The sequence below is a fragment of the Dehalobacterium formicoaceticum genome (assembly GCF_002224645.1).
Taxonomy (GTDB): domain Bacteria; phylum Bacillota; class Dehalobacteriia; order Dehalobacteriales; family Dehalobacteriaceae; genus Dehalobacterium; species Dehalobacterium formicoaceticum.
The window spans coordinates 631895-689565 of sequence record NZ_CP022121.1 but is presented as its reverse complement, the minus strand read 5'-3'; the positions used below and the strand labels follow the sequence as shown (position 1 = coordinate 689565).

Annotated in this window: 56 protein-coding genes, 1 pseudogene and 1 riboswitch (1 of these 58 cut by a window edge); of the genes and pseudogenes, 47 read left to right on the top strand and 10 right to left on the bottom strand. The window is 37.0% G+C overall.

What is annotated here, in order from left to right:
• Positions 1-40: 40 nt before the first annotated feature.
• Complete coding sequence (locus tag CEQ75_RS03435) at positions 41-463, bottom strand: RNA polymerase sigma factor (RefSeq protein WP_089609091.1); 423 nt, start codon at positions 461-463, stop codon at positions 41-43.
• 586 nt (positions 464-1049) lie between these two features.
• Positions 1050-1137, bottom strand: a riboswitch (cyclic di-GMP riboswitch).
• A 366-nt stretch (positions 1138-1503) separates the two neighbouring features.
• Between CEQ75_RS03435 and CEQ75_RS03430 the strand changes: the two genes are divergently transcribed.
• The 11 genes from CEQ75_RS03430 to CEQ75_RS03380 all read left to right on the top strand — a co-directional run bounded on the left by CEQ75_RS03430 (position 1504) and on the right by CEQ75_RS03380 (position 18829).
• Complete coding sequence (locus CEQ75_RS03430) at positions 1504-1719, top strand: helix-turn-helix domain-containing protein (protein ID WP_089609090.1); 216 nt, start codon at positions 1504-1506, stop codon at positions 1717-1719.
• An 87-nt stretch (positions 1720-1806) separates the two neighbouring features.
• On the top strand, positions 1807-2595 hold the full coding sequence (locus CEQ75_RS03425; protein WP_089609089.1) for a BrxA family protein: 789 nt from the start codon (positions 1807-1809) through the stop codon (positions 2593-2595).
• On the top strand, positions 2576-3151 hold the full coding sequence (locus tag CEQ75_RS03420; RefSeq protein ID WP_089609088.1) for a hypothetical protein: 576 nt from the start codon (positions 2576-2578) through the stop codon (positions 3149-3151). Before CEQ75_RS03425 ends, CEQ75_RS03420 begins: the two co-directional genes overlap by 20 nt.
• A 14-nt stretch (positions 3152-3165) precedes the next feature.
• Positions 3166-6597: a hypothetical protein gene (locus tag CEQ75_RS03415; RefSeq protein WP_089609087.1), complete on the top strand. Its 3432-nt coding sequence runs from the start codon at positions 3166-3168 to the stop codon at positions 6595-6597.
• 12 nt (positions 6598-6609) lie between these two features.
• Positions 6610-9750, top strand: coding sequence for an Eco57I restriction-modification methylase domain-containing protein (locus CEQ75_RS03410; RefSeq protein WP_089609086.1), 3141 nt, complete (start codon positions 6610-6612; stop codon positions 9748-9750).
• 23 nt (positions 9751-9773) lie between these two features.
• Positions 9774-12068, top strand: coding sequence for a PglZ domain-containing protein (locus tag CEQ75_RS03405; protein WP_089609085.1), 2295 nt, complete (start codon positions 9774-9776; stop codon positions 12066-12068).
• A 14-nt stretch (positions 12069-12082) separates the two neighbouring features.
• Positions 12083-14086, top strand: a complete 2004-nt coding sequence (gene brxL, locus CEQ75_RS03400) for a protease Lon-related BREX system protein BrxL (protein ID WP_089609084.1) — start codon at positions 12083-12085, stop codon at positions 14084-14086.
• 48 nt (positions 14087-14134) lie between these two features.
• On the top strand, positions 14135-15772 hold the full coding sequence (locus CEQ75_RS03395) for a hypothetical protein (RefSeq protein WP_089609083.1): 1638 nt from the start codon (positions 14135-14137) through the stop codon (positions 15770-15772).
• Position 15773: 1 nt separating this feature from the next.
• A complete protein-coding gene (locus tag CEQ75_RS03390; RefSeq protein WP_089609082.1) occupies positions 15774-16421 on the top strand; it encodes a hypothetical protein in 648 nt (215 codons plus the stop codon).
• A gap of 43 nt (positions 16422-16464) precedes the next feature.
• A complete protein-coding gene (locus tag CEQ75_RS03385; RefSeq protein WP_089609081.1) occupies positions 16465-17448 on the top strand; it encodes a hypothetical protein in 984 nt (327 codons plus the stop codon).
• On the top strand, positions 17441-18829 hold the full coding sequence (locus tag CEQ75_RS03380) for a hypothetical protein (RefSeq protein WP_089609080.1): 1389 nt from the start codon (positions 17441-17443) through the stop codon (positions 18827-18829). Before CEQ75_RS03385 ends, CEQ75_RS03380 begins: the two co-directional genes overlap by 8 nt.
• A 150-nt stretch (positions 18830-18979) precedes the next feature.
• Here CEQ75_RS03380 and istB read toward each other — a convergent pair whose 3' ends face one another.
• Both istB and istA read right to left on the bottom strand, forming a co-directional pair.
• A complete protein-coding gene (istB, locus tag CEQ75_RS03375) occupies positions 18980-19759 on the bottom strand; it encodes an IS21-like element helper ATPase IstB (protein ID WP_089608935.1) in 780 nt (259 codons plus the stop codon).
• Entirely contained in the window at positions 19756-21345 is a 1590-nt protein-coding gene (gene istA / locus CEQ75_RS03370) for an IS21 family transposase (RefSeq protein WP_089608934.1), read from the bottom strand. The genes istB and istA overlap by 4 nt, the downstream gene beginning before the upstream one ends.
• A 114-nt stretch (positions 21346-21459) precedes the next feature.
• Here istA and CEQ75_RS03365 point away from each other — a divergent pair, with 114 nt between their 5' ends.
• The 33 genes and pseudogenes from CEQ75_RS03365 to CEQ75_RS03205 all read left to right on the top strand — a co-directional run bounded on the left by CEQ75_RS03365 (position 21460) and on the right by CEQ75_RS03205 (position 50768).
• The gene (locus CEQ75_RS03365) at positions 21460-22083 is read left to right on the top strand and encodes a 5-methylcytosine restriction system specificity protein McrC (RefSeq protein ID WP_089609079.1); all 624 of its coding nucleotides are present in this window, start codon (positions 21460-21462) and stop codon (positions 22081-22083) included.
• A gap of 96 nt (positions 22084-22179) precedes the next feature.
• Positions 22180-23166: a helix-turn-helix transcriptional regulator gene (locus CEQ75_RS03360; RefSeq protein ID WP_089609078.1), complete on the top strand. Its 987-nt coding sequence runs from the start codon at positions 22180-22182 to the stop codon at positions 23164-23166.
• 16 nt (positions 23167-23182) lie between these two features.
• Complete coding sequence (locus CEQ75_RS03355) at positions 23183-23701, top strand: hypothetical protein (RefSeq protein ID WP_089609077.1); 519 nt, start codon at positions 23183-23185, stop codon at positions 23699-23701.
• Between the two features lie 6 nt (positions 23702-23707).
• Positions 23708-24439, top strand: coding sequence for a DUF429 domain-containing protein (locus CEQ75_RS03350; protein ID WP_089609076.1), 732 nt, complete (start codon positions 23708-23710; stop codon positions 24437-24439).
• A 91-nt stretch (positions 24440-24530) separates the two neighbouring features.
• Positions 24531-25838, top strand: a complete 1308-nt coding sequence (locus CEQ75_RS03345; protein ID WP_089609075.1) for a DUF4139 domain-containing protein — start codon at positions 24531-24533, stop codon at positions 25836-25838.
• Positions 25839-25872: 34 nt separating this feature from the next.
• Entirely contained in the window at positions 25873-26448 is a 576-nt protein-coding gene (locus tag CEQ75_RS03340; protein WP_089609074.1) for an HD domain-containing protein, read from the top strand.
• Positions 26449-26463: 15 nt separating this feature from the next.
• On the top strand, positions 26464-26664 hold the full coding sequence (locus CEQ75_RS03335) for a hypothetical protein (protein ID WP_089609073.1): 201 nt from the start codon (positions 26464-26466) through the stop codon (positions 26662-26664).
• A gap of 59 nt (positions 26665-26723) precedes the next feature.
• Complete coding sequence (locus CEQ75_RS03330) at positions 26724-27623, top strand: hypothetical protein (protein ID WP_089609072.1); 900 nt, start codon at positions 26724-26726, stop codon at positions 27621-27623.
• Positions 27559-28092, top strand: a complete 534-nt coding sequence (locus tag CEQ75_RS03325; RefSeq protein ID WP_089609071.1) for a hypothetical protein — start codon at positions 27559-27561, stop codon at positions 28090-28092. The genes CEQ75_RS03330 and CEQ75_RS03325 overlap by 65 nt, the downstream gene beginning before the upstream one ends.
• Before the next feature lie 28 nt (positions 28093-28120).
• Positions 28121-28519, top strand: a complete 399-nt coding sequence (locus tag CEQ75_RS03320) for a hypothetical protein (protein WP_089609070.1) — start codon at positions 28121-28123, stop codon at positions 28517-28519.
• A 51-nt stretch (positions 28520-28570) separates the two neighbouring features.
• Positions 28571-28993 (top strand): annotated as a pseudogene (locus CEQ75_RS03315) (GTP pyrophosphokinase); the annotation flags it as partial.
• A 207-nt stretch (positions 28994-29200) separates the two neighbouring features.
• Positions 29201-30202 (top strand): SMODS domain-containing nucleotidyltransferase, encoded by a 1002-nt coding sequence (locus CEQ75_RS03310; protein ID WP_089609068.1) that lies wholly within the window; start codon positions 29201-29203, stop codon positions 30200-30202.
• An 11-nt stretch (positions 30203-30213) separates the two neighbouring features.
• Complete coding sequence (locus CEQ75_RS03305; RefSeq protein WP_089609067.1) at positions 30214-31113, top strand: S-4TM family putative pore-forming effector; 900 nt, start codon at positions 30214-30216, stop codon at positions 31111-31113.
• An 86-nt stretch (positions 31114-31199) separates the two neighbouring features.
• Positions 31200-32483: an IS110 family RNA-guided transposase gene (locus CEQ75_RS03300; protein ID WP_089609066.1), complete on the top strand. Its 1284-nt coding sequence runs from the start codon at positions 31200-31202 to the stop codon at positions 32481-32483.
• A gap of 517 nt (positions 32484-33000) precedes the next feature.
• Entirely contained in the window at positions 33001-33306 is a 306-nt protein-coding gene (gene tnpA, locus CEQ75_RS03295; protein ID WP_089609048.1) for an IS66 family insertion sequence element accessory protein TnpA, read from the top strand.
• Entirely contained in the window at positions 33303-33659 is a 357-nt protein-coding gene (tnpB, locus tag CEQ75_RS19170; RefSeq protein WP_089609049.1) for an IS66 family insertion sequence element accessory protein TnpB, read from the top strand. The genes tnpA (CEQ75_RS03295) and tnpB (CEQ75_RS19170) overlap by 4 nt, the downstream gene beginning before the upstream one ends.
• 117 nt (positions 33660-33776) lie before the next feature.
• On the top strand, positions 33777-35399 hold the full coding sequence (tnpC, locus tag CEQ75_RS03285; protein WP_157677299.1) for an IS66 family transposase: 1623 nt from the start codon (positions 33777-33779) through the stop codon (positions 35397-35399).
• Positions 35400-35490: 91 nt separating this feature from the next.
• Positions 35491-35745 (top strand): hypothetical protein, encoded by a 255-nt coding sequence (locus CEQ75_RS03280; protein ID WP_089609065.1) that lies wholly within the window; start codon positions 35491-35493, stop codon positions 35743-35745.
• Positions 35746-36377: 632 nt separating this feature from the next.
• On the top strand, positions 36378-37658 hold the full coding sequence (locus tag CEQ75_RS03275; protein WP_242965363.1) for a sensor histidine kinase: 1281 nt from the start codon (positions 36378-36380) through the stop codon (positions 37656-37658).
• Positions 37659-37999: 341 nt separating this feature from the next.
• Complete coding sequence (locus CEQ75_RS03270) at positions 38000-38644, top strand: cobalamin B12-binding domain-containing protein (protein ID WP_089609063.1); 645 nt, start codon at positions 38000-38002, stop codon at positions 38642-38644.
• Between the two features lie 5 nt (positions 38645-38649).
• Complete coding sequence (locus CEQ75_RS03265) at positions 38650-39810, top strand: uroporphyrinogen decarboxylase family protein (protein WP_089609062.1); 1161 nt, start codon at positions 38650-38652, stop codon at positions 39808-39810.
• A 49-nt stretch (positions 39811-39859) separates the two neighbouring features.
• Positions 39860-40675 (top strand): response regulator transcription factor, encoded by an 816-nt coding sequence (locus CEQ75_RS03260; protein ID WP_021315238.1) that lies wholly within the window; start codon positions 39860-39862, stop codon positions 40673-40675.
• A gap of 12 nt (positions 40676-40687) precedes the next feature.
• Positions 40688-41701, top strand: coding sequence for a uroporphyrinogen decarboxylase family protein (locus CEQ75_RS03255; RefSeq protein WP_089609061.1), 1014 nt, complete (start codon positions 40688-40690; stop codon positions 41699-41701).
• Positions 41702-41714: 13 nt separating this feature from the next.
• Positions 41715-42614, top strand: coding sequence for a hypothetical protein (locus CEQ75_RS03250; RefSeq protein ID WP_157677303.1), 900 nt, complete (start codon positions 41715-41717; stop codon positions 42612-42614).
• A gap of 15 nt (positions 42615-42629) precedes the next feature.
• Complete coding sequence (locus tag CEQ75_RS03245) at positions 42630-43253, top strand: DUF1638 domain-containing protein (RefSeq protein ID WP_089609059.1); 624 nt, start codon at positions 42630-42632, stop codon at positions 43251-43253.
• Positions 43246-45072 (top strand): ASKHA domain-containing protein, encoded by a 1827-nt coding sequence (locus CEQ75_RS03240; RefSeq protein WP_089609058.1) that lies wholly within the window; start codon positions 43246-43248, stop codon positions 45070-45072. Before CEQ75_RS03245 ends, CEQ75_RS03240 begins: the two co-directional genes overlap by 8 nt.
• 118 nt (positions 45073-45190) lie before the next feature.
• Complete coding sequence (locus tag CEQ75_RS03235) at positions 45191-46063, top strand: uroporphyrinogen decarboxylase family protein (protein WP_089609057.1); 873 nt, start codon at positions 45191-45193, stop codon at positions 46061-46063.
• Between the two features lie 100 nt (positions 46064-46163).
• The gene (locus tag CEQ75_RS03230; protein WP_089609056.1) at positions 46164-47357 is read left to right on the top strand and encodes a cation:proton antiporter; all 1194 of its coding nucleotides are present in this window, start codon (positions 46164-46166) and stop codon (positions 47355-47357) included.
• Between the two features lie 277 nt (positions 47358-47634).
• Complete coding sequence (locus CEQ75_RS03225; RefSeq protein WP_089609055.1) at positions 47635-48243, top strand: DUF1638 domain-containing protein; 609 nt, start codon at positions 47635-47637, stop codon at positions 48241-48243.
• A gap of 51 nt (positions 48244-48294) precedes the next feature.
• Positions 48295-48603, top strand: coding sequence for a pyridoxamine 5'-phosphate oxidase family protein (locus CEQ75_RS03220; protein ID WP_089609054.1), 309 nt, complete (start codon positions 48295-48297; stop codon positions 48601-48603).
• A 136-nt stretch (positions 48604-48739) separates the two neighbouring features.
• Positions 48740-49426 (top strand): Crp/Fnr family transcriptional regulator, encoded by a 687-nt coding sequence (locus tag CEQ75_RS03215; protein WP_089609053.1) that lies wholly within the window; start codon positions 48740-48742, stop codon positions 49424-49426.
• Between the two features lie 848 nt (positions 49427-50274).
• Positions 50275-50520, top strand: a complete 246-nt coding sequence (locus tag CEQ75_RS03210) for a hypothetical protein (protein ID WP_089609052.1) — start codon at positions 50275-50277, stop codon at positions 50518-50520.
• A gap of 74 nt (positions 50521-50594) precedes the next feature.
• Positions 50595-50768, top strand: coding sequence for a phage integrase N-terminal SAM-like domain-containing protein (locus tag CEQ75_RS03205; RefSeq protein ID WP_157677301.1), 174 nt, complete (start codon positions 50595-50597; stop codon positions 50766-50768).
• 139 nt (positions 50769-50907) lie between these two features.
• Here CEQ75_RS03205 and tnpC (CEQ75_RS03200) read toward each other — a convergent pair whose 3' ends face one another.
• From tnpC (CEQ75_RS03200) to tnpA (CEQ75_RS03190), 3 genes are all read right to left on the bottom strand, one after another.
• Positions 50908-52530: an IS66 family transposase gene (gene tnpC / locus CEQ75_RS03200; RefSeq protein WP_157677299.1), complete on the bottom strand. Its 1623-nt coding sequence runs from the start codon at positions 52528-52530 to the stop codon at positions 50908-50910.
• A 117-nt stretch (positions 52531-52647) separates the two neighbouring features.
• Positions 52648-53004, bottom strand: a complete 357-nt coding sequence (gene tnpB / locus CEQ75_RS19165) for an IS66 family insertion sequence element accessory protein TnpB (protein ID WP_089609049.1) — start codon at positions 53002-53004, stop codon at positions 52648-52650.
• Positions 53001-53306, bottom strand: a complete 306-nt coding sequence (tnpA, locus tag CEQ75_RS03190) for an IS66 family insertion sequence element accessory protein TnpA (RefSeq protein ID WP_089609048.1) — start codon at positions 53304-53306, stop codon at positions 53001-53003. The genes tnpB (CEQ75_RS19165) and tnpA (CEQ75_RS03190) overlap by 4 nt, the downstream gene beginning before the upstream one ends.
• Before the next feature lie 453 nt (positions 53307-53759).
• Between tnpA (CEQ75_RS03190) and CEQ75_RS03185 the strand changes: the two genes are divergently transcribed.
• The 3 genes from CEQ75_RS03185 (at position 53760) to CEQ75_RS03175 (ending at position 55601) form a co-directional block, all read left to right on the top strand.
• Entirely contained in the window at positions 53760-54152 is a 393-nt protein-coding gene (locus CEQ75_RS03185; protein ID WP_089609047.1) for a hypothetical protein, read from the top strand.
• A gap of 48 nt (positions 54153-54200) precedes the next feature.
• The gene (locus tag CEQ75_RS18835; RefSeq protein ID WP_089609046.1) at positions 54201-54776 is read left to right on the top strand and encodes an SEC-C metal-binding domain-containing protein; all 576 of its coding nucleotides are present in this window, start codon (positions 54201-54203) and stop codon (positions 54774-54776) included.
• Between the two features lie 84 nt (positions 54777-54860).
• Complete coding sequence (locus CEQ75_RS03175; RefSeq protein ID WP_089609045.1) at positions 54861-55601, top strand: hypothetical protein; 741 nt, start codon at positions 54861-54863, stop codon at positions 55599-55601.
• Between the two features lie 47 nt (positions 55602-55648).
• Here the strand turns inward: CEQ75_RS03175 and CEQ75_RS03170 are convergent, their stop codons facing one another.
• The 4 genes from CEQ75_RS03170 to CEQ75_RS03155 all read right to left on the bottom strand — a co-directional run.
• Positions 55649-56329, bottom strand: coding sequence for a GGDEF domain-containing protein (locus CEQ75_RS03170; protein ID WP_089609044.1), 681 nt, complete (start codon positions 56327-56329; stop codon positions 55649-55651).
• 43 nt (positions 56330-56372) lie between these two features.
• Positions 56373-57077 (bottom strand): JAB domain-containing protein, encoded by a 705-nt coding sequence (locus tag CEQ75_RS03165; protein ID WP_089609043.1) that lies wholly within the window; start codon positions 57075-57077, stop codon positions 56373-56375.
• Position 57078: 1 nt separating this feature from the next.
• A complete protein-coding gene (locus tag CEQ75_RS03160; protein ID WP_089609042.1) occupies positions 57079-57315 on the bottom strand; it encodes a hypothetical protein in 237 nt (78 codons plus the stop codon).
• Positions 57316-57417: 102 nt separating this feature from the next.
• Positions 57418-57671: the 3' portion of a hypothetical protein gene (locus CEQ75_RS03155; RefSeq protein WP_089609041.1), read on the bottom strand. The gene runs 1381 nt beyond the window's last position; only the last 254 of its 1635 coding nucleotides appear in the window; its start codon lies off the right edge, out of view; the stop codon is at positions 57418-57420.

Sequence of the window (57671 nt, the reverse complement as noted above, 5' to 3'; positions counted from 1 at the left end):
TCTATTAATCAGCAGATTTTTAGGGCGATTTCGCAGGAGGTTAGAAAAAATTTTTTATAAATTTTTCTATGTTCTTTAATCCGCGATTAATCGAGTCCCTAATAGTGCTTTCTCCAACTCCTTCAATCCGTGCAATTTGTGCTTTGCTCATTTCCAAGAAGAAATAGGCATAAACACGCTTCGCCTGTTTTTCCGGGAGACTGTTGATAGCGGCATATAATTCCTGATTGCTCAGCTTTCTTTCATAGATTTCATCCGGCGATAAAACCAGCAGGATAATATCCTTTTCAATACCGTCGCCAGCATCAAGAGAATAATATGCTTTGTAGACACGCCTACGCTCGAAGTCTGCATGTTCCTTTCGATTAAACAGTTTAAATAGTTCCGCAATTTCATCTGTTACTTCAATGAAAAAGTCGGATTTATAGAACGGGTAGTAATCCCGCAAATTGATTCTTATCATATATGAACCCTCCGTTTTGATTTTTTTAGTAAAGAAAAACCAAAACAGAGGAGGAGAGCGGCACCCGGACGAATACCTTAAAAATTTAAAAAAGCAGGGCTTGTCCACTTTGAAAGATTGAATAAAAATAGATGAGTTATTTCGACATACCAAAAGTCGGAAATACAGATATTTTGTCAATAAGAAAACCGCAACTTGCTTGCTGCAAATTGCGGTTTTCCTGGCTGTATGAAATATATTGTGTTTAAGTATTGTTGAAGGCTGTACTTTTTCCCGTATGTGTGGGAGATACTGATTTGTGTCAGAGAAGCCGACATCAGCAAAGATAAAGCCTTTATAACTTTTTGCATCTGCTATTTTAGCTTTTTTACCTTTAACAGAATTTCATTTTTCATTTGTCAGCACCTCACTTACCTAAAATGAAAAACAATAGCTGCATTACCCATATAGCGGCAACATTTTGTCAAAAAAGTAAGCAGCATTGCTGTCTAAATATTACAAATTTCACCAGCAAAGTCGTTGACCCTTTACTCAAAAAAACAAAAAACCTGCCGCTAAGAAAGGGCAGGTTATGCACATAGCATAATGCGGCAGCCAGGCTATCATAGTGCAAAGGCACCTTAGACCCTATAGCTTTGCGTCCCTGCCTTTTGGCAGGTTTGCCCTTTTCGCTGATAATTCATTTTGTAAAATAATTCACAAACGTTTTCAATTAAGTGAGTTTTGATTTATTGATTTTATTCATTATACATTATTTAGACGGCAAAAAATGTAAAAAGTTCCACTTTTATTGACAACTCCAAAAGAGTTGGGAGTAAAGGGAGAAGTATGTGACAATCGTGAGCTGGGGGCAGCCCAAAGGTGCATCCTCTTGAAATATACAGTTGAACTAATATCTACAAGTGAAAAAGGAAGTATTATATTAACGATATAATGACTTATATTATGTTTTAAATAAAGCATATATACTTTACATTGAATGGTAAGTATGTTATTCTTTTAGTTGTATAAATGTATCCTTATATTGGCGAGGTGTAAAAATGGCGATTAGGAGCAGATTGTCAATTCTAATGGGGACTAAACGATATAACATACAGGATATTTACGAAAAAACTGGACTTGCTCGAAGTACTATTGCCAATTTGTATCACGATAAAACACAGCGTATTGACTACGACACCTTAGATAAGCTGTGCAAGTTATTTGAGTGTAATGTTGGGGACCTTATTGAGTATTATGAACCTTCAGATGAATAAAACAGAGTGTTTGTCCAGTGTCCTGTTTTTTGGACAATGAGCATGATAAAATATAAAGGGATAGTATATCTGGAAAGAGGATAAGGTATGGAAAAATTTAAATGGACTACCTCTAGTGCGTGGATAGATGAGACTTTAGAGGTGTTTAAATTTATAGATGAAAACTATTCAGTTGATGATTTGAATAGACTTATAAAGTCAGGAAACCTTCTTAGTGATAGAAAAGCGAGTTCTGCTAAAAGGGTCTTTACAGCAATAAGATCAAGATACTTAAACACTGACAGGGATAAAGTAATTTCTTTGTCCAAAGTACTTAGCTCATCTATATCAGAGCAGGAAAAGAAAAATTATTTACTCATTTTCTATTTGGAATATGAGACTTTAGCTAGATTTTTTATGACCGAATATGTATGTGATAATTTCAACAAGTTATCACAAAAAATATTTACACAAATGGACTTAGATCGTTTTTTTGAGATTGTGACGAATGACTACAGGGATTTGCTTCCTAATAAATTACAAAACGAGATCAGTAAAGCAAGTATGATTAAAGTAAGGAATCAACTTTCAAAGAATCTTGAGGCTTTTGGTTGGGTTGAGGAAAAGCGAGATACTTTCATAGTAAAAAGACCTAGCTTAACTTCGGAATGGTTTGTTTTCACTCTTTATATATATTTTGAAGACGATCATATTAATGCCAAGGATGTTTATCACTCTCCGATATATAAGCGATTTTTGTTAAATGAGTATGATATTGAGTATTTGATATCGGGAGCTAAAATTAAAGGTTTGCTGGAAACTAATCGCTTAGGCGATATTAGTACAATTACGATGAAAGAAAAGGGGTTATTTGATTATGCACGAAATTATAAATGATGTAACTGCAGAGGTTAAGAGAGTGATAACAAAGCCTCCTTCAAGGCCAATTAGATTAATGTTCTTTGATTCTCCCGCTTTATGTGCTGTAGTACAGAATAGAATTAAAGAAGAGTTTGATAGTAATGAAATTATAAATATAAACAGCTTTTATATTAGTAATGAGTGGCAGAAAAATGGAGATAGAATAGCAGAAGCAGAAAGCAAGTATGGCGTGGATAATATTAAATTTCAGAAGTTAATATGTGAATCATTAGAAAAATACATTGTTAATTTTGTTGAACAAAACGGTCCTAAAAAATTGCTTGTAATTGAAGACTCGGAGCTATATAGTAACGGCTTCGATCCAATTCATTTTCTTTCTGCGTATATGTATGAGCACTATATAATATTGGACAACGAAATACCTATGTTTTGGATTACCATAGGACAAAAGGAAGAGTACAGTACAAATGAGTATAGATACTACAAAACTGAATTTACAAACGGCAGACTAATAAAAATAACCCAGGACAGTTTTAGTAGTTGTGTTATTGATTATAAATCTATTTATTGATGGGAGAAAGCAAAATGAAAAAAGTACTTGAAGTATTTGAAAGAGACATAAAAAGAGAATTTAACGACGTTACTACTGTTGATCGCCATATAACAGCATTAGATATTGATGAATACGTATTGACGAGAAACGTCGAAGATATATTAGGCAATTTTGTAGCATATTTTTTTGATGATGCAAAGTATCCAACGCTTCATATGAAGTGTCAATTATTACAAGATAAGTATAGAGATAAAATAGGACCTGGAGTATGGATTAGAGGTTTCTTTGGAGCCGGTAAATCCCATATGCTGAAAGTAATGCATGCGCTATTCTCGGAAGAATATATTGATTATATCGATGAGCATGGAAAACCCTCAACGCTGAACGTGACCAAAACCATTCAAGATAAAGTTATTAGTAGTGATATAGCCGAACTGATTGGTAATATAAAGCCATCAGATTATATCACATTTATCTTCTCAGCAAATCACATAACAAAATCGGGTGACAGTATAGTGGATTGTTTACCAAAGGAAATATCGAGGCAATTAGGACTTGCGTTTGATGAAGATAAAGAATATTCTGCATTAGATGTTGCAGAGTTTTTGAAAGTGACTTTGTATAATTCTGGAAAGAAACGCATGATAATCTTTATAGATGAGATATTAGATGTTCTTGATACACCTGAGAAAGTAAGAAAATTTGAAGGTTTAATTGAACTTCTAAATAATGATATTTGGTTTGTTGTTACTTCTCTTGAAGCAAAAACTAAACTTTTAACTACATCAACTGCTGAGCGTATGATTCATCGTTTTGGGCAAGAGCAGATTTTATATCCAGAAGAAATGATCTGGATCGTTAAAAGAAGATATCTAGCAAAATCTGAGCTTGTAACTAAAGAAATTGAAAAGAAGATTAATATAGCCAAAATGAAGTATTTGTTTTCAAATGCATATTTATCTGATACGCAAGATGGAAAAATTGAGATGCCCAATATGATTGGCTCGTATCCATTTTATCCATTTCAGTTGGCATACATGAAAGAACTTTTGAAAAATGAAAGCAAGGGTTCTGCTAGAAATATGATGAAGACTGTCAAGTCTATTGTTAAGAATCCGGAAGTATATGATAAAGAAGTTGGGTATTTTGTTAATATTGAATTGATTTATGAGGAATTAAAAAGTAAGAGAAGTATTGAAGAAGAATATAGTGATTTGATCGGCGGTTTAGAGGGAGCGCCTATTACTGATGCAAAAAATAACCCTGTAAAAAAGAAGCCTTTATTAAAAACACTTAAATCAATTGTCTTGTTATCACAAGTAAAGCCTGAAGGTATCAAGGCTAACATGATATTACCATTTGTTTTCAGTGAAGATGTAATTAGTGATGAAAACAAACTGTTAGATGTACTTGAGATTTTAGCAAATGAAAACTTTATTAATAATGAAGGTGGCTTATACAAGCCTATAACAAAAAAAGAATCAGACGTTTGGACAAGAATCAAAAACATATCTTCCATAACGGAATCAGCGATAAGGGATTTCTTGAATGGGAGAATATATAAGATTTTTGGAGCTAAACCAACTGCAGGGAAAAACCTGGTTTTCGGCAAAATCAATGATTATAGTAAAGATATTGCATTTGTTTTGAAAGCATCAGATGTTAGTGTGGAATTTCCAAATGTTTATTCGTGTATACCTTTTGAAATGGATATTGAAAAATTAAGAAAAGAAGCATTTGACTCAAGTAATAATAAAGAAAAATTGTTTGTTGTACCGGATAAAAAGTATGATGGAAACTCATTATATAAAGCTACAAAATTTTATCTTCAAATGGAGGAAGCATTAAAGAGAGAAGCAGATTTTGGTATTGACCAAAAATTGAGAATACAAATAGAAACAAAAAAAGATATAGCAGTTGACGGCGATATTAATAAAATGCTCGAAGAGTGTTTTAGATTTGCCTTTATTTCATATAACGGACAGGATAATAAAGATTTTGCAACTACTGCATCTCAGAGATTGTCCTTAGAATGTGAAAAAATGCTCAAGAAAAAATATACAATGTTTTTCGGAAAGATGTTGAGAGAGCAAGTAGATACGTTTATTCTAAAACAAATATTGAGCCCTACACTCAAGATGACTTCCGAATACTTAAAGGAATTAGATTTAATCGATGCAAATGGCTCAGTAAACACAGGTAACCGTTATTATAATGAATTTATGAAGTCTTTTCCGGATAATGGATTTGAAAAAGATGGTTTCAATGTTATTGATGAATTTTCGAAAGGCAAGTATGGTTGGGATTTAGATACCATAAAAATCATGACTGCCTTAGCCATGAAGAATAGTGACTTAAAAGCTGCAAATCAAGGGAAAGTATTTTCGATACCTGAAGATAATAGTGAACTTACAAGTAAAAATGGGCCATTTGCACCTAGAAAAAGAGATAGCTTTGATGGATTAAAATTCACAAAAATAAACATATCTGATGAAGAGATCCGCAACGCTATTCGAACGATCAAGACATTAGACCCGAACATGGCAGTTGATTTGAAACTAAAAGATGTTGCCGAGAAAATAAAAATTGTTGTCGAGAAAGTCTTAAATGCAAGTGTGGATATATATTCAGATGTAATTCCGCAGATTGTAAAGGATAATCTAGATATTATATCAGCTATAGCAAATGATATTAAAAAAAGAACAGATACTGAAGATATTGTAGTTTCATTTAATAAAAAACTAAGTGCATCTCATGCTGAAATGATGAAAGACAGATTTAAAAATGTCCTTTATTTATCTGACAATAAAGACAAAGTTTCACTGGTATGTAAAGTCTACTCAATGTTAAAAAATGCTGATGAATCAAATTTAGAAAGCGTCAAGGAAACGTCTGAGAAGTTTATATTAGGGGATCTAAAACGCTTTGAAGATATAATAAAAAAATATAAAGTCTCGTTCCAAGAAAAGTATCGTGAATATGAGAGACTTCACACAACGATAATGTCCGATATTCAACAATTACCTGAATGGATGAAAATATCAGAGGATCAGCAAAAGCAAGTTGTAGCTTTAATTAAATTCACCAAACTTGACAATTTGGTATTTGATGATCTTAAGATAAAAAGCATTGGTACTCTGGATGACTTAAGAAGAATGGTAAATGAACTTGTAGCTTCAAAAACAAAAGCTGTTGAGAAAGTACATGCATTTAATGATCAAAATGAAATAGCGAAAAACGCACCGTCTAGCGGTCACTCAGGTATACTTGATACACCTGTTATTAACAAAGTACCGGTTGTTAATAATCGTGTATCGAAAAAGTTTAGATCATATTCAAATGGGAAAATCATCAACATTGACAGTGTTGAAAAGCTAAAAGAACTCGATGCAGTATTCAGTGAAATAAGAGAAAAGATTAAGAAAGATATAGAGGCAGGAAAGAAGATAACTTTAGAGTTATAGGAGGAACGCATTGTGTCAAGAGCAACCTTAAAACCTGTAATATCAAAATTGAGAGAAATTATTATCAAGGATATTGCCGGAAAAATGGAAAAATACGGCTTTGATGATTGCGGTAGAATTGCAGCAAATAAACCTTTGAGTGAATACGACTCAGTGATCAAGAATAACTTGGTAAACTTGTTTAAAGGAAAAAACATTGAAGGAAATAGAAAAGAATATATTGCGTATATCCAAGATAGTGCAAGAACTTTTCTTCATATACTCATTTGCTTTAAAACAATGGAGAAGCGTGGGCTTATTGGGAGTGTTATTGGTCGATTATTAAAAGACAATATTTATGATAGCATTCTTCCAGATTTCAACAATGTACACCCTTTAGCGTTCACTGATTTGGTGAATAAATATCAAGATGAAATTTCTAAAATGGAGGAAAAAGACAATCTCGAAGAAGATAGGGAATATTATAACTTCTTATTCATGTTGTCATTGCTCTCTAAAGAGATGGCAACGGAAGTACCCCTTCTATTTAAAGATTACGAACATAATTTAGTTCATCCTGATTTTGATGGACTAAAAGAAATTCTTTTCAATATTAATAAAATTGAGGAAATCGAATACTTTGAAGATGACTTCTTAGGATGGATTTATCAGTATTGGGTTGACATTAAAGATGATGAGTTGAAATCAGCCAAAGAGGATAAAGATGTTTCATATGCTAATTTGATTTATTATGAGATTCTAAATAACTTGGAAGAGGAGCAAACACAGTTTGGAGAGTTCTATACACCACGTTGGGTTGTTAAGTATATTGTAGACAATACTTTAAAACCTTACTTTGAAGAAAACAAAAAGATTGAAACAATCAAATTGCTAGACCCGGCTTGTGGGGCAGGTAACTTTTTAGTGTATGCTTTTGATGTGTTATACGATTTGTATAAAAAGGAACACGCTGAATGGCCTGACAGCATTGTTATTGGCTATATTTTAGAAAAAAATATCTTTGGAGTTGATATTCAAAGAGAACCACTGCAAATAACTGCACTAAATTTGTGGCTTAAAGCAAAGAAGAAGGCACAAGATGTTCGAATTAAGAACTTAAATTTGTTCAATATGAATATTTTAAAGGCAAACTCTCTGTACCGATGGGAAAATGATCAAGAGGAGATAGTGCAGCTATCATTGTTCCAAAATGAGATGGAATTAACTGAAAAACAATATACAGCTGAAGATATTGGACAATATATCTCTGCTCAGGCCTTTATATCTATAAAGGAAGCTAGGTTGTTTTTTAAGAACAAGTTTAATGTCATTGTAATGAATCCACCCTATTTAGGAATCAGAAAAATGAAGCCGGAAACATCGCAGTTTTTAAAAAAAGAATATCCAAAATATTACAGCAATTTATTTGAGGCTTTTATTGCAAGAGCAGAGGAGTTACTAGCTAAAAATGGATATTTAGGCTTTGTTGGTTCTGACTCATTTATGACATTAGATAGTCACGATAAGATTAGAGAATTAATGCTTACACAATTTGCTGTGAAAAAATTGATAAAATTAGGAGTAGGGGTTTTTGATGGTCCTACAGTCAGTGCAGCAGTATTAGTAGCAGTCAAATCAAACAAAAACTCTAGTAATGTAGTTGAGTGTTGTGATATATCACAAAAAACGGAGGGTGTTGATGCTTTATTCCATGATTTTATTAAAGTTCAACAAAAATCGTTTAAAGCTATTTTGGGCTATCCTTTAATATTTAATTTCACCCGAAACATTCATAATTCTTTTGTTAAATTTACACCGTTAGAAAAAATTGTGGAAATTAAGCAGGGGATGATAACAGGAAATAATGATAAATTCCTTAGAAATAAATGGGAAGTGCCAAATGACAGATTGGGAATTGATTTTCACCCTTATGCTAAAGGTGAAGGTTGTGAAAAATGGGCAAATAATATAACTATGTGCATAAATTGGTCAAACGATGGATATGAAATTAAGAAAGAGGCTAAAGAAAAATATGGAAGTGAAACAAGAACTATTAAGAACCAAATGTATTTTTTTAGAGAAGGTATAACATATAGTGATGTTACAAGCGAAAATCGTTTTAGTGCGAGATATTTACCAGCAGGATGCATCTTTGACACAACTGGTTCTTGCATTTTTCCCAAGACAATGAATACAAGTTACATGCTTGGATTTATTAACTCAAAGCTTGTAAATTATTACTTGTGTAAATTGAATCCTAGCCCACATTTCCAAGTTTGTGATATGCAAAGAGTTCCATTTGTTGAACCATCAAGGGATCATGAACAAATTGTTATCGAAAAAACTAATAGAGCAAGGAGCATCAAGGAATACATTCTCGGATTTTCATACATATCTGACTTTTATCACGAAGTAGAACTCGCCTATGGTTTTTCACACGGTGCAAAATCAATAATTGAGGCATATGAAATATTTATTAACAAATATAACGAACTTGAAGATGAACTTTATAATTTACATCTTGAAATAGATAAAATTATCTATAAAATATATGAACTTGATGAACTGGATATAAAAGTCATCGAAGAAGAATTTCCTAATATGCCACCAAAGCCCAATAAAAACAATGACATAAAAAAAGTCACTCTTAACTTTATTCGAGCAATTGTAAAGGATATTTTAGTTAATGACCCTGCAAAACTTTATGAAGATACTGAAATTGAAGCGCTTATTAAGCAGTACATTGAGGAAAAATTTGAAAATGGATATAAGATTATTGAGGAAGTTGAAAGCATACTTGGAAAGTCAATAATAAATGTGATTCGAGGTGGTATTAAAATCGGATCAAAAAACATAACGCTTGCTGGTGGCGGAAACAAAGATTTAGATGAACCACTAATACAACAAAAAGTTCTTTCAGGCTCTGGCAACAATAAAAGTGTAGTTATATGGCACTTAACACATTTTTTATTAGAATTTGAGGAAAATCAGAAGTATGTTATGCAAAATGAAATTAGAAGATATAGCAATGATATATTCAGACCTCGTCTGCAAAGTATCAAAGAAAAGCTTCAAGGTGACTTAACAGATTCAGCTAGAAAGGATCTAGTAAAGCAAGAAAAATTATTAACAGAAGCAGTTAAAACATTAGAAGCATGGAAAGTGGTAAATTGATTTAAGTGGAGGCAGGGATAATAATGCAGTTAATTGTTGAAATTCTAAAAGATATTATAAAAAGTAAAGCAGGAATTATCCCTGCCTATATATATGATGAAGCAGGAATTTTTGAGAAGTATTTATGTCGTTTGGATGAAAATATTGATATCACTAATTTATCGAGCGGTTCGAAGCTGGCTCTACAGGTTAGTTTAAGAAATAAGCAGTCATCAAGATATGTTGTCATCTACAGTAAGTATAATATTGATATAGGCAGCATGGTTGCAACTAATAAAATTCAATATGTTGAAATAAATGCTGAAATGATATTTTCAACTTTTGCCGGAACGAAGAGCAGAATTACAGGCAACATTGTATTGACACCAAAACAAATGGAATTATTAGTTGATAATTTTGAAAGTGTCATTCATGATTTGGAGAGTTATGAAAAAATTACAGCTAATATACTTAAGGTATCACTTGCTAAGTGTGTAAATGGCATATATCAAACCCCTAAAGAAATATTTGTTTCACTTATTAAAAATGAAATTAGTATGAATAGGGTTAGAAGTTTATATTTACAAGAACAAATCAACAAAATAATTGAAGATAGTTTTGGAGTTATAATTTTAGACTTTTCAGACAACAGAAATCTTTTCCAAAAGGTATTAATTACTCTTCTTATAAAAAATCATAAAGATTTTGGAGCGTCATTTAACGACTATTTGTTACCTGTAAATGAAGAAAAACTAATCAAAGTATTCGATTTTATAAAAGCAAATGTAGACGCTTTTAATCAAGAATTATTCGAACTGAATAAGTTTTTTGTTGGTAAATATACTCAAACGCTAACTTATTACATTCCTAAATTGTTTGAAAATTATATTGCAGAAAACATTTCTGATTACTGCAATTTAAAAATAAATCGAGAATTATTATGGACAAATGACATGGTGATTCTAACCGATTTTGTTGAAAGAATCTCAAAAATGGACATGATTCTTAATAAGTATGTTTCATACTCATTTTCAACAAATACAATAAGTGAAATAATAAAGGAATATAAAGAGTCTCTAAGCGAGCTCGACAGCCTATACCGAGAACTGTCCGCATTGTATGAAGTGTTATCTTATAGTCATGATATCTATGTGAAAATCGATAGGGCAAATGTCTACAACAAGATTACAGAAATGTACTTTAATGTGCTCTCAAATATAAACAGCAGGTATATAAGTGGATTTAATTTGATTATATCAGATGATGATAATGCTGTAAGACAAGATAGAATTTTGAATAATTTTGAGTTTGAAAGAAACACAGTTTTCATTTTTGCCGATGGATTGAGATATGAAATGGCCAAGCCCTTGAAAAACGATATTATATGTGAAGATGTAGTTGACTATGACGTTTATTCTATATTACCAACAGAGACTGAAATTGGAATGAATGGATATTTTATCACTGATGAAAAACTTAGACTAAACAAGAAAAACATATTTGAGCTTGTTATGCAGGCTAAAGTAGTTGTACAGGTTATAAATTGGAGAATAAAAAAGCTGGCAGAAATACTAAAGCAACCAGTTATAACGTTTGATGAGTTCAAGAAAATGGAGAATTATAACGGAAGTGTTATTTATTTCTATAATGATATTGATAATGCACTCCATAATTATAACAGTTCAAGGAAAGTTACTGATTCTATTCAAGAGTTAAAAACAGTAATTCAATATTCTATTGATCGAAAATTTGATGTAATGCTATTGTCTGATCATGGGTTTATTGACATTAGAAATAAAATACAGCTCCAAGATGGGGATATCGATAGTGAGAAAAAGAAAAGCAGATATTTAATTCTAAATTCATCGGAAAAAGCAGACTCAATGTACTATCTAGATGGAATTAAAGTTGCAGACTTTATTGAAATGGCTAATAAGAAGATCTGTTTTATTAATAGTGTTAACTCACTTAGACAAACTACAAAGTATACTCACGGTGGTATTTCGTTACAAGAAACCATCATTACAGCGCTTTTATTCAGAGCAAAAAGTATTGATCAAATACAACAAGCAAAATTTATTGTAAATGTTGAAGCTTTCAATGAACTGAAAATTGAAACCTGCGGAGCAAAAGATGCGGAATGTTTCGTATATGCTGGTGAGAATAAGATTTTTATGTGCGTAGTTGAAGATAATGACTCTATTATTAGATTCCCCATCAGAAATTATAGTAAAGGTGATGAATTCTTAATTGTTATAAATAAAGGTGAGCTTGTTGAGAAATATGCAATTAAGAAATCCGGAATCACAGTAATTGATAAAGATTTGGATATTTTTTAATTGGAGGATGTAAAATGAGCTTGAATGAAAAAGTACAACAAGTATTTCAATATAAAGTGGTAACAAAGGGAATCGTAAATAGTCTGAAAAGCAGCATTAAATTACCGGTATACGTGCTGGAATATCTTATATCCCAGTATTCGGATAAAGGACTAACGAATGATGAAATTATTGAAAAGGTTAAAGCTGTTCTCAACAAACACTACATTTTACCGGAAGACAAAAATAAGATAAAAGACTCAATAAAAACGGATGGAAGCATAGTAATTATTGACAAATTGCTTGTCGATGTTGATTTGAATAAAGACATGTATATTGGAACCTTGAATACTGCAGGACTCAAAGATATTTTGGTGGATGATGAATGGGTTAGAAAATACAAAGGCTTGCTAGAAGGCGGTATGTGGGGGTTAGTCAGACTAGAAAGAAATGAAGACAGTTCCAAGTATCCTGTTATGGTCGGCAAATTTAGCCCTATGCAGATTTCAACTGATGAGATTGAGGAATATATCTCGTGTAGAAGAGAATTTACTAGGGATGAGTGGTTAGATTTGCTAATAAATAGCATAGGGCTTAATCCTGAAAAATTTGATTTCAGACAGAAACTTCTAATGCTATTAAGGCTGATACCTCACTGTGAAACTAATTACAATTTAATAGAGCTTGGACCAAGGGAGACTGGAAAATCTTATACTTATAATGAACTATCCCCATTCAGTTTACTTGTCGCTGGCGGAAAAGCTTCCGTTGCTGTTTTATTCTATAATCTTGGGAAAAAGGAAGTAGGATTAGTTGGAATATGGGACGTTGTCGCCTTTGATGAAGTTGCTAATGTAAGATTTGGAGATCCACAAGGACCAGCAATGCTTCAAACTTATATGGAATCTGGAAATTTTGCCAGAGATAAAATGCGAATTGAAGGAAAAGCTTCTATGGTATTTGTGGGAAATATCGACAATCCTCTGCAGATTTGGGAGCAAGGAGGAAACCTTTTCTCCACTTTGGCAGAAGAGTTACAAACGCCCGCTTTAATAGATAGATTTCATTATTATCTACCAGGTTGGGAAATGCCAAAAATGAAAACAGATTATTATTCAAAAGATCTCGGAATGATTTCGGATTTCTTTTCAAAAATATTGCATGATTTAAGAAAAAAGTCTTACTCGGATCTATTAGATAAACACTTCGTACTAGATAAGAGTTTAAGTTCTCGTGATACAAAGGCCATTAGAAAGACTGTTTCGGGTTTGTTAAAACTGCTCCATCCAGACCTGAATGCTTCTGCTGAAGAAGTAAAGGAGTACTTAGAATTTGCAATGGAAGGTAGAATGAGAGTAAAGGAACAGTTAAAGCGAAGAGGTGGTCTTGAGTTTTTTGGAACTACCTTTAGATATATGGAAAAAGAAACGCAAATGACAAAGAATGTATATCTTAAAGAAATGGTAAGTGGAATCGGGAGTATGGTATCACCGCTAGATGTAGGCGAGGTATTTACTGTAATCACCAAAGATGACAGGATGTTTCCGATCAAAATTGAAACAAATTATACCAATGGTAATGGGAATTACCAAATTACTGGAAAGCCTTCAGTTGAGGCAAAAGAGACCATCAAGAATGTCTATAACTATATCAAGGCTAATGCAAATAACATGGGGGTAACCAATAAACTATTTGAACATACCTACATAACCCAAATAATTGATGAAAATGGCTCTGGCGGAAATCAAGAGATTGGGTCGGCCTTTTACTTGAGTATGATTTCTAATTTTATTGATCGTCCAATAAAAGCAAAGACTGTAGTTTTAGGTAGTATGACCGTAAACGGAAATTTGATAAAAACGACAAACCTTTACGAAAAGCTTAGTTTTATTATTGAACAAGGCGCTAAAACTGTATATATTCCTATTTCAAACCAGCCTGATACAATGACAATGCAACCAGATATATGGGGAAAAATATCAATACTATTTTATGCTAGTGCAGAAGATCTTTCTAAGAAGGTGTTTGATTTAGACTAGATTCTTAATAGACAAATGGTTTAAACTTTTATGAAACGAGGTAAGGTCATGGATTACTTAAAATTTGAAGATTACATTACCAATTATGAAAACTTGAATTCTAATGAGTGGATTACTTTGTATGAGAATGTAAAGTCTACAAGCAATGGATTTAAACATGACATTTTTGCTTTTTGCGCTCTGGTCAATGATGATGACGAGTTTATAAAGGAGTACCTTAACGATTTTGAATGGGGATTTTCACCAGATTCCTTTGGACATTCTTATTTTGAACATGTATCAAGAAATATTGGAAATGGAAAATTTGAAGATGAGATATTCTTTGTTCCGGGAAATGAAAGTGGAGACTTTGAATATTTAGTTGCATTTCGTTCGTTTAACAGAAAGTATGCTGTTCAAGTTGAAATTAACCCAAAATTGATTTGGTATAACAATATAGTCAAGATTGGTGATAACTATATAGATCCTAATACTGATGAAATTATTATCAAAATTTCTGACAATAAAATTGAAGTTCTAACAAAATATCTTAAGGATTTTTTATGTGCATACAACAAAATTTGTGTTATTACATTTGACCATAGAAGGTTTGCTCTTATTGATAAAAAGATAAGCGGTGCCCAGAAAACATTTTCAAATAATACAAGTTTCTTTCTTTATTCTATTAATTCATACGACTATAGCGATTATAATGTATTGGCATCAATTATTGGAAAGTCAATAATAAAACCATATAAAGAGTGTCATCATAAAAGCTTACAATACCTTGTTGGCGATAAAGAGTACAGTGAATTCATTTATGGAATTGACATAGAGACCGGAAATCTAATGAAATATACGTGTGATGAAAGCAAATTGGCAAACTACTTCGGCGCTAATCCTGAAGCTCCGCATTTTTTAACCCCAATTTTTTTCAATAAGAGTGTATTAAATAAGTATAAGACAGATACCGCAAACTATGTAATCAGTGATGGATATATTAAATATTTGGATGAATGGAATTTACCATTTACAATTAATGAAGAAGATAAAGTGGTTGTATGGCTTGGTGACTTAGGAAGAATACCATTTGATGAGCAAAAGCACTGGAGTACAGAGAATATACCTCCTAAAGGAGCGATTGAGGAGAACTTTTGGAAACAGCAGATGGAATCTGTATTTGTTGATAAAATTCTCCCGGAGAAGTGGCTTTTTACTCTTATTGGAAAACTAAATGAGAAATTTAATGATAAGTATGGTGCTATAATCTTCAATCCATTATCAGAAGCAGATAACTCAATATATAGCGCTTTTGTGACCCCCGTTGTGAATACTGTTGACGAATATAAAGAGTATGTAATTCAGTTTTGCAAAATTACATGTGAAAGCATCAACAAAAAAATGGTGCAGAAATTCGTTCAAGAAGAAAAACTCAAAGATGCTCAAGGACAAGCCTTAGGGAGTATAGGTCAGCTTGATGTATTGTTTAAAGAGCTGGGTATTACTACCGGTGATAATTTGATTAATTCATTGAAACTTCTCTATAATTCAAGAAATAAATTATCTGGTCATACAGCTTCTTTAAAGGCGTACAATAAACTTTGGAAACGAGAGGAAAATTATTCACCTAACTGGATAATGGATTCTAAAATTCTATTAAATTCAGTCAACGATTCGCTTAATGAATTAATAGAGGAGTTAGAATGATATGCAGATAGGTGGATTAACTATTGAACAACTCCCTAATCCTAAAATAAGAAGATGTTATCAAGATTTAATAAGAAAAGCCAAAAGTATAACGTATAAGCTTGATATTATAAATGCTATGCACACAGATTTAATAAATAAACTACCCTCAATATCTGAATCGGATGACATAATTCTTGTAGGGGAAATAGCAGATATTTTTGAAAAAATATACTCTTGTATGGAATATGTTGCAATGATTTTTAAAGAGCTATATAGGGATAGGGGAGAAATACAAGCTAAATTTCATAGCTTATTACAAAAAACGATAAAGAATAAGGATTCTTCCAGCATATACGCAGATAAAAAGATATTTGATTTTGTTGATAGATCCCTGGAATGGTATGCTATTGTTCATGATATTCGTTCAGAGGAAACTCATTTTTCAAATGGCAAAATTATTACTCAGGATTCAAAAATATTTTATAGAATTGATAGACAGACGGGTAGAGAAACAGTATATGATTTAATTCGTATTTACAAAAAGTTACCAAGTGAGCGCGAAGTAGAATATAAATTGGAAATATTGGATGTTACAAGAATATACTTAAGTTTTATAAACTCAATTCAACAATTAGAAAGAATAATTTTAGCAATGAATGAGGTATAAAACTGATTATATAAAGCCATGTGTCGGGGAAGAGGTGGAGAAGATGTCATTAACTGAAATACCTGTTGAATTTACATCAGATGAAAAGGGTTATTATGATAGGCAATGCCCAAATGAAAAGTGTGAATATCTTTTTAAAATACATATGGAAGACTGGAAAGAAAAAGCATCTGACGAACAAGTATTTTGTCCTATGTGTGGACATACCGCAACGTCTGATCAGTGGTACACTCATGAGCAGATTGAGGCTATTCAGGAGATAGCTGCCAGTTACGCTCAGTCTTACATCAGCAATGAATTGGATAAGATGTTTGGGAAAATGGCACGCAGTATGCGTGGAAATAAATATGTTCAAATTACTTATAAACCCGGCAAAAAGATATCATTTGTGAATAATCCCATAGGACAAAGACCAGAATGGGAATTGGAAATAACTTGTGAAAAGTGCCAGACTCGATACAGCGTGTTCGGAAGTGCTTATTTTTGTCCCTGCTGCGGACATAATGCCGTTGAGCGTGTTTTTAATGAATCTTTAGATACAGTTCAAAAGATGATTGAGTCTATTGAAGATATATATAATACCTTCGAAAAAAGCTATGGCAAAGATAAGGCTGAATCGATGTGTCGCTCAATGATAGAAGGAACACTGGGAGATATTGTTTCAGCTTTCCAAAAGTATGCAGAAGAAATTTATAAGCAAATTATGCCGACTAAAAAGGTTCGAGTTAACGACTTTCAAATAATTGAAAAAGGAAGCAACTTATTTAAAGAAGCTACCGGGAAGGGCTATGATTTATGGCTTTCTCATGATGAAATTGAAGATATAAATATGTTATTTCAGCAAAGGCACATTATTGAACACAATAATGGTTTGATCGATGAAAGATATATACAAAACTCAGGAGATATATCATACAGGGCAGGTCAACGAGTAATTATAAAAAATCAAGACGCTATGAGGTTGCTTAGATACGTAAGGAAACTGTCAGATGGACTCAGCAAATTAGGGGGGATGCAAAATGGATAAGGAGTTGTTTTATAACTGGCTTAAGAGTTTCAAAAAGCTTGATACGACCACAAGCAATGCAAGAACTTCAAATTGTCTGAGAATCGAAAAATTCTATGGTGATTTGGACAAGTTATATACTTCTGATAGATGCGCAAGACTTATAGAGCAGCTCACTTATACCACAACAGATAAAAAGCTTGGAGCCAAACCGAAGCACAATATTCCAATAGACGGTGATATTTATAACGGAACACATACATTAAAAGCTGCTTTGAAATTATATATAGAATTTAAAGATAACAAGATGATTGAGGAACTCAAAACGATACCTGATGTAGATCCAGACATGCATGACGGATCATATGAGCTTGTAAGAGAAACTGTTGAATCACTATCAACGATTACACGGGAGCAGCTTGATATAAATGACCTCGATCTTCTCTACTTCATGGTAGTTGGCACTTGGAGAAGTGGTGTTGATGTGAAACGGCAAAAAATTAAAGATAGCCACCTGGATACGGTCGAAAAGGACAGGCTTTCTGCTATTTTGGAAAAAGTTAAGGAAAAAGCTGTTCAGCATAGCTATGAGAATATTGCAGAAGAAGGTAAAAATTTAGGGTGGTCTATTGGAATGTTTGGTACTGGCTTTCACACATTTGCCTCAAAAGCAGATAAAGAAAGTGCCCAAAGGTTCATTTCTCTTTGTGTAGAGCTGAAAGACATGGCTGACGATGAAGCAATGTTTGCAAAGGTAGAGGAAGCTATTAAGAAGGGTATAAAAGGGATGCAAAGTGCAGCGGCTTCTGTAATGCTGCACTGCTTGAAGCCGTATACGTTTCCTATTATGAATAGTGCTGTTAACGATACAGTACCACTTTTTCAGATAGAAGGGGTATCATTAGTTAAGCCCAGAGAATTAGGGTACTACATACAAAACTCAAGGCAGTTAAAAAAGTTCAGAGATGAAAAATGTGTATTCAGGAACTATAGAGCTATGGATTTGAAACTATCTGTCTATGGTAGAAGTAAGGATATAGCGGAGGATGAATTGGTTAATGATATGATTGTCTCACAGGATGACAAAATAAATATTTGGAAGATATCTCATGGAAACGATGGCAGCTTTACAGAAGAAGAGAGAGAAAAGTATTTAGACCAAGGGATAATCACAGTACATAGAGATACGGGAAGAGGTCAAGGAAACGAGTTTGAGAATGGTATTAGAATTGGGGATTACTTTTATTTGTGCTTTGGAAATAGTGGCATAAAACTACTTGGCAAGATTACATCAGAAGCTGCACAACTGGAAAGCAAGACTCAAGGATGGCTCTATAGAAGTTATGAATGTATTTGTCAACTTAAAATTAGGCCATATAGTCATTTAATTTTCGGCCACTAAGAAAAAAAAATTTAGTCGTTTCATAAGCATATTTAGTTTTCAAAGAGCATTGTTTCACGATGAATGCTAACGCGCTATCGCTTGTTACATCCTGTATAAATGTTTATCAAAAACATGATAAACCTTTATACAGGGTTATTGTTTTTTTCTTCATGCCAGTTGCTGTTGTTGTAACCACTCCTTCGTTTCTTTCATGCGGTACGAGTTTCCATTCATGTTGACGATGTATGACTGATGCGTCAACCGGTCAATCATGGCCGCCGTCATCACGGGATCCTGAAAAATTTCACCCCATCGTTCGAAGGATAAGTTGGTTGTGATGATTGTCGATTTGCGACCAGCCCTCAGCGACAAATGGGTAAACAATAATTCAGATCCTTCCTTATCAAAAGATATATAACCCATTTCATCGGCAATAACCAAATCATATTTTTCAAAGCGGTTCTGGAAGGCTCGAAGAGTTTGCTCTGCTCGGCATTCTTTAATCCGGTTAATGAGGAGGGGAACAGTTGTAAACCATACTTTATATCCCTCCAGGCAGGCCTTTAAGCCTAGCCCAATACTCACATGCGTCTTGCCTGTTCCCGGGTTCCCCGCCAGAATAATGTTGCGCCCCTCCTGAATAAACTCTAATGTTTTCAGCTGCTTTAACTTCTTTTGGGCATCATCTGGCAAATCCGCGATGACCAAATCTTCAAGGTACTTTTTATGTGTAAATTCAGCCAGACGAATGCGATTATGCCGCGAGGCTTCCCGACGAGCATCACATTCCTTCTCCAGTAACTGCGCCAGAAATGCTTCATAACTGGCATCCTGCTGCGTTGACTCCCGAACTTGCTCATCCAAATGCTTACGAATCATAGGGAGTCTCAGTTCTTTGCTATATTCCAATATCGCTTCCTTAAACGCCTTGCGCGGCGCGTTACTCATGCAACGTCCTCCTTTGCTTTTGGTGTATGGGTATCAAACATGTCATCGTACATGCGAAGCTGCTGTGCTGACCGCTCTACAATCTCTTTTCCCGTTTTCGAGAGATTTGGTTGAACAACAGGCATCGCGTCACGATTCCTAGCACAAAGCACTTTAATTTTATCCGTAGTCACTTGAGCCGGATGAATTTTCTCCAGCTCCCGAATAGCTTGCTCGACTTCCGCAAATGGGACATCGTCTCGAATATATTGCAATAGCTGTATAAATTCCTTGTCTTGTTTGGTATAATATGTTTCGTATATTTCTTTTATCCTTTTAGGAGCCTGCTGCCATGCCGCACTACCGGCAAATGCACCAGGTTTTTTCCTTAGCGTATCCAAATAATGATTCAGATCAAGCCGCCACTCGTGGTTGCCGGTTAATCGCACATGCTCCGCTACCAAGGATTCCTGATGGAAGCATCGCACCCGGGTCGCATATGCTTTAATCATGATCGATTCACCTACCAAATGATCCGGTACTGAGTAACGATTCTGATCAACGATGATGGTGGAATATTTGTTCACCCGTCCATAAATCACGCGAGCTGCATCAAATGGTGGAAGGGTGGGCAGCAATGCGGGGCGCTCTTCTTCCAATCGTTCCTCCGCCGTCTGGCCGTTGTACTCATCATGGGACTTACGATTACGCTTAGTGCACACATCCTGCAAATATTGATTTGCCTCCTCCAGGGATTCAAATTCGTCCCGAAAAGCGAAGGCTTTTCGGCGAACGACCTCGACGCTTCGCTCCACATGACCTTTTTCGTTGCCCTTGCGAATATTGCAAAACCGATACTGAAAACCATAGTAGAGCGACAATTGAAGCAATCCTTGCGTCGGCTCCTTCTCCGTTCCAATAAACCTTTTCACCGCGACTTTCATGTTATCGTACACCATGGTACGATACACTTGGCCGATATGCTGGAAAAACAGGGCGTGTGCTTCCTGAAAACACTCTGTTGTTTGTTTGGTGAACAGATAAGCAAAGCGATAGTTCCCGTAAGCCGTTGTGAATACGGCCATCTGAAAAACTTGAAATTTTCCATTAATTTTTAGTTTAACCTCACCCCAATCAAATTCGCAAATGTCTCCAAGTTCATACAGAGCCTTAATAAACGCTTCCTTTGGTTTCCGTTCCAAGCTTCTAATGGTTCGAAGAACGGTACTGTAACTTAGTTGAGTACCCTCGGCTTCCAGTGCTTCAAAGATATCAATGGCTTTTTTTTGCTGCTTGTGCCGCCCCTGATTTCGCTTAGTTTCATTCTCGTCAAGATAGAACTGGATCCTGTTCACAACCTCGTCAGTCATTTTTCTTTTGGGTCGAATGCCCACAGTATACTTGGGGGCAGAAGTGAGGGTGTCGACTAGTGCCTGGATATCTGCCGACCCGCTCGACAATAATTGCTGTCTCCCTTCCTCATATTGTCCAATGTACTTTCCTACGGTGTCCCGATTGATCCCTGTTATTTTCGCAATTTCCCGGCGCGATTTCCCTTCATGAATATGCATCATTAAAATTTGTTGCTTGATGTTCATTGTGATCATCTCTCCCAGCCCCTACCTGTTGAATTTCCTCTCAAGTAGGTTAATCTATTGTGGCCGGTTTTTCAATGACTACGGTGGCCTACTATTAGATTACCATAGACATATTTTCAGGAAATAGAGGTTATAAGGCTTCAGAAATCACATTTTTCGCGCATCCGATATCATCGGAATAACCGCTTTTATAAATTGATTATAGATATTTGCGAGCTTATATATGATGAAGTGCTTGTTGCATCTCAAAAGGGTGAAACTATCTTTAAGGATTTCATTAGAGATAATAGAATGGCTGCTCTATATGAGAAGTTTATACTAAATTTTTATAAAAAGGAGTTATCATCAATTTTAGTCTATTCTCCGATCTTTCAATGGGAAAAGGATGCTGACTTTGAACACATTGGTGAAAGCTTTTTGCCGGTAATGAGAACGGATATCGTACTGCAAAATGAGAAAAGACAATTGATAATTGATGCAAAGTATTATACGAATGCACTGCAAATTCGAAATGTAGGAGAAACTAAAAAGCTTATATCAGGAAACCTGTACCAGATCTACACGTACATAAATAACAGCACTTTTATTGGAGAGAAAGCAGGGATGCTGATTTATCCTGTTGTAGACACTGAGCTTGACTTTGTTTACAGTATTCAGGGTAAAAAGATATATGTGAAAACATTGAACCTTAATACAAGATGGGAAAATATATATGGACGTTTAAAAGAGATTGCAGCAGGAATATAAAAACACAATCCGTTTTATTGGACACCTCTTATGATATTATGGTATCATTAGAGGTGTAATTATTTGGAATAATGTTGCAATTATAGAGGTGCAGTTATGGCAAAAAGTTCTAATCAGAAGTTGAAAATTTTATACTTAATGAAAATGCTTCTTGAAAAAACGGACGAAGAAAATACAATGACAATCAATGATATGATAGCTGAACTTGAGCGCTACGGGATTAATGCTGAGCGGAAATCAATTTATGACGATATAGAAGCTTTGCGTTATTACGGAATTGATATTGCTACTCGAAAAAGCAAAACTACTGATTATTTTGCAGCAAGCCGTGTCTTTGAATTACCGGAACTGAAGCTTTTGGTTGATGCTGTCCAATGTTCGAAATTTATTACATATAAAAAGAGTAATGAACTTATAAAAAAGATCGAGAGCCTGTCAAGCTCACATCAAGCTGCGTTGCTCCATCGCCAAGTTTATGTGGCAAACAGAGTTAAGGCTATAAATGAAAACATTTATTATAATGTGGACAGGCTTCATGTCGCAATTGCAGAAAATAAGCAGGTATCTTTCAAGTATTATGACTACGATATCAAAAAAGAAAAGAAATATCGAAAGAATGGAGAACTTTATTTTGTAAGTCCTTATGCTTTATCCTGGGATGATGAAAACTATTATCTCATTACTTTTTCGGAAAAATATAATGATTTTACCCATTATCGGGTTGACAGGATGACGAATATTGAAATCATAGATCAGCCCAGAACGATACTGCCGGACAATGAGCAATTTAACATTGCTGAATATTCCAAAAAAGTATTCAATATGTTCGGAGGGGAAGAAGAGACGGTAAGATTACAGTTTGACAATTCACTTGTTAATACAGTTATAGACCGTTTTGGAAAGGATGTTGCTTTAGGCAAAGTTGATGACAGTAGCTTTTCAGTTAGGATAAATGTTGCAATTAGTTCAACCTTTTTTGCATGGTTAGCACAGTTTGGAAATAAAGTGAAGATATTATCTCCGGAGAGTGTTATTGAAAAATATAAAAACTCTATTCAGGAGATTTTAGAACAATACAAATAAGAGGGAGGAGTGGAAGATGGATGTCTTTAAAAGTTCGATAAGACCTAATAGATACATATTACCGGATAATTTAAGGGGTAGGAGTATTCATGCCAAAGTAATACCAACGGTATGTAATTTAGAGAATATGCTTCAAAAGCTTATACAAGTCAACGGAGATTTTGCACAGCTAAAACAGTGGGAGAAAAGAAGTTATAAAGCATACCGGATTGAGGAGATAAAAAACAGGATAATGACTTCCCCGCAATATGCCTGGAAGGATATTATCCGGGAACACATTTTATCAAAGAGGCCGTCTGATTTTGGTGCAAGTGTAATTGACATATATTTGGTTGCATATGTAGCCGAGACCATCGGAGCTGGCAAAGATGAGTTTTTTAAATACATTAAGAATGCTGGTATTTCAGATAATGGTAATTCTGCTCAAGCTATATGGCAAGTAGGAAAAGGTGATGGAGTATATCTTGAAATACTACATGATAGCGGACAAGTAAGGGATTGGAATTTTATGATTAAATGGGTTGAAGGGAAATAAGAGTTGATGTTAACTATAAAAAATAATTGTTATAGTTGTGTTGGAATTGATGGCTGTCAGGGTAAGTGGGTTGCAGTTTGTATAACCCAAAATACATTTGAGGTTGAAAAATTTAAAAATATAAATGATATATGCAGTCGATACTCAGATGCTGATATTTACATAATTGACATACCAATAGGCCTTGTTGAAAACAAAAGCCAGCTACGTCCGGATCTGATTGTGAAAAAGGAGCTTGGTAAGAAAAGTTCGAGTATTTTTGAAGTTCCTTGCAGACAGGCTGTATATGCGATGGATAAGAAAACAGCACGGGAGTTAAATGTTGCTATTTTAGGGAAAAGCCTTTCTGAACAAACCCTCGGTATAGCAAAATCAATAAAACAGGTTGACGAATTCTTGCAGAATAAACCTCAATGGAAAAACAGGCTTCTTGAAAGCCACCCGGAATTTTGTTTTTCAAAGCTTAATAATAATCAGCCAATCCTTGAACATAAAACGTCTGCCGAAGGTCAGCAAAAACGTCTTAGAATACTGAGAAAATATTATCCTGAAGCAGATCAAGTTGTAGAGAATTTTTTAGCCGATGTTCCATTCAGAAAGAAAACTGACGATGTTATAGATGCCTTATGTTTAGCAGTGATGGGGAAAATAATTCTTGAAAAAGGGCTTAAAACTATTCCGGAAAAGCCAATGATGGATGATAAGGGAATATTGATGCAGATGGTATATGCAGAATAAACGGATAAGTTGTTTTACAAATTTATAACGACTGTCCGTTTTATTGTACATATTGTCTGGTACAATTTGTTATAGAGGGAGGTGTTGGATCATGAAAAAAATATCTAGTGCATCTGATACAAAAGACATTTCATTGACCATTTACAATGGAGGCTTTGGTGCTGTCAAGGAAACACGTGATGTAAGCCTTACAGGGGCTGAGACTGAGCTTGTTTTTGCTGATGTAGCACAGCAGATTGAAATGGATTCTCTCCTGGTGGAAGGTTTGAATATCTTGGAATTCAATTATGATTATGATTTAGTTAATAGGGATAAGCTCCTCAAAAAGTATATTGATAAGGAAGTTTATTTAAAGGACAGGAAAACCGGTGAAAAGAAGAGCTGTCGGCTTTTATCGGTTGAGGGTGCTGGAAGATGTGTATTAGAGGATAATGATACAAAGGAAATATATATCGATGCTCAGGCAGAAATTGTTCTTCCTTCCCTACCATCAGGACTTATAGTAAAGCCTGCTCTTGTATGGAAGATTGGGAAGTCGACATCTGAATATGTTAAAGTTTCCTATCTTAGCAAGGGTTTCAATTGGAATGCAAACTATGTTGTAGAGATTTTGGAAAAAACTTTGAACATTGCAGGATGGGCAGAAATTGAAAATCAAAGTGGTGCAACATTTGAAAATGTCAAAGTAAAGCTTATTGCCGGAGATGTCAATAGAATTCAAGATGATGATGGCTATGATGTGGAAGAACGTATGTATATTTGTGAGTCCTCTACTGCGCCTCAAGCTGAGGAAAAAACTTTCTTTGATTATCACATGTATACATTAGTAAATCAAACAAACCTGAAAGATAATCAGATCAAACAAATCAATATTTTAAATGGTCTAAATATACCCTATAAAAAATATTACAAGCTCAACATGAGTGAAGAAAAGGCAAATGTAATTATTGAACTTACAAATAAGAAAGAGTGTGGCTTGGGTTGCGCCATGCCAAAAGGGAAAATCAAGCTGTATAAAACTGATGAAGCAGACAATTCTCTTGAGTTCATTGGTGAGGATAGTATAGGGCACACCCCAAAGGATGAAGATATTAAGCTCGCCATCGGCAATGCGTTTGACATTACCTTCGATTTTACAGAAATTGATAGGAAGAAAATAAATGGATTTGAACATTACAAATATGAGTGCATTATTAAGAACCATAAAGAAGAAGCTGCGGAAGTACATTTTGAACATTATGCATGGGGTATATGGGAAATGGTTTCGGCAACACATGAGTATTCAAAGAAATCATCGGGGCTTATTGAATTCTCTGTTAATGTACCGGCTGACAGTGAATTAAAGGTAGAATTTGAATATAAAATCGACCGGCGTACAGAGGTTATTGTTAAAAAATAATACACTCGAAATTACATTGTGAGGACCGTTTGTTATGAAAAAAAGTGTATCGGAAAGATATAAAGATTTAAAATCCATTGTTATAGAGCGAAAAGAACAATTTGATAGGGTAATAAACTTCATGGAGAAAGAAACCGCTTGGCTAACAGCACCTGCAAGCACGAAATACCATCTCTGCAAAGAGGGTGGTCTTTTAGAGCACTCGGTAAATGTTGCTGAAACTATGTTAAAGATCAAAGCTGCTATTGCACCGGAAATAAGTGATGAGAGCTGTGTTATAGTAGCGTTGTTACATGATTTAGGCAAAGTGGGTATGCCCGGAAATCCGCAGTATCTAATAAATGAACCGTCCGAAAAACAGAAAAGGTACGGATACAAACCAGATTATCCATACCGTTTTAATTCTGAACTTACATATTTAAGTGTTCCGGTTAGGAGTTTATATTTGGCTCTCCAACACATCAGCCTTACAGAGGAAGAAGTGCAGGCAATTGTCTATCACGATGGACAATATGTTGAGGATAACCGTTCCTGTGCTACTCATGAAGAACCACTTACGTTACTTTTGCAGTATGCCGATAGCTGGAGTGGGTTTGTGATTGAAAAATAAAGGAGTGTGATAATTGTGAAGTTCGGTATGAGAAAACCAAGCATTAGAAAGAGTATTGCAGCAAGAACGAGCGTAAAAAGATATATTCGCCACAGCTTAGGGGTGAAAGCTCCAAGAGGATGGGGTTGGATTACAAATCCTAAAAAAGCCTTGTATAACAAGGTCTACCGTAAAACTACATTTAGTATATTTGATATTTTTAAGATTTTTAAATAATCAAACCTATTTTGAGTTTTTTCTGTATATCTGAGAAGTTATCCATTGGGGGTGATTATTTGATACAAGCCGTACTTGAAGGCAAATCGTTAGGTTATGAGTATACGGAGGATATCCTCACTTCAACAGTCTTTGGCACTCTAAAATATCTAAGGCCAGACATGATATTGATTCCTTTTATTGAATCTGCGTTTTTATATAACGAGAAAAGAACAACTCTTTGGGAGAAATTAAATTCGGAAGGAATTGAGCTGAGATGTTACCGGGAAGTAGAATATGTATTCTGGACTTGGAATCAGAATTATGGAGAGCCGGATTTAATCCTTATATTTAGTGACCATGTACATGGTTTTGATGACTTGCTTCTTGTCGTTGAAGCTAAATTCAAATCGGGGAAAAGCGGAACAGAGGAAAATGATCAATTAGTTCGTTATTTTGAAGCAATAAATAATGATATAGAGAATTTTGTGGAATCATCTGTATCAAGCTTTAAAGGCAGAAAGGGATACATTATTTATTTGACAGAAGCCGAAGCTTACTCAGACATAACGGCAACTACCAAAATAATACAAAGCAGATATAATGAAATAAAAGAAAATGTATTTCATCTGAGATGGCATCAATTGTACAAAACACTTGAGAAAATGTATCCGTACTATTCATCATTTGAAAAGATTATCGTAGACGACTTGATGAAATATATGGAAAAGCTCGGGTTGAGGGATTTTTCAGGGATATCTCTACCGGATAAGTCATTGAATTCGGCGTTTTCATTGCCATATCCGATTTTCTATAATGATGGAAATAGTTCTGCTGAGAAGAAAACTTATTTTGACCAATTGAACACCTTAGACGTTACAATAGAAAAAATATTTTTTATAGGGGGAATCAGTTGTGAGTGTTATTCAAAAGGGTCATCAAATAACATTAGCTTTTCAATATATTCAACAAGTATTTAAAGAATGTCAGCGACTAATATTCAAGATTGACAACCAATTGGCTCCTGAATGGGGGAACCTATACGGCAATAGAATAACAAAGGATGTAAGCGCAAGCTTGCAGGAGGCTGACAGATGGATTGTTGAAGCAATTTTTCGTGTTTATCAAAACAATAAAGATAAACTGGTTAATAAATGCATTACAATCACATTTTGGGGAGATGAAGTGGAACAACCAATTATTACTGCCGGAAAAATAGTATACTCCGATATAGAAAAAAGGGATCATTGGGATTTATGGAATATCTGGTTTTCTTGGACTGATGCAAATGAAGACAATAATTATGAATTGGATGGAAAAGTTAATCATTTCCAATCCGAGGAATGCAAATATATTGATGAAGCGTATGTTTTCAGTTTGCCACTTATTAGTATTACAGACGATGAAGCATTAATTGAACAGATCATTAAACCGTTAAAAGAGCTTTAAAATTGTTATGAGAGAGGTGAAATATCAGATGGAATTAACAGATAATATACGGGCTGTTCTTGAATTCTATTCTTCTCTCGGTAAGCAACAAGCTTTCTGTGAATTAAAACACTACAATGGTAATACCGAGGAATACATTTTTTCCCGGTTGGAGAGAGCAGCCTTTGACCAGCGCGATGGGAACAGTGTTGCTACCTTTTCAAGATATACCATATGGGCAGATGATGTAAGGTATCTTATAAAAAGTGCCATAGAATCGATTAATACTCAGGATAAAGAAAAAGCTGTTGAAGAACTTACACTTGCGTTGAATGCTATGGGTGCGTTTGTAGATATTCAGAATATGTTTGATGCTCAGCCTGGAAGAATGCAGTTTGAAAAGCCTGAACAGATTTTAAAGGAGTATATGGAGTTTAAAAAATTATAGATATAGTTTGCTGTTTTATCTATAACAAAAACATGAAACGGGGTGTACTAAATGCTTGATAAAGCTATTCGTATTGCAGCTAAAGCTCATGAAGGACAGATGGACAAGGCTGGGCAGCCATATATACTACACCCGCTACGGGTCATGTTTATGCGAAGGGATGAAACTGAAAGAATTTGTGCAGTGTTACATGATGTTATTGAGGATTCAGATATTACTATTGAATATTTGAGAAAAGAAGGTTTTTCGGAAGAAGTTTTGAGTGCATTAAATTCTCTGACAAAGCGCGAGAATGAAAACTATGATGATTTCATTGGTAGGGTTATTGAGAATAAAACAGCCTGTAAAGTAAAGTTGGCTGATTTAAGTGACAATATGGATTTGTCCCGTATTTCAAACCCTATCCAAGAAGATTATCAAAGAGTAGAAAAATATCGTAAAGCAGCAGAACGGATATTTGAAATTATGGATTTTGAGAATGACAATGAGTATAGAGTCTCTAAGGAGATTGAAATAAACGGTTGTGTCTTAGTTCCTCAAAGTTGTTCAGAGGATGATTTCCTACATAAGTTTATCGATTTCATTGAAAATAATTATTGGTCATTTGGCGGTGGAGTAAAAGAAATTGATGAAGCAGGTGACTAAATGTTTGTATTGGGGGATAAGGAGGTTTGATAAAATATGGCAACAACAGTGATTCAGGCATTTAATGAATTTTTAAAAGATATTGTTAACTTGGATTCGGATATAAGTAAAACTGCAAGAAGCAGTAGAGATTGGCTATTAGGTCAAATTTCCAAATTTGATGAAAAAGACAATACCTTTCCTAAATTATACTCTGACATCAATATACATTTTGGTTCTTTCGCAAGAAAGACAAAAATTAGAGAGCTTGATGATATTGACTTAATGATTGGTTTAACAGGTCAGGGATCAACATATACCGAATATACGGATAAGATTGAGATAAATGTAGGTGATGATGCCAAAGACTTATTAAATTTGTGCCATGACTACACAAATAAGTTAAATTCAAAAAAAGTTATTAACAAATTTGTATCTGCATGTTCCAATGTACCTCAATATAGTAATGCAGATATTAAAAGAAATCAGGAAGCAGCTACATTGCAGTTATCATCGTATACCTGGAATTTTGATATCGTGCCGTGCTTTATGACAACAACAAATATTTATGGTGTTAGTTATTATCTCATACCGGATGGGAATGGACATTGGAAGAAAACCGATCCCAGGATAGATAAAGAAAGAACATCAAGAATTAACCAAACTCATGATGGTAATGTATTGCAAGTGATTAGAGTTATGAAGTATTGGAATAGAAGACCTACTATGCCGACAATGTCATCATATTTGTTGGAAACAATGATACTAAATTATTATGAAGCTAAAACGACAACTGCCAATCAATATGTAGATATTGAATTGCCGGATGTTATTGCTTATATTCACAATAATATTATGTATGATGTAAACGATCCCAAAAATATTCAAGGCAATATCAATAAACTTACTTATGATGAAAAAACCAAAATTAAGAATAAAGCTTATTCTGACTATTATAAAGCCATAGATGCCAGGCAATTAGAAAAAGACAAAGATATGAAAGGTTCCATCAATAAATGGCGTGAAATATTTGGGGATTCTTTTCCTAAATATGAGTAAGGGGGTATTTTATGAGCATTAATGAAAGGCAGAATAGTGAATTAAATTTAAAGAGACTGGCTGCTCAGAGACAACTATATTCTGATGCCAAGAAAATGATGCACATTCAGTTTGCTATAAGTGGAATGGCTGTTATAGTCTTTGCAATAATTGGTAATATCATAAGCAAAGAATATGCAGTCTACATAACAGTTTTGTCGATTCTCTGTGTACTATTTGATGAGTTGTTCTTGACGAAAAGGATTGAAAATCTTAGACTCAATGCTGCAATTATTCAAGAAGATTTTGATTGTGACGTACTACAAATCCCCTTTAATTATATAAAAAATAGCCATGGAACTATGTTAGAAACTATACAAGAAAATAGTAAGAAGTATCTTTCAAAGTATAAAAACTTTGACTTGTTAGTAAATTGGTATCCTGGAATGGATATGGCAGATCTAAAATATGGCAGAATTATTTGCCAAAGCACTAATTGCTGGTGGAATCAAAAATTAAGAGAAAAATACTCTTATTTTCTAATTCTTAGCACAGCGACCATTTTTATTGTTTTGCTATTAATAGCATTATTTAATGGCATCACGCTCAATGGATTTATTATGTCTGTTATTTCACCAATTTTACCTGGAGGCGTTCTTGTTTATAAAATTCACCGTGACAATAAAAAAGCAATTCAAAATTTGAATGATATGAAAAATAAACTTGATAGTATTATTGAAAGACTAAGAGCGAAAGCGTTGTATCCAGATGAAAAATTGCTAAATGATATTAGATGTTTACAAGATATGATTTTTGAAAATCGATCAGCGAGTCCTTTGATACCGGATAGATTTTATTTCAGATATCGTGATCGATATGAAGATATAGCACAGACATCAAATAAGGAGCATTCCTGTAATAAACAAAAATGACCTTTGAAAAAAAGAGTACCTCCTGTTAGCATACGAGGTGTCAGCTTTCGCGAAGCGACCCTTAAATAACAGAGGAGGTACCCAAGATGAAGTATACCCAGAATGAAAAGATTTTGCAAATCACAGATGAGACCATCATAGTTGGCGTGGACATAGCCAGTGAGATCCACTATGCCAGGGCCTTTGACCACCGAAGGGTGGAAATTGGGAAATTGCTCAAGTTCAACAATGATGCAGAAGGCTTTAGACAGTTCGCAACCTGGGTCAGGGCTATCGGAGAAAAAAGCAATAAAAGCAAAATAATGGTAGGTATGGAGCCGACCGGTCATTACTGGTTTAATATTGCTCAGCAACTTAAGGATCACAGCATGAAGATAGTGCTGGTGAATCCGTTTCATGTCAAGAGGAGCAAGGAACTGGATGACAACAATCCAACCAAGAATGACCGCAAGGATCCAAAGACGATAGCGATGCTGGTCATAGATGGCCGGTACATGGAGCCATATATTCCCGAAGGCATCTATAGCGAACTGAGGACGGCCATGGAGACACGCTGTCAAATAGTAAAGCAGTTAAATACAATTCGTAACCGAGTAAAACGGTGGCTGAGCATATACTTTCCAGAATTTAACCAAGTCTTTGGAGACTGGGAAGGCAAGGCTGCAATGGCTGTACTAAGAGATTTCCCCACTCCCGTGAAGATATTAGAAAAAGGTGTGGATGGCATCATTGGCCGCTGGAAGCAAGATAAACTTAGAGCAGTAGGTAGGAAACGAGCTATGGGGCTGCTGGAGGCTGCTAAGACTTCTGTAGGGGTACGGGAAGGTATCAGAGCTGCAGAAAATGACCTAATGATCCTGCTGGAGAACTACGAAATGTATATGCAGCAATATGACAGGACAATGAGCCTGGTGGAGCAGCTTACAAAGCATATACCAGGCTTGGAGGAAATGTTAAAGATCAAAGGTGTAGGCTTGATAACTGCAGCCGGATTCATCGCTGAAGTAGGCGACATAAGCCGTTTCGGGCATCCGAGACAGATACAAAAACTAGCGGGACTAAGCTTAAAAGAAAACAGCTCTGGGAAGCACAAAGGCAAAACCAGTATCAGCAAACGAGGGCGGCGCCGCCTAAGATCATTGCTATTCCAGGCAATCATGCCGTTAGTGGCTAAGAATCAGGAGTTTCGAGAACTGCACCAATACTATACAACCAGGAGTCAGAATCCGCTCAAGAAGAAGCAATCCTTAGTCCTATTGAGCAGCAAGTTAATCCGAGTATTTTTTGCACTATTAACCAAAGGGGTAGTCTACGATCCACAAAAAATGATGAATGACATCAAAAGACCATTACTACAGGAAGCAGCATAACCCTAAGCAAGAGGAGAAAGCCACGTATTTTTAAAGGTAGCACATTGACAAAACGAGCCGGGATTAGTTAGGTTGAATAAATTCCATAAGGGCATAGATCCAGTAATAGGAGCATGACTAACATCCACCTCATGGATAGGCAGAACGAAGGAATTTAGGGCACAGACCCTGTGAGACATGGGAGGGTCGCCACCGGAGAGCAAGTGGATACCAACGGCCGGAAAAAAGCGAAAAAACATTCAGCTTATTGAGGTCGCCCTTGCCCTTCCAGGTATATGCATAAATGAGCATGATATCCATATGGCATGTTTTGAGTAATGTGAAAATCTAAGAAAAAACAAGTAATCAAGAGAAAACGTTAGATTAAAGAGGGAGTTAGTAGAATTGATTAAAACTCAATATAATGAATAATTTTTGATCCCGATGAGTACATCGTAATTGTCAAAAAATCTACACATAGCAAACGCCTTTAGGAACTGAGATAATAACCTCAAGACTATTTGAGGAGGAATTATCTATGACTCTTAAAGAGCAGTCCATGATTAGGCGCCAGCAAGTAAAAGATTATCTTGCTTCCGGCCAAGCTGCAGCCGCATGGTGCTTAGAAAACAATCTAAACATCACTACACTCCGATACTGGGTGACCAAGTGCAACCGCGAAGCCAATGCTGATCCCCAGCAAAAAACCTTTATCGAGTTGAAGCAAACATCGATAAAGGAAGTTCCGGTCATTGTTAAGATCGGGGCAGTTTCCATCGAGCTGTATTCAGGCTTTCAAGCAGAGACTCTGCGCGAAGCTATTGCTGCTATTTATTCCATATGAGCCTAAATACTGCTGGCCTTAGAATATTCCTTTCTTGCAAGCCCTGCGACATGCGAAAGAGTATCGAAGGTCTTGCTACATTGGTCCAGACGCAGTTACAGATGGACCCTTTTGAAAACTGCCTTTACGTGTTCTGTAACCGGGCCTGTGATAAATGTAAGATCCTTCATTGGTCGAATAACGGCTGGTGGTTATATTATCGCAAATTGAGTCGTGGCGTTTTCCGATGGAAGTTTTACGAAAACAAACAGGTCCTTGAGGTCTCTGAACGGCAGTTTAGGTGGCTTTTAGATGGTTTATCAATGGATCAGCCATCCGCACATAAGCCTGTTAAGCAGCGGATAATTCTTTAACCGGTTTTGCTAAAATAATTTAATGAAATTGCCGTATTTTCCCCTGTTTCAGGGCTTTTTACCGCTATTATCCTGTAATTTTACGTTAGGTTCTTATATAATAAGGATATGAATAACGTGATAAAGTTACCTCAAAAACCACAACTGAATTACAGAGAAATGTCACAAGCAGACCTGGCTGCCCACTGCGAAAAGCAGGATAAGGCCATTGCCGAACTGACTCAAAACATGAATCGCCTCATTGAGATGATTCGTTTGAATAACCATAAGAAGTATGGTTCCAGCGGTGATTCTGTATCCTATCCCGAGGGAATGGAACAACTCTGCTTATTCAACGAAGTTGAAGTCACTGCTCAAAAAGGAGCGTCAGAACCAACTTTTGAAGAAGCAACGGCGAAGACCCCTAGAAAACCCAAACAAAAGGGTAAGCGTGAACAAGACTTCAAAGATTTGAAGGTCACCGTCATTGAACATGAGCTTCCGGCAGAACAGCAGGTTTGTCCAGTGTGTGACAGTCCCCTACACGATATGAAGGTTGAAATTACTAAGACACTGAAACTTGTACCGGCCCATTTCGAAGTTGAGGAACACCGCCGTCATGTCTATACCTGCCGTACGTGTGAAAAAAATCAAGGCGAAGGTGATAAGATCCCTTTTGTTCGTGCTGACATGCCCAACTTGCCGATTCCCGGAAGTTTTGCTACCCCGGAGTTGATCGCTGGCATCATCAATAGCAAATATACCAATGCAATGCCACTTTCCCGGATTGAGCGGGAGTTTGACCGGATGGACAGCGTCAGGATCTCTAGGCAGAACATGAGCAATTGGGTACTCCAATGTTCGGAGGAATACTTTTCAAGGATCTATACCCATATGAGAAGTGTCCTTCTGAGCAAAGACATCTTGCACGCCGATGAAACTTGGACCCGTGTTGTGCAGCAGGATGGCAGGGACTCCAAGAAAAAATGCTATATCTGGGTTTACTGCAGCGGGGCCCATGATGAGCCAATTATCTATTATGAATTCCATGAAAGCCGGGCTACGGAATCGGCCAAGGAATTTCTAAAGGACTACTCTGGTTTCTTGCACTCCGATGGCTACGAGGTTTACCATCGTTTGGGGCCGGGAATCACGGTTGTTGGATGTCTTGCCCATATAAAGCGTAAATTTACGGATGCTATTAAAGCATTAAGTCCGGAGGAGCAAAAGAAAACCGTTTGCTTCAAGGGACAGGAATATTGCGACTACTTGTTCCATATCGAAAAGAAATACAAGGATGCTACCCCCGAGGAGCGTCATAACAAGCGCCTCACCCTGTTAAAACCGGTGATGGATGCCTTTTTGTCGTGGCTTAAAGAGACCAAGCCCCTCATTGTACCCAAATCCCAAGCTTATGAGGCCGTAAATTATGCGCTGAACCAGTGGCCATACTTTGAGAATATCCTTTTAGATGGTCGCTTAGAGTTGACAAATAATTTGGTGGAGCGAAATATACGTCCGTTTACAATTGGCCGCAAAAATTGGGTCACCATGAAAACTGATCGGGGTGCACACGATAGCTCGATGGTTTACAGTATCATACAAACTGCATTGGCCAATGACCTAAAAGTTTATGAATATCTGGTCTATTTATTGAAACAGATGCCGAATACAAATTTTAACCAATTTCCGGAACTGATTGAGAAGTTTGTTCCTTGGTCTAAAGAGCTTCCGGCTAACTGCTACAAAACTAAAAATTGAAAATTCCCACGTCCAACCTTTGGGTTGGGCTTTTTTGTTTATTTTAAGTGCTTAGGATTTGACAATTACGTAATAGGAGGTTATACTTTAAATGACGCCAATTGAGGAGTTTAATAAAGCATGTAATGAAAGAGCACAAGATTTAACGTTTATGAAGGCTAACAGTAGACGTATTGGCTCAATGCATTTTGGAGGTATTGTGATAGAATGTTTACTAAAATATATAATCGTTAAACATTACGGAATTAGCCAAAGACAAAGCATACAAGAATGGGTTTGTACAGCAAATACAGCAACATTAAATAATAACATAATTATTTGTTGTAAAATGAAAGTTGCAAGTTAAAAATCCATAGTATTGCAACTACATTTTCCACAATGTTGCAATACTATGGAAAAATTACTTGCAACTTTTTGCAAAAAGTTCTTGCAAAAAACAATGTAATTGTGCGTGATAATAACCCCAAAAAAGACAAAGTAATCCGTATTTATATTCTGAAGAGGCATGCAATTAAAGTGAAAATACGAATACATAAAATAATAGGATAAAACATAGGACAATAAACCATCAATTAGATCAAATAAGACAGTTCGGGGCTTAAAAACAAGTCCTGAATTGTCTTTTTCAAAACAATCAATAAATTTCTCAACGAAAAACCGTAGGCCTTTCAGTGACCCCGCTAAATCAGCAGGTGTTTTTATTATTTGTACATCGTAACATATTCTAATTGTAAAAATTGAAGGCGTCCTGTGAGTAATAAATTTAGTGTTATTCCGTATTACCTTTGAAGCTAAATATGTCAAATAATGAAAGTAGAATAAGGACTCCAGCGTTTGTGTGAATAAGCGGTGAAGGTTGTTATAGCATAAAGAAGGCGCCTTATCGTGTTAGCTTGGAATAACTGATAATTTGTTAAATACTTAACAGATTTTGATTGATAGGTTCTATATAATTATATAGATATGATTGATGAGGGGATGGTAGTGGTGCAAAGCAATGATAAAGCTTTAAATAAAATAAGTACCATTATTGACAGGACATATCACTTAGCTGAGATTATTTCTCGGGAGACAATGCTGGAGATCAGCAAAATGTTTTTTAATGTCATAGGGATTAACATTGTCTTTGTTGATAACAGAGCGGTTCCCATATCTCCCCCATTAGGGTCCTTTCCAAATTGGTGCCAGAGCCACTTTTCAGACAGAAAGCACTTTTTTCAATGTTTGTACTGCTTTGAAACAGGTTTAAAAAACAGTTATCATAATGACCGTTCAAAGGTTTATCAGGGAAAGTGTGGCCTCACACTTATTTCGGCTCCTCTATATGCCCGAGATAATGTTCTTTTAGGATGTTTGATTACCAGCCCGGTTCAGCTTATGGAAGCGGAATCTTTGACTGAAGGGACAAATGGACCATGTGGGGATTATTTCAAACATCTGAACACTATTCCCAAAATTTCCGGCGATCAGTTTACAGCCGTTGCAACATTAATATCCACCTTGGCTAATTATCTTACAGTCTCAGAAAGTCTTTCCCGTTATCAACAAGAATTGGTGTCCTATCAAGACCGTCTGCTTCAAGAAATTCAAAAAACAGTCAATCTGGAAAAAGAAATTACTGAGTACCAGTTGATGCTAAAACAGGCGGAACTAAGGGAACTCCAGGCCAAAATGAACCCACACTTTCTCTTTAACGCACTAAATGTAATTGCCCGATTGGCGTTTGCTGAAGGAGCGGTTGAGACTGAGGGAGCTGTTTTTGCTTTAGCAGATGTGGCCCGCTATGGTATTGAGGGAAATATCGAAATGGTCTTTTTAAAAACGGAATTGGATCACATTAATTCTTACCTTAGTATCCAACGGTTAAGGTTCGGAAACCGGATTAGCGTGAAAATTCTAGTAGAAGAAGAACATCTAAGCGTAAAAATTCTTCCTTTTACTTTACAACCACTGGTAGACAATGCGTTTAAACATGGGTTCGAATCGGTCCCAGGAAAACACCGCTTATTGATAAAGGTTGATGAGGATATCCCGGGAAATCGTTTGTTAGTTTATGTAATAGATGATGGAGCAGGTATTGATACACAGCGTGTGACTGATGGTGACCACTGGTGCCATTGCCCAGGCTCCAGCCTGGAAAATATTCATCAAAGAATGAGACGACTGTTTGGCGACGCATACGGATTACAATTGCAGGGACCCCCGGATATCGAAGGGACTAAGGCCACATTAATTATGCCGCTGTTTACAAGTAATTAGTAATACAATTCATTATTGCCTCTCATCTTTTCACAGGCCTTCCTATGCCATATCTTTGTATCTTGGAACGCAAATCATTTTTCTCTATTTTCTTGTCGCTACACTACTTCTTCTATTTGTGATTTAAAAAAGCCTAGATTTTTAGTATACGGAAAATTCAAAATGTTTTTCCAGATCAACAGAAATTAATCCAGAGGGACTGGGCCTGATAAATTAGAATTTATTATCTCAAGACCTAATTTCCTGGAGCAAAACACTCCTTGGGGACGAGGTGAAAAGTTTTTGAAGGTGGCCACTTCAAAAGGACCTAATTAAAGTTAAAAAAGAAAGGAGTAGTTGTAATGAGCAAAAAAATTTTAGAGCAATTGACTGAAGCAGTTTTGAACGGTAATGATGATCTAACCAAAGAGTTGGTGAGTCAAGGGATTGAAGCAGGATTAACTCCAACAGAAATGATCAACGGGATGTCACCGGGGGCTAGAGAAGCAGGCCGGAAATTCGGAACAGGAGAATATTTTCTGCCAGAGCTGATGATGGCTGGTGAGGCAATGAATGCCGGTGTACAGTCACTCATTCCTTATATGACAGGTGATGCTTCCCCTAAATCTATCGGAAAAGTTGTAATTGGTAGTGTTGAAGGAGATGTCCATGACATCGGTAAGAACGTTGTTGCTGCGCTATTAAGGGCAGATGGTTTTGAGGTAATCGACTTGGGAGTAGATGTTTCAGCTGATGTGTTTATTGAAGCGGTAAAAAAGGAACAACCGGAGATTTTAGGCATTGGTTCTTACATGTCCACCACCCTAAAAGGGATTGAAGACACAATAGACCTTCTGGTCAAAGAATCTCTACGGGACAAAGTGAAGGTGCTGTTGGGAGGAGTAGCTGTATTTCCTCAATATGTGAAACGGATCGGTGGCGACGGATTTGCCGAGGACGCAGAAGGAGCTGTACAGGAAGCCAGAAGATTGCTCGGAGGTGAATAATAAAAATGTCAAGTAAAGAGCAAATGGAAATGGTAAAAAACATCATTGCCAAAAGGGACAGAGGTGAAAGACTGCTGCCTATTGAGAGGATTGTTCTGACGGTGTGCCAGGAACATGCCGACAGGATCCCTACAGGCTTTTTGTTTACAGAATGGATTGTCAATCGGTATGGTTACTCCTGCAGTGAAGCGGCCGCAGATCCCGAAAAGCATTCGGATGCGATAGTGAAATTTTTTGAAGAATTCGACTATGACGTAGTATTTCCAGGGATTGAAACGACCGTTGTCGAGGCTGAAATCCTAGGGTGTACTTTAAAGAGACCCAAAGATTCAAACCCTCAAATTGTTAAAGAAGCAATAACCTGTGAACGTGATGTTGAAGAACTGGAAGAAAAAGTGGCAGCTTTGGACGGACGTACCGAAGGGCGTATGCCGGTCAGACTGGAACTGTTTAAACAGCTGGTGAAAAAGACAAAAGGTGAGTATGCAGTAATTGCCACGCCGATGCAGCCTCTCCCGGTGGCCGTACAAATCTTGGGATACCCTCTGGCCGTTAAATGGATGAAAACAAAGCCTCTTTTAATGCACAGAGTGGTTGAGGCATGTACCCAGGCAGCCATAAAGTTTGCTCAGGCTTTTAAAGAAACCGGGATTCATGGGATTACACCTATTGCAGCTTGGAACAGCGTGCCCAACTTTAGGCCGGAGCAGCTTTGGGAATTCGACACACCGTATCTGGCCAGAATGATTCAAAGTGCCAGTCCGCTGCCTTTCATTCACTATTATTGGGGCTTGAGCCATCTTGGTGATGATTGGACAAGGTTTTTGGCCCGCCAGGTTTCAACAGGAACATTTGTCATGACAAATCTTGACCCTGATCCTCAGCAAGGACCCAGCAGGGATCTGAAGACTTTTCGCGAGCTGGCCAATACTTTTCATAAGGCTTATGCCGTGGGAGTCCATACAGAGTTGATTAAAGAAGGGACGCCGGAAATAATTGAAAATCGAGTCAAGGAATATATCAAGGGGCTGTATCCATGTAATGGAGGTTGTATGATTGAGCCTTGCGCGATTCCCCAAGGGTCACCTGTGGAAAATGTCCGTGCGTTTATTGATGCTTTAAATAAATATGGGACTTTCCCCATCAATCTGAATAAATTGGATTAAATAGTCCTATATGCTGGAATGTCTAGTTTTCTGTAAGGGAGGGTCTACTATGGCAGAGACAATCCGATTATTGGTTGCGGATGATGAATCATTGGAGCGGGCTGTAATTATTGAAACTATTACCAGTAACGCAAGATGCGACAAGAATTACCATATTCAGGTTTTCCAGGCGCAAGATGGTAATGAAACAATGGAAATATTGAGCCGGCAGGATATTTCAGTGGCGTTTTTAGATGTACGGATGCCAGGGAAAAACGGATTGGATGTAGCGGGACAGATCAAGTTGCATTATCCAGAGGTAAAGTTCACATTCATATCAGCCTATGGTGATTATCCTATGCTGCGCATGGCCTTAAATCTGCAAGCTAAAGATTATCTCCTGAAACCGGTACACCGGCGAGAAATTGTCAATGCTTTTTGGAAAATGGTAGATCCTCAAAATTTGATATCTGAGAAAGATGAAGAAAATACTTCTGAAGACATTAATTCATGGAACCCTTTAGACTCAACTAAACGCGTCATTAACTCAGCCAAGTCATATGTTCGGCAAAACCTTAGAAAACAGCTGACATTGAAAGAAGTAGCCGACCATGTGGGATTTAGTATGAGCTATTTCAGTACTTTGTTCAGTAAAGAAGAGAGCATGACATTTAAAGAATATGTAATCCAATCTCGGATTGAACGGGCTAAAGTCCTTTTGGAGAATACAAATCTTCCCATCAAGACCATTGCCCGTGAAACCGGATTTCAGGATCCCGATTATTTCAGCAAGGTGTTCAGTCAAAAGGTTGGGACCACTCCTTCCAGTTATCACATCCAAGAAGGGAAAGAAGACGACTGGAAAGATCTACTAAATAAACTGTGAGGTGACTAAGACATGAATTCGAGAGAGAGAGTTTTTGCTACTTTAGACGGAAAGATACCTGATCGGGTACCTGTACTTGCCCAGGTTGGAGATCATGCAGGAGTTAGTCAGGGTTTAACTTTTGATGTAATGTACAAGGATGCGAGGAGAGCAGCTGAGGCGCACCTAAAGGCATTAAATCGGTACAAGTATGATTCGGTGGCGATCCAGGTGGAACCAAGTTGGCCGGTAGTTGAAGCGTGCGGCGGAACACTTTTTTATCCCCCTGACAAATACCCGTGGATCACGAAGAATCCTATTTTAACAGAAGAAGATATTAAAAATTTTAAGATGCCGGATTTTGCTAAAGCTCCTGGTTCAAAAGTGACTGTAGAGGGGACGAGGATCCTGGCGGAAAGTACAGACGTTCCGGTAGGTGCGTATGTAACCGGGCCGTTTACCTTCTCAATGCAGCTATTTCCCTATGAGAATTTCATCAAGAGTGTCCGAAAAAAAGAATTTATGCATGCCCTGATCCAGAAAAGCACAGAAGTAGTGAACGCTTATGCTCAAGCATTAAAGGAAGCGGGGGCATCTTTCCTAGTGATATGTGAACACGACCTGCAGATGTTCGCGCCAGCAACGATGACCGAATTTTACATCCCATATTTAAGGCAGGCGCTCACCTACGAATATAACATTTTGCACATGTGCGGGAAAGTAGATACTCATCTTGATCTAAACGGGGATGTTCTGGCTGACATGGAAAAACTGCAGATGGTCAGTTTAGGACACCACACAGACATGCTCAAATTTAAAAAGAAATATGCCGGAAAGCTTGGTTTTGCCGGAAACCTAGACCATATTGTCTTTTTGCCCCAGGCTTCCGCAGAGGAAGTAGAGGAAAAATGCGGAGAGATCATCACTGCCGCCAAGGAAGGCGGACAGTACATGCTGTCACCGGGTTGTGAAATTACCGCTGATGTACCGCCGGAAAATGTAGAGGCCATGGTTAGAGCTGCAGAAAAATTTGGGCGGTACGAGTAAAGGGGGGGACGATTTGTTCAAATTCAAAGCTGAACAGAAAATTTATCAAATTGGAAATGTTACAATCGGCGGCCAACCTGGACAGCATCCGACAGTATTAATGGCAAGCATCTTTTATCAGGGTGACAAGCTTGTTAAAGATGAAGAAAAGGGAACTTTTGATCAAGAAGGAGCCCTTGGCTGGATTAACAAAATTGATGATATGTGCAAAAAAGTTAAACTCCCTCTGATGATAGATATTGTCGGAGCCAGCGAAAATGCTATGCGAGCCTATGTTGAATTCATCGGACGTAACACAGTTCTGCCGTTCATCATTGATGGGACGGTTGCCAAGGTGAGAATTGCCGGGGTGGAAATGGCTGCCAAGCTTGGTTTACAGGACAGGGCAGTGTTTGATTCCGTAAATGTTGAGAGTAAAGATGAGGAACTGAAAGAAGTAAAAAAGCATGGTTTAAAAGCTACCGTAGTTATGTTGAACAATTCAAAGAAGCCAACAGCTCAGGGCAGAGTAGATATTGCAGAAGCACTGATTGAACGGGCTAAGTCCTATGGTTTTGAAAAACTGATGCTTGACATGGCCGTACTGGACATAGTGGAGCCGGGACCGGCAGCTAAAGCAATATATATGCTCAAAGACAAATATGGATATCCTGCCGGCTGTTCACCAACCCATACGGTGATTACCGGGTGGAAGAAAGCTTCTATGTATAACAAGATTGAAGTAGCTTCCACTAAAACCAGTATGGCGACCAGCCTGCAGCTTTTGGGTGCCGACTTTATTATGTATGGAATCAAACAAACGGAAATAGTGCCGTCCATGGCGGCAGTTGATGCTTTGGTTGCATATAGCTGTATGCAGCATGGCGTAAGGCCTGCCAGCCATGATCATCCTTTGTACCATGTATTTAAGTGAATTTTGGGGTGAAAAATGTCTAACGTAATTGTCGCCTGCGGAACTTTGAAAATTCCATTAGAAAAAGCTATCGAAGCATTGCACGAAGATGAGCGGCCGGACATTATTTACCTGCCTGCGATTATGCACCTTTATCCAGACAAGTTGTCAGCTGCTATTAATGGACTGCTCGCTTCCTTTAAAGGCATATACAGTGGAATAATTGTTGTTTACGGCAAATGTGCTTACAGAATTGATGAAATAGTTAATCAACATGGGGCAATCAGGGTTCCAGGCGAATTATGTTATGCGATGTATGTCGGTGAAGACATCTACCGGGAAATGCTTAAAAAAGTGCCGGGAACCTATTTTTTGACAGACGACATATGCAGGAATTTTAACAAGCTGGTTGTAGAGCCTTTGGATTGGAAAGAGCGGCCTAGGATTAAAGAAATGATGCTTCGGAATTATCAACGAGTTGTATACTTGGATGTCATGGAAGATAACTCCCTTGACAAGAAAGCTCGCGAAATAGCTGACTTTCTTAACCTACCCCTGGAAATTCAAAGGATTGGCAGCAAAAATTTTGAAACACTCATTAGGCAAACTTTAAAAGAAATTAAGCAGTTTCCGAAGAGCATGGAGGAAAGCAATGTCTGACAGAAATATAACTTTTTATCCTGAAGAGAAGACGATTATTTTGGGCGAAAAAAATACTATTTTGGAGGCCTCGCAAAAAGCTGGTATAGGTATTGAAGCACCGTGTGGTGGCAGAGGGATTTGTGGTAAATGCAGGGTGCGTATTCAACATGGGGAAAGAGAACCATTAACAAAAGTGGAGAAAAACTTCCTAAGTTCATCGGATGTAGAAAAGAGAATAGCCCTGGCTTGTCAGTGCCGGGGCTATGGCAACCTAGAAGTACTTATTTCGAAACAAGAAAATGGATTATCGCGAAAATTGACATTAGAAACGAAAACGGTATCTCTGGACACAGATTTAAGAAAAGAATACCTGGAATTAGAAAAACCAAATGTCCATGATTTCAGGTCGGATGAAAAACGCCTCTTAGATGGATTAAAGGAGAAAGAAATTAACCCTTTACGTTTCGATATATTGTCTCATTTACCATTCAACCTAAGGAAAAATGATTTTAAAGTTACCGCTATTCTAGCTGGAAACGAATTATTAGCAGTAGAAGCAGGGGATACACGTAACAAAATCTACGGAGTAGCATTTGATATTGGGACAACAACCGTTGTAGGTTTTTTGCTTGATCTTTGCCAAGGCCTAGTGATAGGAGCCGCTTCCCGTACTAATAAGCAGAATTCTTACGGGGCAGATGTGATATCCCGCATCCAGTTTTGTAATGAACAAGAAAACGGGTTGAAGTGTTTGCATGAAAAGGTTTTAGGTGTCATAAATGAAATAATCAACGAGTTGGCATCGCAGAATGGTATTGATACTGAGACCATTTATCAGGCGTCTGTTGTGGGAAACACAGTCATGGCTCATTTATTTTTAGGTTTGTCCCCCACAGCACTGGGGAAAACACCTTTTATTCCCGTATTCTCTTCAATGACAGTAGTTTCTGCCGATACTTTGAGATTAGAAATCAATCATCATGCTCAGGTTATTGTGTTGCCAAACATTGCAGGGTACGTTGGTTCTGATACTGTGGCGGCTATGTTAGCGGTGGGCATAGACAAAAATACTGAACCGGCAATGATGATTGACCTGGGTACCAACGGAGAGATAGCACTGGCTTGCGAAGAAAGGCTGTATACCTGCTCTACAGCTGCAGGGCCCGCTTTTGAAGGGGCTCATATTCATCAAGGGATGAGAGCGGTAGAGGGAGCTATAGAAAAAGTATGTATTGACAAAACTGTGATTATTCACGTTATCGGAGATGTTGTACCATGTGGAATTTGTGGATCCGGTTTAATTGACGCTGTTTCAGAACTGGTAAAGGCAGGAATTATCAATAATAACGGCCGGATGCTGTCTCGAAAGGAACTGGAAGGGAAAATCCCGGAAGAATTGTGGTGCCGATTACGACCCAATGGATCTGGGCAGGATTTCGTCCTTCATTATGGCTCAACTGATGCGGCTGATATCGTTTTAACCCAGCAGGATGTGCGTGAATTGCAGATGGCAAAGGCTGCTGTCAGGGCTGGAGCTGAAATTCTTTTGAAGGAAGCTGGTATTCAGGCAAAAGATTTAAGCAAAGTAATGCTGGCAGGTGCATTTGGCAGCTTTGTCAGGAAAGAGAGCATTCTATCAATAGGACTGTTTCCTAGAGTAGATGAGAAAATTATATATTCAGTAGGAAATGCCGCTGGAGAAGGTGCCATTTTAGCGCTTACTTCAGAAAAAGAGCGACATTATGCAGAGCTCCTGGCAAGGAAGGCAACTCATGTTGAACTTTCGCTCAGACCGGATTTCCAAAGGGCTTTTCGAGATGCCTGTGCTTTTATGTGAACTAAGATCAATGACTGGCTAAAACGCAAGTTAGTTTTAGGAGGGCTAATAATAGTAATATATGGTAATTATAAATTTTATAAGTAAATATTACTAGTTTACTTTATTGGAGGGAAGAATGGTGGAATTTAAATGTCCTGGACATAATCAAGATCATATTCCTGAAGAGGTTTTAGGGGAAGCTGGGATAACTTTCCCGGAGGCTTACACGGATAAAAATAACATAGTTGCTCTTGCCAGAGTGCTAAAGAAATACCAGGACGATGTGTTTGCCAAGGTGCCTTTTTGTGTCACGGTCGAAGCAGAAGCCTTCGGAGCATATATAAAAATGGGCGATGCTATGCATCGACCAAGACCAAATGGCCACCGCTTCTCGTCTATTGAAGAACTATCCGGTATCCAAGCGCCAGATATTTCTAAAGGTCGAATTGGAGAAGTACTGGATGCTGTCGGGATCCTGGCTGAGTCGGGTGAAAAAGTAATACTCAACATTGTCGGTCCATTCACGATTATTTATGCCTTGATAAATCATACAATCTTTTACCGTGGCTTGCGTAAGGATCCAGCACAAATCAAGGAAATCATGGCTGTTATTGAAAAGAGTGTTATTCAATATGGTATTGAGGGTGTAAAAAGGGGTGCCTCAATTATTTCCTTTGAGGACGCGGTAGGTGTACCGGATGTTATAGGACCAACTATTTACCGGGATTTTAGCGGACCATCAAACCTGCGAATAATTAATGGGATAAAAGAAGTTGGGGGGAGATTTCTGATCCATCTTTGTGGCCGAACCTCCGCAGCACTTGAAAACACAGATATGGTCCACTCGTATGCTATTGACACCGGTAAAGCTTCCACCTATGGCCAGGCACTGGCCGGGTTGCTGGATGAGTTAACTGAACCTATTGTTGTGGGTCACAGGTGTATAGCATGGGGTCCAATGAAGATGGATCAGCCCTGCATTTGGGGGATAGAATTAATTCAGAAATAAAAGATCATGATTATCCTCTTTACTATATTTTTAAGTGGAATTTTTATAAGTCTTTTAAGGATGCCTGTTATTATAATAATTTATGATTGAGGTAGTATATATGACAAATGAAGTATTCTCTTATTCTTCTTTATTATTAATAGTTTTTGTTGCAGCTGTGATACCTGCAGCTGTTAATCGAATAAAGTTTATTTCGATTCCTATTGTAGTTGGTGAAATAGTCGCCGGAATAGTAATAGGAAAAAGTGGTTTAAATTTGGTATCTGAAAGTGTCTGGTTAGATTTTCTATTTCAATTAGGTTTTGCTTTTCTTATGTTCATGTCAGGATTAGAAATAAATCTTCAATTGATTGGTCCCTCCAGTAAAAAAGGTCAATTAACTCAGCAACCATTTTTTGTTGCAAGTATTTTATTCTTAACTTCATTCATCTTGTCATTTATCATAGCTTTTTTACTGAAAATTTATGGGTTAATACCCAATATTACTCTTTTTGTTATTGTGTTCTGTAGTACTTCTGTTGGAATTGTCGTACCAATCCTTAAAGAAAAAGGCTTATTAAATGAGGAATACGGCCAAATAATATTGATAACTGCATTATTAGCCGATTTCTCCACCATGATTTTACTTTCATTATTTGTTACCTTAACTAGCTCCAGTTCTGTTTTTGAAATTCTATTAATTTTGTTATTAATCCCAGCATTTTTTCTGGTATATAAAGCAGGAAATAAAATAATGAAATATCCAATGATGGAAGAGCTGGCACATAAAACATCACAGATAAAGGTTAGAGGAACTATTGCTTTATTAATTATGTTCATGACGCTTGCCCAGCTATTAAAAACAGAAATGATTCTTGGAGCTTTCTTAGCAGGATTAATTGTTTCCCTGATTAATGACCGAGCTACATCACAAATATATCAAAAATTAGATGCGATTGGATATGGTTTCTTTATTCCGCTGTTTTTTATCATGGTAGGGGTAAATTTTAATGTAAAAGATATTATAAATAATCCTGAGTCAATGTATTTATTACCCGTATTTTTAGCAATTATCTATTTTGTAAACTTAATGCCTTCGATCTTTCTGCGATTTATCTATTCATGGAAAAAATCGATAGCTGCAGCTACTTTGTCATCATCAAGACTCAGTCTTATCATTGCAGTAGGTACGATTGGTTATAAGATGGGAATCATCAGTGGTGCATTAAATGCCACAATTATTTTAGTCGCAATAATTACATGTACTATTTCTCCTCTTCTGTTTAATAATTTATTCTATGCACAAACAAAATGACATGCATAATTCTTATTATGGGAGGAAGTCATTTAATTATCGAGTACATATTGGTTAGAAATGCGAACTAAGAAATAACTAAGGTTGTGTACGAAGATCCGGAATGACCATAATAGAGTGTAGTTCTTTGCTGATATTATTAGAAAAAAGATAAATTAATGTAAAATATTTAGCATTTTAAATCTTCTATCAGTGCTACTATTAATTAGGCTGGACAGATAATATTAAATATTGAAGCATAAGAATCAATTATAGCCAGAAAGGAGGCGATCTCAATATGGAGTTGTGCATTGTTGCCTGCGGTGTTTTCCAACCAGAGCTTGAACAGGTACTAGAACAAATAAGTGAGGAATTGATATTTAGTAAAGACATCAAAATAACTTATTTACCACCTGCTTTACATGTTGACTATAATAAGCTGAGAAAAGGCATAACTGATGCACTGGATGACGTAACCCAGGAAAAAAGATTACTATTTTTTGGGTCTATGTGCCACCCAGAGCTTGACGAGTTTACAAAACAATATCATGTTGTTCGGTTGCTCAAAGGTAACTGCATCGAACTAATTTTGGACAATAAACGCAAGGAGGAAATTGAGAAGTCTGCACGAGTTTTTTACCTCACTCCTGGCTGGCTTCGGAACTGGCAGGATATCTTCAAGCAAGGACAGGGGTGGGACGAGATAGATGCAAGGCAAAATTTTGGTTTTTACGACAAAATCCTGCTTCTGGATACAGGTGTTGTTGAATTCGATGATGAAGATATCCTAGATTTTTTCGAGTATACCCAGGTGCCGATTGAAATTGAGTATGTTGGTCTTACCACTTTTAAACAGAATGTGGTTGAAGCATTGGAGAAAGTTAGCGTAACCGTCAAGAGTTTGTAATGATTGATCCAAAATGGTAATAATTAAATTATTTAAAGGGAGTGAAGTTACATGGTGTTTACTGACGAAATTAAAGATATGGTAGTAAAAGCTCCGTTTATCACTATTGTTACAGTTTCAATAGATGGAGATCCACATGCTATTGTGGTGGGTAAAGGTGAAATCAAAGAAAATAATATCTTAGGTTTTGATATTTATAAGATGGAAAAAACCCAGCAGAACATTAAAGCGAACGGAAAAATGCAGGTGATAATTGCCACGATGGAAGGTGGTCCTAAAGGTTTCCGACTGACTGGCAAAGCTTGCATTGAAGATAAACAAGTTCTTTTTAAGGCAGAAAAGGCTGAAGCACTACTGTAATATTTTTAACATATAATAATCCCGCTTTTTACAGGCGGGATTATTATATGTTATGTGACTTATTGATGACATTGACACTTCAATATTTCTATTATAACCTATTAATGAGTTATAAGCCTTTTTAGGGGGTACGAATATGAAACGGTGCATTATCTGCCTACAGGAATTAGAACTATTTCAAGGACTTGAAAATCAGCAGTTCAGTAATTTGTGCAGATGCACGACGAAAAAAAAGCTGGTCAAAGGAGATTATCTTTTCCGTCAGGACGAGATGGTTAGCACTGTTTATCTCATTAAGTCAGGTAAGCTGAAGATGGTTCAAACCACTAAGGATGGTCACGAAACAATTCTGGATGTCTGTGGCCCTGGGGAGATTCTTGGTGAGTTGTCATTATATCAAGACCAAAAAGAACTATCAAGTGCAGTGGCCATGGAAGATGCATATATCTGTTGTTTTAATAGGCAACAATTTAAAGAATCGATTCAACAGGATTCTTCATTTGCCTGGAGGGTTATTAGTTACTTAGGGAAAAAACGTTATGAAAACTTACAGAAACAGGGAGAAGAGACCAGACAGACGGTAAAGGAAAAATTATTAAACCTGTTTTATAGATTTGCTAACGAATATGGGCAGAAAGAAGCATGGGGCCTGTTGATAGACCTAAAAGTCACCCAACAAGAACTAGCTGATATGATCGGTTCTTCACGTGTAATGGTCGTGCAAGCATTAAAAGAATTAAAAGAAGCAAGTATTATCGATAGAAAAAAAGGATACTATGTCCTGAAAGACGACCCTTGTGTCAGTGTTCATATATTTGAATGAGTCTTTTATTTGGCGTGTAAATAATTTGGTGTTTTCTTTGGATTGATAAAATGAAAACGATAATAAATTTGTAGCAGGGGGTTTTTTTACCTTTTTTTTTATTTCCTAGCATCTAATAACCCTATTTTTTAGCATAAATAACAGACAGTCAGGTACATCTTGCAGACTGCCTAATGTTGATTTATTCTAATCTTGAAGCGCATATAGAATAGGTAATTAATTTTTCTCCTTTATTCCAGTCTAACTGGTCCAGAAATCGATGACCTTACCTAAAGCAGCTCTCAACTCGCGTGTTTTGGAGCAATATCCCTTTTAGCTGGTGTGACTCCAAAACTTTCCGAATGTTGGTTTATAATAGTTGGGAGCTATTATCCGTTAGCCCCGTTACGGACATCCGTATCATAAATAAAGGCGGTTTTTTGCGGGTATGCACCACAAACAGGGCAAACGAGTATATGTGTGTAAAGCTCCCTAAAAAACAGGGACAAATTAGGCAGGAGAAAAGAAGGGTTGATCGGGCCGATAAATTAGTATATGTACCATTAATCGGGGGAGGAAATAAGGGATAAGCCCTGACAAGGTGTGAAAATAGAAAGGCAGATTTTTACTGTCTTTTTTTTGTTATTTTAAAGGAATTTGTTGTAACCCGTGGAAATAGAAAGGAAATAACCAGAAAATAGGATTATTTAAAACTGCAGATAATCTATATTATTAATGACTGTTTGGTTTGTTTATAGTGAATATTCACGACACTATGTCGCCTAATAAATCATTTTGGGCTTAATAGACGACATTGGTTCACAAATGCAAGAGTTATGTGAAAGAAATAGAGGGGGAGGAGTATATGAATGGTAAAAGAAAACTTACCCGATATAGTTGTCGAAGCTCTCAAGACCAACGCAGGAAGTGCTACTATAGTTGAAGTTAGCAGATATATATGGAACAACTATGAAACGGAACTCAGGAAATCAGGTGATTTATTTTATACATGGCAGTATGATGCCAGGTGGGCAGCTACACAACTTAGGAAAAGTGGAATCATGAAAACAAAAGAAATCAGCCCAAGGGGAGTTTGGGAACTAAGTAAAATTTGAATGTTGATAATTTAGGCTCTGCTCATAACGAGTAGGGCTATTTTTATGCCCATAAACAAAGGAGGATGATTCAAATGGAAAGGAATATGTTGGTGCCGAGCCTGCAGAAGGATCTAAAACTAAAGAATTACAGCACTTCTACGGCTAAGGCATATTGCCAGCATGTTGAAATGTTCCTTAACTACTATGAAGAAAAGGAGGTTGATGAGATTACTAACTCAAACTTCGCACCTAAAAAAACAAATTAACCGTTAAAAATTATGAATAAACCGCAATAATTTTTATTACTTGACAAAGAAAATGCACCCTAAGTTTGGTGTAATTGTCAAATCCTAAGCACTTAAAATAAACAAAAAAGCCCAACCCAAAGGTTGGACGTGGGAATTTTCAATTTTTAGTTTTGTAGCAGTTAGCCGGAAGCTCTTTAGACCAAGGAACAAACTTCTCAATCAGTTCCGGAAATTGGTTAAAATTTGTATTCGGCATCTGTTTCAATAAATAGACCAGATATTCATAAACTTTTAGGTCATTGGCCAATGCAGTTTGTATGATACTGTAAACCATCGAGCTATCGTGTGCACCCCGATCAGTTTTCATGGTGACCCAATTTTTGCGGCCAATTGTAAACGGACGTATATTTCGCTCCACCAAATTATTTGTCAACTCTAAGCGACCATCTAAAAGGATATTCTCAAAGTATGGCCACTGGTTCAGCGCATAATTTACGGCCTCATAAGCTTGGGATTTGGGTACAATGAGGGGCTTGGTCTCTTTAAGCCACGACAAAAAGGCATCCATCACCGGTTTTAACAGGGTGAGGCGCTTGTTATGACGCTCCTCGGGGGTAGCATCCTTGTATTTCTTTTCGATATGGAACAAGTAGTCGCAATATTCCTGTCCCTTGAAGCAAACGGTTTTCTTTTGCTCCTCCGGACTTAATGCTTTAATAGCATCCGTAAATTTACGCTTTATATGGGCAAGACATCCAACAACCGTGATTCCCGGCCCCAAACGATGGTAAACCTCGTAGCCATCGGAGTGCAAGAAACCAGAGTAGTCCTTTAGAAATTCCTTGGCCGATTCCGTAGCCCGGCTTTCATGGAATTCATAATAGATAATTGGCTCATCATGGGCCCCGCTGCAGTAAACCCAGATATAGCATTTTTTCTTGGAGTCCCTGCCATCCTGCTGCACAACACGGGTCCAAGTTTCATCGGCGTGCAAGATGTCTTTGCTCAGAAGGACACTTCTCATATGGGTATAGATCCTTGAAAAGTATTCCTCCGAACATTGGAGTACCCAATTGCTCATGTTCTGCCTAGAGATCCTGACGCTGTCCATCCGGTCAAACTCCCGCTCAATCCGGGAAAGTGGCATTGCATTGGTATATTTGCTATTGATGATGCCAGCGATCAACTCCGGGGTAGCAAAACTTCCGGGAATCGGCAAGTTGGGCATGTCAGCACGAACAAAAGGGATCTTATCACCTTCGCCTTGATTTTTTTCACACGTACGGCAGGTATAGACATGACGGCGGTGTTCCTCAACTTCGAAATGGGCCGGTACAAGTTTCAGTGTCTTAGTAATTTCAACCTTCATATCGTGTAGGGGACTGTCACACACTGGACAAACCTGCTGTTCTGCCGGAAGCTCATGTTCAATGACGGTGACCTTCAAATCTTTGAAGTCTTGTTCACGCTTACCCTTTTGTTTGGGTTTTCTAGGGGTCTTCGCCGTTGCTTCTTCAAAAGTTGGTTCTGACGCTCCTTTTTGAGCAGTGACTTCAACTTCGTTGAATAAGCAGAGTTGTTCCATTCCCTCGGGATAGGATACAGAATCACCGCTGGAACCATACTTCTTATGGTTATTCAAACGAATCATCTCAATGAGGCGATTCATGTTTTGAGTCAGTTCGGCAATGGCCTTATCCTGCTTTTCGCAGTGGGCAGCCAGGTCTGCTTGTGACATTTCTCTGTAATTCAGTTGTGGTTTTTGAGGTAACTTTATCACGTTATTCATATCCTTATTATATAAGAACCTAACGTAAAATTACAGGATAATAGCGGTAAAAAGCCCTGAAACAGGGGAAAATACGGCAATTTCATTAAATTATTTTAGCAAAACCGGTTAAAGAATTATCCGCTGCTTAACAGGCTTATGTGCGGATGGCTGATCCATTGATAAACCATCTAAAAGCCACCTAAACTGCCGTTCAGAGACCTCAAGGACCTGTTTGTTTTCGTAAAACTTCCATCGGAAAACGCCACGACTCAATTTGCGATAATATAACCACCAGCCGTTATTCGACCAATGAAGGATCTTACATTTATCACAGGCCCGGTTACAGAACACGTAAAGGCAGTTTTCAAAAGGGTCCATCTGTAACTGCGTCTGGACCAATGTAGCAAGACCTTCGATACTCTTTCGCATGTCGCAGGGCTTGCAAGAAAGGAATATTCTAAGGCCAGCAGTATTTAGGCTCATATGGAATAAATAGCAGCAATAGCTTCGCGCAGAGTCTCTGCTTGAAAGCCTGAATACAGCTCGATGGAAACTGCCCCGATCTTAACAATGACCGGAACTTCCTTTATCGATGTTTGCTTCAACTCGATAAAGGTTTTTTGCTGGGGATCAGCATTGGCTTCGCGGTTGCACTTGGTCACCCAGTATCGGAGTGTAGTGATGTTTAGATTGTTTTCTAAGCACCATGCGGCTGCAGCTTGGCCGGAAGCAAGATAATCTTTTACTTGCTGGCGCCTAATCATGGACTGCTCTTTAAGAGTCATAGATAATTCCTCCTCAAATAGTCTTGAGGTTATTATCTCAGTTCCTAAAGGCGTTTGCTATGTGTAGATTTTTTGACAATTACGGAGAGCAAGTGGATACCAACGGCCGGAAAAAAGCGAAAAAACATTCAGCTTATTGAGGTCGCCCTTGCCCTTCCAGGTATATGCATAAATGAGCATGATATCCATATGGCATGTTTTGAGTAATGTGAAAATCTAAGAAAAAACAAGTAATCAAGAGAAAACGTTAGATTAAAGAGGGAGTTAGTAGAATTGATTAAAACTCAATATAATGAATAATTTTTGATCCCGATGAGTACATCTATTTACCTTAGTGGGAAGACGGGAATAATAATGGCTTGCAGGTACTTGATGTACTACGGTATAACGTAGGATTCGTATGGTGAATTTAGAAGGAACGTAGTAGCAGTGAAAGAGAAGGGGGTTACCAGCATGCCGGCAAACAAGAGAGATAAAGCTTCGGATGTTTTTAACAGCACAAATTATGCATTTTGTAGTAAAGTCAGCTTCTCTGAGGCATTTCCGCAGATTAAAAATATGAGAGTTGAAGTTGAAGAGGATGGGGAAGGAGTATACGAACTCAGTAAAAGACAGGTTTTTTACAAAGAAAATATGGGCGAATTTATTAATTGCAGTAATTCGCGATGCTATAATGGCGGTTTTAACATTGGTTCTATTATACGCAATATGGTTGAAAGCAAACGTACTGAATTTGAAACCGATAGAAGGTGCCAAGGTTATGAAGGCTCGCCAAAAGGAAAGAAAAGGTATGGTCCCTGCTTTAATAGTTTTCACATCAAGGTTCAAATTACTTACAATGAGTAAAAGGAGCCATGAAATTATAACTTATGGGGAAATGGAGGGCTGTTATTAATGAACACAACTACTCCGGCGACGATATCAAAACAAATAAGAGCCTTATGTCAAAAAATTGATCCTGAATATAAGCCCTTCTACATAGAAGTGAAACCGGATAAAAACTCTATACCTCATGAGTGCTTTGAAAATGTGAATTTAAGGGTTCAAAAACAGGGAGGCTCTATTCAACATGGGTGGGTTATCTGGGAGTGGCCTACGACATATATTGAGGCTGAATTTCATGCAATTTGGGTAAGCCCTTCCGGGGAATTCGTTGATATTACACCGAATGACTATGGAGTTAATAAAATATTGTTTTTACCTGATAGAGACAAGACTTTTACTGGTCAAAGAGTTGATAATGTGCGTATATCTCTAAGGAATGATCCGAATATAATTGAATTTCTAAAAACTACTGAACAAGTATTTTCAGCAGTAGAAAAAAATGATATCAAAGCTTTAAGAACTTTGCTCTCAAGGAAAAAGGAATTGTTGGACTATTTAAATGGCCTGAGTAGTAAATTTGGACGAAATGACCCCTGCTTTTGCGGAAGTGGATTGAAATATAAAAAATGCTGTGGGGCTTTATGATATTATTTTCTATTATTATTAAGATATTCAATGGGTTTAGGATTTTTACCTATGAACATGACAAGTGAAAGGAACATTTAGTTGATGATTGAATTAGATCAGGTTGATACTTGGCCTGTACAAATATTAAAGATTTTAGAAAATAGAGCTTATTATATTAAGGATGAGAAGGAACGTGAAGAACAATCCTTATGTGATGGCTCATACATATTGAACCCGGTTTATTGTCGTGTATATGATGAAAGTGTTGAAGATCTAAAGAATATACTCATTAAGCATAAGATTCGGGGATATCACTGTACTAAAATTATAAATTGGAATGACATTCAGAGAAAAGGCCTAACTGTTTTAAGGCCACAGGAATTTCAGAGCACTCTTATTGATGAACTCAAAAGTATTGGAATTGATAGAGTTATACTTGAAAAGATAAAAGACAGCTTTGCCACATTTGAAAAAAATAGGTCCTGTGTTGGGAGGGAAGGGCTACTCTGGTTCGTCCTAACTAAAGAATTGATAGAATACAAAGGATGCGAAGAATTCTTTAAATTTTTTGGCGGAGAGGTAACAAGAAGAGCTACATGGCCTGTAAAGGATATTGTTTATCCAATACTACAAAAAATAGGTATTCCAACTGTCATTGAATGCTGCTTGAATATATCGGATTCAATGGATTTTCAGGTTATCAATATATGCAAGGAAATGATTAATTATGGAATACAAAAATTTGTTTTTAAAAATGGTTACAGTCTTCAATGTGAAATGTGTGTAAAGCATGATATTATTCCCAATGACATTATTAAAATATGGAAAAAGGACATTTCATGAAAAAACACCTAAACTAATGTAAATTACCACCTGAATAGGACCCTGCTTCAGGTGGTAATATTGTTGAAAACGCCATATACAACCGCGTTCTTCTTTTCTTTTGCTTTATATAATGCTCTGTCGGCTACGGACATGATTTTTTCTGCATCATGCTCTTGATAGACTGTTGTAATTCCTATGCAGACGGTTATTTTATACTTGCAGTTTGAGAATTCTACTAACTTCCTGATACGTTCAGCAAAAGCCAAAACTCCGCTTTTATCGGTTTCAGGTAAAATCATGGCAAATTCTTCACCACCCCAACGGACAATGGTGTCGCCCGACCTGGCCTGCGTTTTAAATATTCTGGCAAGCTCTACCAGAACCTTATCACCCTCCAGATGCCCATAGGTATCGTTAATAGTTTTGAAATTGTCTATGTCTATTAATGCAAACGATAACGGCAATTTTGTACGCTTCATTTTTTCTATTTCATAGTCGATCCTGTCGTAAAAGCACCGCCTATTATACAAGCCTGTTAATGGGTCTTTGCTTACCCCATGGTAAAGCTTTTTAACAAGTGTACCCATCAGGACACCTGAACACACATTGAAAAGCAATAGTATCAGCCAGAACATCCATTGCCACCGGTCATATAAAATATCATGTATAAAAAACAGGCAGATAATTATGGGAAACCCCGTTACCGATAAGATAACGGGGGCTAGCCTGTAAAACCAATCTTTCATTTTTTAACACCACTTTTCTCTTGTTGATTATTTGATAGAATATTTAACGCGAGTGTGTATGTTTAAACCTATTCCGCTTTTCTTCCGCAGGTATTGGACCTAATGTTATCATTTCATAATTTGCTGTACCTTTGCTCTGGCAGGGGATAATCCCTTTTTCCGCCATAGAAGTATAGCTTCCGCCGCCAACAATTATGTGATCCAGAATTTTGATCTCAAGGGGATGAAAAATGTCAACCATTCTTTGTGTCAATGCCCTATCCTCCGGAGAAAAATTTTTGGACCCTCCGGGATGATTATGGGCTAAAATCATTGTATTGCAATCACAGGCAAGGGTATATTTTAATATTTCCCTTGGATACACCGCTGTTTGTCCGATACTCCCTTCCGACATAGTCTTTGTTTCGATGATGTTGTTGCCGCTGTCTAAAAATGCAACCATAAACCTTTCTTTATCCTTCATTCCTCCCAAAAGGGCTAAAAAATATTGGCCTGCTATGGTTGATGAATTAAGCATGACCTTCTCATTGCTTTCATAGATTTTCAGAATGTTGTAAGAGGCAATGAATTCATTAAGCAGCCCTATCTTTTCAAGCTGCTTCTCATTTGGTTCCATAATGTGGGGGTGCTCTAAGATGTTAAAGGGGTTATTTTCTTTTACATACTGCTGAACTTTTTTGTAGGGTAGACCTGTTAAAGTTGTCAGCCCTTTTAAAAAATTTTCGGTATGCAATATATCCTGCTTCATGTTATGCCCGCCCCCTTTTTACATCAACTATTTCAATAATGGTTTTTATGCTTTTCAACTTCTCGGAAATCTCAGTAGGCAAGTCCACCGATTCAAGGTGAAGAAAGAAGTTTTTAATCCCTATATTTTGAAAGCTCTTATGGATTTTTTCTTTTGTATCCGCGTCCAGGTCAATCAACTCAGCTAATAAACCCACGCATTTTATATATTCCATTTCCTTGAATTCTTCAAAGTTCATCCGCTTTTCCACCTTTCATAATTTGGTCATTAAACTATTTTATTTGTTTTCCCACGTTTTCCGTCAGGACCGCGATTTCCTGTGGGGGCAGGCAACATCCGTCTAACTGCCGATAAGCTGTATAAACAGTTGCTGATATTCATCCTGCATTAACTCGTTTAGCATTTTTACCTGTTGCGTATTGAAACCGTACTCAGCAATCATGTGCGTATGGGATTTGGATCTCACATTGATATGCAGGATGGTTTCGGTGGTGGTGATAGTTTCCGTGGTTTCATTGCCATCCTCGTCAGTGGTAGTTACGGTTTCCTCATGTACAATAGTTTCTATCCAATAGTCGATTTTGTTCATATCCC

Bases quoted from the DNA above. Each gene is read 5' to 3' on its own strand.
- CEQ75_RS03255 (WP_089609061.1), top strand. From the start codon at position 40,688: ATGAATTCGAGAGAGAGAGTTTTTGCTACTTTAGACGGAAAGATACCT.
- CEQ75_RS03310 (WP_089609068.1), top strand. From the start codon at position 29,201: ATGGCAACAACAGTGATTCAGGCATTTAATGAATTTTTAAAAGATATT.
- CEQ75_RS03420 (WP_089609088.1), top strand. From the start codon at position 2,576: ATGCACGAAATTATAAATGATGTAACTGCAGAGGTTAAGAGAGTGATA.
- CEQ75_RS03430 (WP_089609090.1), top strand. From the start codon at position 1,504: ATGGCGATTAGGAGCAGATTGTCAATTCTAATGGGGACTAAACGATAT.
- CEQ75_RS03275 (WP_242965363.1), top strand. From the start codon at position 36,378: ATGGTAGTGGTGCAAAGCAATGATAAAGCTTTAAATAAAATAAGTACC.
- CEQ75_RS03395 (WP_089609083.1), top strand. From the start codon at position 14,135: ATGGATTACTTAAAATTTGAAGATTACATTACCAATTATGAAAACTTG.
- CEQ75_RS03265 (WP_089609062.1), top strand. From the start codon at position 38,650: ATGTCAAGTAAAGAGCAAATGGAAATGGTAAAAAACATCATTGCCAAA.
- CEQ75_RS03425 (WP_089609089.1), top strand. From the start codon at position 1,807: ATGGAAAAATTTAAATGGACTACCTCTAGTGCGTGGATAGATGAGACT.
- tnpB (WP_089609049.1), top strand. From the start codon at position 33,303: ATGAGCCTAAATACTGCTGGCCTTAGAATATTCCTTTCTTGCAAGCCC.
- CEQ75_RS03175 (WP_089609045.1), top strand. From the start codon at position 54,861: ATGATTGAATTAGATCAGGTTGATACTTGGCCTGTACAAATATTAAAG.
- brxL (WP_089609084.1), top strand. From the start codon at position 12,083: ATGAGCTTGAATGAAAAAGTACAACAAGTATTTCAATATAAAGTGGTA.
- CEQ75_RS03220 (WP_089609054.1), top strand. From the start codon at position 48,295: ATGGTGTTTACTGACGAAATTAAAGATATGGTAGTAAAAGCTCCGTTT.
- CEQ75_RS03270 (WP_089609063.1), top strand. From the start codon at position 38,000: ATGAGCAAAAAAATTTTAGAGCAATTGACTGAAGCAGTTTTGAACGGT.
- CEQ75_RS03230 (WP_089609056.1), top strand. From the start codon at position 46,164: ATGACAAATGAAGTATTCTCTTATTCTTCTTTATTATTAATAGTTTTT.
- CEQ75_RS03405 (WP_089609085.1), top strand. From the start codon at position 9,774: ATGCAGTTAATTGTTGAAATTCTAAAAGATATTATAAAAAGTAAAGCA.
- CEQ75_RS03170 (WP_089609044.1), bottom strand. From the start codon at position 56,329: ATGAAAGATTGGTTTTACAGGCTAGCCCCCGTTATCTTATCGGTAACG.
- tnpA (WP_089609048.1), bottom strand. From the start codon at position 53,306: ATGACTCTTAAAGAGCAGTCCATGATTAGGCGCCAGCAAGTAAAAGAT.
- CEQ75_RS03305 (WP_089609067.1), top strand. From the start codon at position 30,214: ATGAGCATTAATGAAAGGCAGAATAGTGAATTAAATTTAAAGAGACTG.
- CEQ75_RS03245 (WP_089609059.1), top strand. From the start codon at position 42,630: ATGTCTAACGTAATTGTCGCCTGCGGAACTTTGAAAATTCCATTAGAA.
- istB (WP_089608935.1), bottom strand. From the start codon at position 19,759: ATGAGTAACGCGCCGCGCAAGGCGTTTAAGGAAGCGATATTGGAATAT.
- CEQ75_RS03215 (WP_089609053.1), top strand. From the start codon at position 48,740: ATGAAACGGTGCATTATCTGCCTACAGGAATTAGAACTATTTCAAGGA.
- CEQ75_RS03185 (WP_089609047.1), top strand. From the start codon at position 53,760: ATGCCGGCAAACAAGAGAGATAAAGCTTCGGATGTTTTTAACAGCACA.
- CEQ75_RS03235 (WP_089609057.1), top strand. From the start codon at position 45,191: ATGGTGGAATTTAAATGTCCTGGACATAATCAAGATCATATTCCTGAA.
- CEQ75_RS03260 (WP_021315238.1), top strand. From the start codon at position 39,860: ATGGCAGAGACAATCCGATTATTGGTTGCGGATGATGAATCATTGGAG.
- CEQ75_RS03240 (WP_089609058.1), top strand. From the start codon at position 43,246: ATGTCTGACAGAAATATAACTTTTTATCCTGAAGAGAAGACGATTATT.
- CEQ75_RS03380 (WP_089609080.1), top strand. From the start codon at position 17,441: ATGGATAAGGAGTTGTTTTATAACTGGCTTAAGAGTTTCAAAAAGCTT.
- CEQ75_RS03225 (WP_089609055.1), top strand. From the start codon at position 47,635: ATGGAGTTGTGCATTGTTGCCTGCGGTGTTTTCCAACCAGAGCTTGAA.
- tnpA (WP_089609048.1), top strand. From the start codon at position 33,001: ATGACTCTTAAAGAGCAGTCCATGATTAGGCGCCAGCAAGTAAAAGAT.
- CEQ75_RS03205 (WP_157677301.1), top strand. From the start codon at position 50,595: ATGGAAAGGAATATGTTGGTGCCGAGCCTGCAGAAGGATCTAAAACTA.
- CEQ75_RS03300 (WP_089609066.1), top strand. From the start codon at position 31,200: ATGAAGTATACCCAGAATGAAAAGATTTTGCAAATCACAGATGAGACC.
- CEQ75_RS03280 (WP_089609065.1), top strand. From the start codon at position 35,491: ATGACGCCAATTGAGGAGTTTAATAAAGCATGTAATGAAAGAGCACAA.
- CEQ75_RS03415 (WP_089609087.1), top strand. From the start codon at position 3,166: ATGAAAAAAGTACTTGAAGTATTTGAAAGAGACATAAAAAGAGAATTT.
- CEQ75_RS03385 (WP_089609081.1), top strand. From the start codon at position 16,465: ATGTCATTAACTGAAATACCTGTTGAATTTACATCAGATGAAAAGGGT.
- CEQ75_RS03165 (WP_089609043.1), bottom strand. From the start codon at position 57,077: ATGAAGCAGGATATATTGCATACCGAAAATTTTTTAAAAGGGCTGACA.
- CEQ75_RS03350 (WP_089609076.1), top strand. From the start codon at position 23,708: ATGTTAACTATAAAAAATAATTGTTATAGTTGTGTTGGAATTGATGGC.
- CEQ75_RS18835 (WP_089609046.1), top strand. From the start codon at position 54,201: ATGAACACAACTACTCCGGCGACGATATCAAAACAAATAAGAGCCTTA.
- CEQ75_RS03355 (WP_089609077.1), top strand. From the start codon at position 23,183: ATGGATGTCTTTAAAAGTTCGATAAGACCTAATAGATACATATTACCG.
- CEQ75_RS03345 (WP_089609075.1), top strand. From the start codon at position 24,531: ATGAAAAAAATATCTAGTGCATCTGATACAAAAGACATTTCATTGACC.
- istA (WP_089608934.1), bottom strand. From the start codon at position 21,345: ATGATCACAATGAACATCAAGCAACAAATTTTAATGATGCATATTCAT.
- CEQ75_RS03390 (WP_089609082.1), top strand. From the start codon at position 15,774: ATGCAGATAGGTGGATTAACTATTGAACAACTCCCTAATCCTAAAATA.
- CEQ75_RS03360 (WP_089609078.1), top strand. From the start codon at position 22,180: ATGGCAAAAAGTTCTAATCAGAAGTTGAAAATTTTATACTTAATGAAA.
- CEQ75_RS03320 (WP_089609070.1), top strand. From the start codon at position 28,121: ATGGAATTAACAGATAATATACGGGCTGTTCTTGAATTCTATTCTTCT.
- CEQ75_RS03435 (WP_089609091.1), bottom strand. From the start codon at position 463: ATGATAAGAATCAATTTGCGGGATTACTACCCGTTCTATAAATCCGAC.
- CEQ75_RS03160 (WP_089609042.1), bottom strand. From the start codon at position 57,315: ATGAACTTTGAAGAATTCAAGGAAATGGAATATATAAAATGCGTGGGT.
- CEQ75_RS03340 (WP_089609074.1), top strand. From the start codon at position 25,873: ATGAAAAAAAGTGTATCGGAAAGATATAAAGATTTAAAATCCATTGTT.
- CEQ75_RS03210 (WP_089609052.1), top strand. From the start codon at position 50,275: ATGGTAAAAGAAAACTTACCCGATATAGTTGTCGAAGCTCTCAAGACC.
- tnpB (WP_089609049.1), bottom strand. From the start codon at position 53,004: ATGAGCCTAAATACTGCTGGCCTTAGAATATTCCTTTCTTGCAAGCCC.